Genomic DNA, 57,671 nt, shown 5'->3' on the forward strand with positions numbered 1-57,671 from the left:
GGTCGTTGAGGCAGTGGTCGGCCTTGGAGACCATGATCACCACTTTGGGCCGATAGTTCGGTGCCGTCAGCTCGAAGATCATGCCAAAGGCTTCGCCGCGCGTGGCCAGGCCATCACGGAAGCCTTGTTCGTCAAAACCATCGGGCTGGCGGAATTCCACGCGGATAAAAAAGCGGCCCGAGAGGCGGTCATCGAACGAATGGTGCTCGGTGACGTAGCAGCCTTGCTCGAACAGATAGCGGGTGACCGCGTCCACCGTGCCGAGCACGCTGGGGCAATCGGCGGTCAAAATCCATGTATCAGGTGCGCGGCTCATTACAGTTAACTCCTCATACAGCGATGCGGCTTACTGTAGGAGCGAGCTTGCTCGCGAAAAATCCAAGGGCGCCGCGTTCATTCAGGATGCGTGCGTTATCGTTGACGTTTTTCGCGAGCAAGCTCGCTCCTACAGGGTCATATCAGGCTTGGACGTTCAGGCCATATTCGGCCGCCGCATCCTGCAACCACAACCACCAGTAATCCGAGAAGCTGCGACGGATCAGCAGTTCCCAGGTGTCTTCGCCAGTATGACGAATCACCAGTTGCGACTTGGCGAACACCGTGCCCACGGCCTTGCCCACCGGGAAGCTGTCGGGATGCACGTCGTAGCTGGTGGATTTCATCAGCACATCGCGCACGTTCGGGCCGCTGAGTTCGAGGATCTGCTGGCCGCCACTGACGTTGACGACCTGGATATGCAACTCACCCAGGGCCGTGCGCAGGCTTTGCTCGGCGGTGAATTCTTCGCCGCTTGGCACGATCAACAGCCACTCATCCGGGCCGAGCCATTGCAGGCTGGTTTCACCCTTGACGATCACCGTCAGGGCGCCGGGCAACTCGATGCCCAAGGCCTTGTGTACGCCGGCGGCAAACGCGGCGTCATGGCCATCGCCACGGATGGTCAGGTGGCCGAGCAGTTTCTTTTCACGCACGGTCACGCCGGCGTTCTTGCGACCCTTGCCCACCTGGCTGGCAAGGTCGGCATGGTGCAGCGACGACTCGGCCTTGGCCCTGGTGGTGGGGCGTTGTTGGTAAACATTGGCTGCGGTCATAAAGCACCTTTCTTGAATTCTGTGGTGGATCTACTGGCGCCTTCGCGAGCAAGCCCGCTCCCACATTTGGAATGCATTCCCCTGTGGGAGCGCGTTTGCTCGCGAAGGCCGCGACTCGGTCTGTCAGATGTTCTGCCGCTCGCCTTTAGGGTCGAAAAACACCGAAGACACAATTTCGGCCTCGATCACGCTGCCATCGGCCTGGGGCGAGAACACCCGCTCACCCATACGCTTCAAGCCGCCCTTGACCACCGCCATCGCAAATGAATAGCCGAGGGAGTTGTGGGCATAACTTGAGGTGACGTGACCGACCATCTTCATAGGGATCGTCTGCTTGGGATCGAACACCAACTGCGCGCCTTCCGGCAGCCACACCTTCGGATCAATCGGCTTCAAGCCCACCAGTTGCTTGCGCTCTTCGCGCACGCAGTCTTCACGGTTCATCCCACGCCAGCCGATCCACGAGAACGGTTTGGTACGGCCTACGCACCAGCCCATGTTCAGGTCGTCCGGGGTCATCGAGCCGTCGGTATCTTGCCCTACGATGATGAAGCCCTTCTCGGCCCGCAGCACGTGCATGGTCTCGGTGCCATACGGGGTCAGGTTGTACTGTTTGCCGGCCTCGACGATCTGCTCCAGCACGCCCATGGCGTAGTCGGCCTGCACGTTGACTTCATACGACAGCTCGCCGGTGAACGAGATGCGGAACACCCGCGCCGGCACACCGCCGACCAAGCCTTCTTTCCAGGTCATGAACGGGAAACCGTCCTTGTCCAGGTCGATATCAGTGACTTCGGCCAGCAGCTTGCGGCTGTTGGGACCGGACAGGGTCATGGTCGCCCAGTGGTCGGTGACCGAAGTGAAGTACACCTTGAGGTCCGGCCATTCGGTCTGCTGGTAGATTTCCAGCCACTGCAACACACGCGCCGCGCCGCCAGTGGTGGTGGTCATCAGGAAGTGGTTGTCAGCAAGGCAGGCGGTCACGCCGTCGTCGAAGACCATGCCGTCTTCCTTGCACATCAGGCCGTAGCGCGCCTTGCCCACGTCGAGCTTGGTCCAGGCGTTGCTGTAGATACGGTTGAGAAACTCGCGGGCATCCGGGCCCTGGATGTCGATCTTGCCGAGGGTGGACGCATCCAGCAGGCCCACGCTGTCGCGCACGGCCAGGCATTCGCGTTTGACCGCGGCATGCAGGTCTTCACCGTTGCGCGGGAAATACCAAGGGCGTTTCCACTGGCCGACATCTTCAAACTCGGCGCCGTTCTTCACGTGCCAGGCTTGCAGCGCGGTGTAGCGCACCGGCTCGAAGATATGCCCACAGTGCCGGCCCGCGACCGCGCCGAAGGTGACCGGCGTGTAGTTGGGACGGAACATGGTGGTGCCCATCTGCGGGATGGTCACGTTCAGCGAACGGGCGGCAATCGCCAGGCCGTTGACGTTGCCCAGCTTGCCCTGGTCGGTGCCGAAGCCCAGTGCGGTGTAACGCTTGACGTGTTCCACCGACTCGAAGCCTTCGCGGGTGGCCAGTTCGATGGCGGCGGCGGTGACGTCGTTCTGCAGGTCGACAAATTGCTTCGGCGCCCGTGCAGTGGCTTTCTCGTGGGGCACCTGGAACAGCGCCAGGGTTGGCTCTTCCAGACGCGTCAGGGCTTTTGGCAGGGTGCCTTCCACCGGAGCAAACCCGGCTTCGCTGGCCGCGCGTACGCCGCCTTCAAAACCATCGGCCAGGGAGTCACCCAGGCCGTAGACACCGTTGATGCCCCCCACGCACACACGTTTTTGCGGCGCTTCGCCGGGGACGAAACCGAGGATATCTTCACGCCAGGTCGGCTTGCCGCCCAGGTGCGAAGCCAGGTGCACCACCGGGCTGTAGCCGCCTGAACTGGCCACCAGGTCACAGTCCAGCCACTCGCCGGGGCTGGTGACTTTATGGGCTTTCACATCAATGGCCGCCACGCGGGCAGCGGTCACATGCTTGCTGCCACGGGTCTCGATCACCGCACTGCCGGTGAGGATGCGAATGCCTTTGGCGCGAGCCTCTTCAACCAGCGCGCCGCGTGGGTTGTGACGCGCATCGGCCACGGCGACCACTGAGAGGCCCGCATCGAACCAGTCCAGCGCAACACGGTAAGCGTGGTCGTTGTTGGTCGACAGCAGCAACTTCTTGCCCGGTGCGACGCCATAACGACGCACATAGGTGGAGACCGCGCCAGCCAGCATATTGCCCGGCACATCGTTGTTGCCGTACACCAGCGGCCGCTCGCAAGCACCGGTCGCCAGCACCACGCGCTTGGCGCGAACACGGTGCATGCGCTGGCGCACCTGGCCAATCGGCGCACGATCGCCGAGGTGGTCGGTAAGGCGCTCATGAATGGTCAGGAAATTATGGTCGTGGTAGCCGTTGACGGTGGCGCGCGGCAACAGCAGCACACCCGGCAGCGCTTGCAGCTCGGCGATCACACTGGCGACCCACTCCACCGCTGGCTTGCCGTCCAGGCTTTCACGGGAGTCGAGCAAGGTGCCGCCGAACTCTTCCTGTTCATCGGCGATAATCACCCGTGCGCCGCTGCGCGCAGCGGCCAATGCCGCAGCCAGACCCGCAGGGCCAGCACCGACGATCAGCACATCGCAGTGATGGTTCATGTTGTCGTAGGTGTCCGGATCGTTCTCGGTCGGCGAGCGACCCAGGCCTGCGGCCTTGCGGATGTACTTCTCGTAGGTCATCCAGAACGATTGCGGGTACATAAAGGTTTTGTAGTAGAAGCCCGGCGGCATCAGCTTGCCGCCGACCTTGCCGAGAATGCCCATCATGTCGTTGTTCACGCTCGGCCAGCCGTTGGTGCTGGTAGCGACCAAACCTTGATACAGCGCCTGTTGCGTGGCGCGTACGTTGGGAATCTGCGTGGCTTCGGTGGCACCAATCTGCAGCACCGCGTTCGGCTCTTCGGCGCCAGCGGCAAAGATGCCGCGCGGGCGCGAGTACTTGAAGCTGCGGCCGATGATGTCAACACCGTTGGCCAGCAGGGCGGCGGCCAGGGTGTCGCCTTCAAAGCCCTTGTAGCTCTGGCCGTTGAAGGTGAAGGTCAGGGCTTTATTACGGTCGATCCGGCCACCGTTGGACAGGCGATTGATCTGGCTCATACCTTCTCTCCAGAGGCCTTGGCGGTGAATTGCGGCTTCTCGCCGATCTTGTAGGTTTCAAGAATTTCGTAGGTCAGGGTGTCGCGGGTGGCGTTGAAGTACTGACGGCAACCGGCGGCATGGATCCACAGTTCGTGATGCAGCCCACGGGGGTTATCGCGAAAGAACATGTAGTCGCCCCACTCTTCGTCGGTGCAGGCATTGGGGTCCAGCGGGCGCGGGATATGCGCTTGGCCGGAGGCGTGGAATTCCTCTTCGGAGCGCAGTTCGCCACAGTGAGGACAGAAGATATGCAACATAGGGAATTTCTCCTGTTAGTGGGCGACGGCCGCAGCGCCGTGTTCGTCGATCAGCGCACCGTTGTGGAAACGGTCGATGGAGAAAGGTGCCGCCAACGGGTGCATTTCACCCTTGGCCAGGCTCGCGGCAAATACGTTGCCTGAGCCGGGGGTGGCCTTGAAGCCACCAGTGCCCCAACCGCAGTTGAAAAACATGTTCGGGACCGGGGTCTTGGAGATGATCGGGCACGCGTCCGGCGTGGTGTCGACGATGCCGCCCCACTGGCGGTTCATGCGCACCCGCGACAGCACCGGGAACATCTCGACGATGGCCTGGATGGTGTGTTCGATCACCGGGTACGAACCACGCTGGCCGTAGCCGTTGTACCCGTCGATACCGGCGCCGATCACCAGGTCGCCCTTGTCGGACTGGCTGATGTAACCGTGTACGGCGTTGGACATGATCACGCTGTCGATAATCGGCTTGATCGGCTCCGACACCAACGCTTGCAGCGGGTGGGATTCGATCGGCAGGCGAAAACCGGCGAGCGAAGCCATATGCCCGGAGTTACCGGCCGTGACCACACCGACGCGCTTGGCACCGATAAAGCCTTTGTTGGTTTCCACGCCGATGCACACGCCGTTTTCCTTACGGAAACCGATGACTTCGGTCTGCTGGATCAGGTCTACGCCCAAGGCGTCGGCGGCGCGGGCAAAACCCCAGGCCACGGCATCGTGACGGGCTACGCCGCCGCGCCGTTGCACGGTGGCGCCGAGTACCGGATATCGAGTGTTTTTTGAGCAGTCGAGGTAAGGGATTTCGTCCTCGACCTGCTTGGCGTTGAGCAGCTCACCGTCCACACCGTTGAGGCGGTTGGCGCTGACGCGACGCTCGGAGTCACGGATGTCCTGCAAGGTGTGGCACAGGTTGTAGACGCCGCGCTGGGAGAACATCACGTTGTAGTTCAAGTCCTGGGACAGGCCTTCCCACAACTTCATCGCATGTTCATAAAGGTGGGCCGACTCGTCCCACAGGTAGTTGGACCGTACGATGGTGGTATTGCGCGCGGTGTTACCGCCGCCCAGCCAGCCTTTCTCGACCACGGCCACATTGGTGATGCCGTGTTCCTTGGCCAAGTAGTAGGCCGTCGCCAGACCATGCCCGCCGCCGCCGACGATGACCACGTCGTAGACCTTTTTCGGGGTCGGCGTGCGCCACATCTTCTGCCAGTTTTCGTGATGGCTGAGGGAGTGCTTGAAGAGGCCGAAGCCCGAGTAGCGTTGCATAGTCATTACTCCAAAACCGCGCTCAGCGATAAACCGGGAAATCAGCGCACAGGGCAGACACGTGCTTGGCCACGTTGGCCTCGACATCGGCATCGCCGAGGTTGTCGAGGATGTCGCAGATCCAGCCGGCCAACTCGACGCACTGCGCCACTTTGAAACCGCGCGTGGTCACCGCCGGGGTACCGATACGCAGGCCCGAGGTCACGAACGGCGACTGCGGGTCGTTGGGCACCGCGTTCTTGTTGACGGTGATGTGGGCGCGACCGAGGGCTGCGTCTGCGTCCTTGCCGGTGAGGCCCTGGCGGATCAGGCTGACCAGGAACAGGTGGTTATCGGTGCCGCCGGACACCACATCGTAGCCACGCTTGATAAACACGCTGGCCATGGCCTGGGCGTTGTCGATCACCTGCTGTTGATAAGCCTTGAAGCCTGGCTCCATCGCCTCCTTGAAGCACACAGCCTTGCCCGCGATCACGTGCATCAGCGGGCCGCCCTGTGCGCCCGGGAACACGGCGGAGTTGAGTTTTTTCTCAATCTCTTCGTTGGATTTGGCCAGGATCAAACCGCCACGTGGACCGCGCAAGGTTTTGTGCGTGGTGGTGGTAACCACATCAGCGTAAGGCAGCGGGTTCGGGTACAGGCCGGCGGCAACCAAGCCTGCGACGTGAGCCATGTCGACGAACAGCAGCGCACCCACTTTGTCTGCGATCTGGCGGAAGCGCGGGAAATCCAGGGTCTTGGAGTAGGCAGAAAAACCGGCCACGACCATTTTTGGCTTGTGCTCGACGGCCAGGCGCTCGACTTCGTCGTAGTCGATCAGCCCGGTGTCGGTGTTGATGCCGTACTGCACCGCGTTGTATAGCTTGCCCGAGGACGACACCTTGGCGCCGTGGGTCAGGTGACCGCCGTGGGCCAGGCTCATGCCGAGGATGGTGTCGCCGGCATTGATCAGCGCCAGGTACACCGCGCTGTTGGCGGACGAGCCGGAGTGCGGTTGCACGTTGGCATAATCGGCGCCGAACAGCTGCTTGGCGCGCTCGATGGCCAGGGCCTCGACTTTATCCACATGCTCGCAGCCACCGTAGTAGCGCTTGCCTGGATAGCCTTCGGCGTATTTGTTGGTCAGGCCGCTGCCCTGGGCCTGCATTACGCGCTTGCTGGTGTAGTTCTCCGACGCGATCAGCTCGATATGATCTTCCTGACGCTGCTCCTCGGCATTCATGGCCGCCAGCAGTGCGTCGTCATATCCCTGGATCTGGTCTTGTTTGCTGAACATCGCGTCTCTCCCAGCCTTTCGTATTGTTGAGGCCCGTGCAGGGCCCTTTGATGCGATGGTAGGGCCGGCGCAAACAGACCAAATGCCTGCGCACGCCACGCAAAGGTGCGTTTACGACATGGCCTGGGCAAATGCTAACTGGAGGCCGACAAACTGTAGGAGCGAGCTTGCTCGCGAAAAACCTGAGGGCGCTGCGTTCAATCTGGCCGCCCGCGTTATCGTTGACGTTTTTCGCGAGCAAGCTCGCTCCTACAGGGGGTTAGGCGATGATCTGACGGAGGAGTAATAGCAGGAGAAAATGCAAGGGATAGAGGATGTAGGCCCAGCGGCGCATGGCCGCAGGCGAGGCATTTTTGGCATGTCGCAACAAGACCAATCCGGCCAATGGCGCAATCAGGCACATGGCCAATCCCGACAGCGCCACACCGTTGCCGCTATCCAACAAAACCTGCCACTGATTGGCAGCCACACACACCAACCCCGGCACCACGCTGAAATACCAGGGGCGACTGAACACCAGCAGCATCGCCAACGGCAGCAATACACCAAAAAAACCGAACATCAGGCTCGACGAAAATACCGCCGCCAATAACAAGGCGATCAGCGCCAATCCACGATCAAAAAGCACCTTCTGCAGCCATCCCCGGGCAACCAGCAAACCCAGTGCCAGGGTTGGCAGCACATTCAATGTATCGGCATCCTCGATAAACATCCGATACGGCACCTCGCTGATCGCACTGAACAGCAGCAACCAACCCAGGTAACGCCATTGAAAGGTCGCAGGTCCATCCTTGACCCGGTGCAGGTTCGCCGCAATCGCCAGGCAAAACCACGGGAACGCCAGGCGCCCCGGTACGTAAAGGCCATCGAGGTTCAAGCCGACATAACGCAAGTGATCGAGCACCATGCACAGCAGGGCCAGCCATTTGAGCAGGTCGAGGGCGCCATCGCGCACGCGTCCTACAGGAATCGTTTCAGTACCGTGCATAATTCCCCAGAGACTTTGCATTAACAGTGCGTGCGCCCGCCGGATATTCTTGGTTAAAGTGCGCACCAACATCGACCACAGGAACGGGCCATGACCGACAAGAGCCAACAATTCGCCAGCGACAACTATTCCGGTATCTGCCCGGAAGCCTGGGCCGCCATGGAACTCGCCAACCAGGGCCATCAACGCGCCTATGGCGACGATGAATGGACCCACCGTGCCGCCGACGGTTTCCGCAAACTGTTTGAAACCGACTGCGAAGTGTTCTTCGCCTTCAACGGCACCGCCGCCAACTCACTGGCCCTGTCGTCCTTGTGCCAGAGCTACCATAGCGTGATTTGCTCGGAAACCGCCCACGTCGAGACCGACGAATGTGGCGCACCGGAGTTTTTCTCCAACGGCTCCAAGCTGCTCACCGCCCGTACCGAAAACGGCAAGCTGACCCCGGAATCGATCCGCGAGATCGCGCTCAAGCGCCAGGATATCCACTACCCCAAGCCCCGCGTCGTGACCCTGACCCAGGCCACCGAAGTGGGCAGCGTGTACACCCCGGATGAAATCCGCGCCATCAGCGCCACCTGCAAGGAACTGGGGCTGAACCTGCACATGGACGGCGCACGCTTTTCCAACGCCTGCGCCTTCCTCGGCTGCTCACCCGCGGACCTGACCTGGAAAGCCGGCGTGGACGTGTTGTGCTTTGGCGGCACCAAGAACGGCATGGCGGTGGGCGAAGCCATCCTGTTCTTCAACCATAAGTTGGCCGAAGACTTCGACTACCGCTGCAAACAGGCCGGTCAACTGGCGTCGAAGATGCGATTCCTTTCCGCGCCGTGGGTCGGCCTGCTGGAAAACGATGCCTGGCTCAAGCATGCGCGTCACGCCAACCACTGCGCGCAGTTGCTCAGCAGCCTGGTGGCGGACATTCCCGGTGTGGAGTTGATGTTCCCGGTGCAGGCCAACGGCGTGTTCCTGCAACTGTCAGAGCCGGCCATTGCCGCGCTGACAGCCAAGGGCTGGCGCTTCTACACCTTTATCGGCAAGGGCGGCGCGCGCTTCATGTGTGCGTGGGATACCGAGGAAGAGCGCGTACGTGAACTCGCGGCGGATATTCGCGAAGTGATGGGCGCCTGATCTCAGACTTGTCGGCGATGGCGCCCTCAAGACCGCCACCGCCGGCAAGCCGATTTCTACAACTGGAGGGGTTGCAAGGCATCCCACTGGTCAATAGGCCCGGGATTGTTTTCGAACGCCCCACCGCCAAATGTCACCGCCAGTTTGTTCACCGCATTCAAGGCTGTGGTCACAGCGCCCTCGGCCCAGCCACCGGTCCAGGAGATGTCATCTCCCGACAGAATGAAACCGTCCGGCTCGCCCTCCTTCACACCGCTCATGAACTGGGAAAACAGCAGTCGCTGATACTCATACTGCCCCGGCAGGTTCATCTTGAAGGCACACAGGTAAAACGGCTCGTCTTCCCAGTTGATCTCGACAAAGGGGTCAACCATGCCGAACTCGGCGGCCAGGTTCAGTTGCGTGTTGGCGTACACGGTATCCAGCAAGGTTGTGCACAACTGGACATGGGACGGCAACGGCGCGCTACGGTCTCCCAGAAACTTCAGACTGTCATCGTTCCAGGTATATGAAAGAAACATCCCGCTGCCCTTGTTCACCCCGTTACCTGGGCCGTAGTCCAACAGGTATGTGCCACGGGTCAGGCGATCCGACAAGGTCACGCTCATCTTGTAGCGACCACCCTCGAGATCACTCCAAAACGGCCGGCGGGTGGTGGCGAAGATTTTCGCCGACTGCATGTAGTGGGTATACATGACCGCCTCCCAGGTAGCCTGGGGCAGCAAATTGTTCATTGAGGTAAAACGTTCCTTGCCATCCATATAGCGGAACTTGTCGAGTATCCGCACGTGTGGCGTATAGACCACACTTTTAAAGTTGCGCAGGGTGTCGCTGTCCAACTTGTTGTCATGCAGGTACACATCGAACGTGCCATTTTTCAGGCGAATGATCTGCCGGACCTCCTGGTTGAGAGGATCGGCGATTTCCCGACGCGTCAGACTCTCCACAGTCGTGTCCGCCGGCCAATGGACCAGAGCGTCGCCGAACGAAGCCGGCGTGCCGCTCCATAAGCGCTGGGGCAGTTCGCTGGAGCCGTCGTACATCAAGGTATGGTTGGTATCCAGGCCGGTATAAAGCACCCGCAGCACTTCCAGGAAACAGTTTGGATAGTCCGTGTTCCAGCCGCCAGTGCCGAAGCCGATCTGGCCAAACAGGTCGATGTCTTCACGGCTCCACTTGGCCTGTTCGACCATGGCGGCATAGAAACTGAGGCCATCCCATCCCGCCCTCAGGATCGTGTTCCAGATGGCCTTGATTTCGTCCTGATTCACCTGCCCCTCACTCATCGCAGCTTCCATGTCAGCGAAACGGATCGGGTCCTGCGCCAGAAAATCGTCGAAGAACATGTCCTCGATTCTTCTGTATTTATCCGGGAGATTATCGCGCTCGTAATAAGTCTGCTCATTCTTATAGTCGACAACGGTACTGGGCGCAGCAGGTGAACCAGGGTTGGGAAAGTCCGCCGAATTGGTGCTCATCCCAACCTTATCAAAGTAGTGCATCAACGCCTTGCCGGATTTGGGAAAGCGCATGGCTCCCAACTCACAAATCACCCGGTTCTGGGGGTCGTTGCGATCACCTACCACGTGGGAGTAGAGCCGCCCACCGATACGGCCAGAGGCCTCTACCACAATCGGATGCAGGCCCATGCGCATGGCCTCATAGGCAGCAACCAACCCGGATACGCCGGCACCGACAATCAGCACCTGGGCCCCCAGTTGCTCCTCGGGGACGCGACCCAGAGGCTGCTTAAGCATGGCCGCCCGCAATAAATACCAGGCGTAATGAAAAGGGAAATCAGGAATCAGCGCCGTAACGTTGTTGTTCAGCAGCCGTTGGGCACCTTGGGAACGGGAGGGAATTGCAGACATGATTGCTTCCTTGCAGGTTGGTTGGGTGATTGTCCACCCTCTACTACAAGGCTAAAGGTGACTGCGACGGGACTGAGGATCAGCCTAGAAGATCTTCTAGGCTGCAGTTATATCGCTTTGCAATAAGACTGCGGGGCTCCATCGCCATTAACGAAAACCCATTACTTACGAAAAGTCTGAAGTGATTATTTATAGATCACGATTCAATTGGCTCATCAGTTATCCGATGCTGCGGAACTCACTATAAAAACAAGCCGTGAATCTATGACCACCCTATCTGACAAGACGGCTCCTCCCGTCACACCCGGCCTGAAAATCGAGACCCGTTCCATTGACTATGTGCCGCGCAACGAACGGCACGGCAAAGTCTGGCACCAAGGTCCCTTTTGGTTCACCGGCAATTTCGTCCTCACCACCATGGTTACCGGGTTCACCGGTGCTGCACTGGGCTTGAGCCTGGTCTATGCAATCCTGGCGATTGTCATCGGTGTGGGCCTTGGCACTTTCGCCATGGCCTTCCACGCCAACCAAGGCCCGCGTATGGGCTTGCCGCAGATGATCCAGTCGCGGGCCCAGTTCGGCCTGCGCGGGGCGATCGTGCCGTTCATTGCCGTGATCTTTGTGTACATCGGCTTCAACGTGTTCAACGTGATTCTCGCCACCGATGCCATCAACACGGTCCTGCCGGGGAGCCGGGCGCCGTGGTATGCGCTGATGATCATCCTTGCGGTGGTGATTGCGGTGATCGGCCATGACTTGCTGCACACCGTGCAACGTTGGCTGACCTACGTGATGATCAGCGTGTTCGCGGTGCTGACCGTCGCCGCCTTGATGAGCCTGTCAGCCGATGCGGCGGTGGCCGAGGCGCATTTCTCCTGGTCAGCGTTCCTGATCCAGCTCAGCGCCGCCGCCGGTTATCAGATCAGCTACGCCGTCTATGTCTCGGATTACTCGCGCTATCTGCCTCACCAAACCCCGTCGCGCCGGGTGATTTTCTGGACATACCTGGGCGCTGCCGGCTCGGCCCTGTGGCTGATGTCCCTGGGCGCGTTCCTGGCCTCGGCCCTGCCTTCGCCCGATGCCATCGGCAGCGTGCGCACCGTGGGCAACCAAGTGATTCCCGGCTTCGGCACCTTTACCGTGCTGATCGCGGTGCCAGCGCTGGTTGGCATCATGGCAGTCAACTGCTATGGCGCGATGCTGACCGGTATCAGTGCCATCGACGGCTTCGTGAAGATCCAGCCGCGCCTCAAGAGCCGTGTCATCGGCATCGGCCTGGTAGCGGTGATCATTTTCCTGATTGCCTTGAGCATTCCTGACAGCTACCTGGCCAGTTTCAACACGTTTGTGCTGCTGATGCTGTACTTCCTGGTGCCGTGGACCGCCGTCAACCTCGCGGACTTCTACCTGGTGCGCAAAGGCCAATACGCCATCAGCGACATCTTCAACCCCGCCGGCATCTATGGCCAATGGGGCAAGGCAGGCCTGGTTGCGTACTGCCTGGGCCTGGTGTCGATGATCCCGTTCATGTCGCTGAGTTTCTATGAAGGGCCGGCCGCCGTGGCGCTGGGCGGGGCTGACATCGCGTTCGTGATTGGCCTGGGCGTTTCCACGGCCATCTATTGCATGATGAGCCGCAACCTTGACCGTGATGCCGAACGCCGAGCCATTGTCGCCAGCGAAGCCATGCTGGAAGGTAATAATCCATGAATACCCTACGTGTCGTCTGTCACCAACTCGCACCGCGCATCGCCGATGTGGAACACAACCGCGCACTCAGTGCCGAGGCTATTCGCGGTGCGGCGGCGCTGGGCGCGCAGGTGGTGGTGTTGCCGGAGTTGATGCAAAGCGGCTACGTGTTCAATGACCGTCATGAAGCCCTGGCGGTCTCCGAGGATCTGGATGGCCCGACACTCACCCTGTGGAAAGCCCTCGCGAGCGAGCTGGGCATCATTGTCGTGGCCGGGTTTTGTGAGCGGCTGGATGCTGGCCGCCTAGCCAACAGTGCAGCGCTGATTGAACCCGACGGCAGGCTGACGGTGTACCGCAAGGCGCATTTGTGGGGTCGCGAAAAATTGATCTTCACCCCCGGCAACGAGCCCCCACCGCTGGTCGAAACCGCTGTCGGACGCATCGCCATGATGATCTGCTACGACCTGGAATTGCCCGAGTGGGTACGCCTGGCGGCACTGGCCGGGGCCGACCTGCTCTGCGCTCCCGTGAACTGGCCGGACGGCCCGCGCCCAGCTGACGAGAGGCCGGCAGAAATAGTCCGGGTCCAGGCCAATGCCGCAGTCAACCGCATGTTCATCGCCGCTTGCGACCGTCATGGCGAAGAGCGGGGCGTCAACTGGGTGGGGGGATCCGTGATTGTCGACGCCGATGGCTACCCCTTGGCCGGTGCAGTCTCACATCAGAAAGAACAGCGCCTGGTGGCTGACCTGCCGCTGGCCCAGGCCAGGGACAAATTCATCAGCGAGCACAACCACGTACATCAAGACCGTCGGCCGGTTTTGTACTGAACCCTGCGCTGCATACTGGCGAATTGCCGAGACTGTTTTTTGATATTTCTGACAGCTACCAACCCGTTTTTCATGGACTAGGATCTTGGAACCCGCAAGGAAAAGGCCGCTGCAGAGGCCGCCTTTTGGGCCAGACTGCCTGCCGAACAATCGGCCGGAAACGGAAATCCAGCAGAGGGCTACACCATGGAAAATCAAAACTTCGGCAACATCCTGCAAAATGACACTCAACTATCAACCACCCTTGTCGGCTGGGATGACTTCAGGAAACTGGCGCAAGTCGGTGACATCATCCAGGAACCTGGCAGGACGTTGAGAATCACTGAAAAAGTCTTCGAACCGACAGCTTCTGGCGAGCAATTCACGATCCACATCTACGCACGTTAATCCTACCGCCTGATCGTTCCCACCTTCGCGGGGGAACGATCAGCGGGGGATTAGAACTCGATGCGCACATCCCCCTTGGGCACGCTGCAGCACGACAGGATGTAACCCTCGGCTTCGTCTTCCTCGGTGATGCCGCCGTTGTGCTCCATTTCCACTTCGCCGCCCAGCTTCATGACCTTGCAGGTCCCGCAAATCCCCATACCGCAGGCCTTGGGGATCAGCAGGCCGAGCTTGGCCGCCGCCGCATGGACTGTTTCGCCCGGCGCCACACGGATGCTTTTCCCAGACGCAATGAACTCCACCTGGTGCAGGTCCGCCTGGTCAACTTCCGGCGCGTCCGCTGCTTGTTCGGCTTGCTCCACCGCGTCGGCACGGGCTTCCGGCGGCGTGGCGCCGAAAGACTCCTCGTGATAACGCGCCATGTCGAAACCGGCCACTTCCAGCAAGCGCTTGACCGCATTCATGTAGGGCGTGGGGCCGCAGCAGAACACTTCGCGCTCAAGAAAATCCGGCACCATCAGTTCCAGCATCTTGTGGTTCAGGTACCCGCGATACCCGGCCCAGGGTTCACCCAGACCGTGCTTCTCGCAGATCAGGTGCAGGCTGAAGTTGTCGATCCGCGAGGCCATGTGTTCCAGCTCACGGTGGTAGATGATGTCTTTGGGCGAGCGCGCGCTGTGGATAAACGTCATATCGACATTCGCGTTGGTGTCATAGAACCAACGGGCCATGGACATCACCGGCGTGATCCCCACGCCACCGCTCAGGTACAACACCTTCGGGCTCGGGAAGTCGATGGCATTGAACAACCCCACCGGGCCGTGTACCGCCAGCTCTTGCCCCTCATGCAGGGTGTCGTGCAGCCAGTTGGAAACCCGTCCGCCCGGTACGCGCTTGATCGTCACCGAAAAGCTGTAGGGCACCGACGGCGAACTGGAAATGGTGTAGGAGCGCATGATCGGCTGACCTTCGATTTCCAACTCCAGGGTGACGAACTGCCCCGGCTTGAAAAAGAACAGGATCGGCTGGTCAGCCATAAAGCAGAAGGTGCGCACGTCCCAGGTTTCCTGGATGACTTTGACGCAACGGACAATGTGTCGACCATTGGCCCAGGTCTGGGTGGTGACAGGATTCAGGAAGCTGTTGGACATGCTGTTCTCCACGGCCGTAGTTCGGCTTGATGCTGGCGATTCTGCGTAAGGCCGCTACCTGCCATTTACCTATCTGCGACATTCGCATACTTATCGCGACCAGCCCCCATACCACTGGGGTTGCGCGTCGGGAACAGAGTGGGCCATGTCGTTAATGGATAAGGTTGCGGGCACCGCCGGGCCCACACTCGCAGCCAACAACGACGCTTTCTTTACGCCTTGCTGCAAACCTGATTAGCCACTTATCGCGGCCACACAGAATGGCCTTGAGGACACACACGATGGACGTCACCGCAACCCTGAGCTTGGGCGATCCGCTGGAACCCGCACGCAAGGCCACCGCACAAATGCTGCAAGAACGCGAGCGCACGTTCTCGCTGCCGCAGCCGTTTTACTCTGACCAGCGACTGTTCGATATCGACATGCAGGAGATCTTCCAGAAGGAATGGTTGATCGCCGGCATGACTTGCGAAATCCCCACCAAGGGCAACTACCTGACCCTGCAGATCGGCAAAAACCCGATCATCGTGATTCGTGGTGCCGAAGGCGTGGTGCATGCCTTTCACAACGTCTGCCGCCATCGCGGTTCGCGCTTGTGCACCAGCGACAAGGGCAAGGTCGCCAAGCTGGTTTGCCACTACCACCAGTGGACCTACGAACTCGACGGGCGCCTGCTGTTCGCCGGCACCGAGATGGGCACCGACTTCGACATGAAGCAATACGGCCTCAAGCCAGTGAACGTGAAGACCGCCGGCGGCTACATCTTTATCAGCCTGGCCGAGAACCCGCCGGCCATCGATGACTTTCTGTCGACGCTGAACCACTACATGGAACCCTACGACATGGAAAACACCAAGGTGGCGATCCAGACCACCTTGTTCGAAAAAGCCAACTGGAAACTGGTGCTGGAAAACAACCGCGAGTGCTACCACTGCAACGCCTCGCACCCCGAGTTGCTGAAAACCCTGCTGGAATGGGACGACGTCACCGACCCTCGGGCCGACCAGGCCTTCAAGGACCACGTCGCTGCCTCTGCTGCCGCCTGGGACGCCGAGAAAATCCCTTACGCCCACGCCAGCTTCGGCCTGCGTAACCGCATCGTGCGCATGCCGCTGCTCAAGGGCACCGTCTCCATGACCCTGGATGGCAAACAGGGCTGCAAAAAATTGATGGGCCGGATCCAGAACCCGGACCTGGGTTCGATGCGCATCCTGCACCTGCCCCACTCGTGGAACCACTGCATGGGCGATCACATCATCGTCTTCACGGTGTGGCCGATCAGCGCCCAGGAAACCATGGTCACCACCAAGTGGCTGGTACACAAGGACGCCGTGGAAGGTGTGGACTACGACGTCGAGCGCATGCGCCAGGTGTGGGACGCGACCAATGACCAGGACCGTCGCCTGGCCGAAGAGAACCAGCGTGGGATCAACTCCACCGCTTACCAGCCAGGGCCGTATTCCAAGACCTATGAATTTGGCGTGGTGAACTTTGTGGACTGGTACAGCGAACGCATGCTCAACAACCTGGGAGCGGCACCGGCGCCATACCTCAAGGGCGTTGCCGCACACGAGTAACTGACCCACCGAGCATCAAACTGTGGGAGCGCCAGTCAGTTAAGCCTTTTTGTAGGAGCGAGGGGGACGCCTAGTTCTTGCTCGCGAAGAACTTGAGAGCGCCGCGTTTACCTAGCAAACACGCGTTATCGTTGACGTCCTTCGCGAGCAAGCTCGCTCCTACAGAAAGCAGAATCCGCTTAACTGACTGGCATTAGGGCAAGCCAGCTCCCACAGTTTGGCTCTCCACTTGGTCAGAAATTGATCATCGCGCCGCCAGCCCGCTGTTACCCTGCCCTCCAGCCATCGCCCAACAACTTATCCACAAACCCACCCACAGCAATTGTGGGCAACTGCTCTCTCCCCTCGAAATAAAACCAAGAAAATCCGTGACTTATTCAAATAAGCGGGTTTCACCCTATATTGATCATATTTCAACCATAAGCGTACAGGCCACGTTTTACATGGCCTACAGCAGAACGCAAACACCTTATCCACAGAAGCGCCAACAGACTTTGGGGGCAACTTTGGCCTATCTGTGGAAAACCATCTGAAACCGAGCAAAATCGAGGCTTTGCGCGAAGATTCAAGCTGAAATGGCAATATTGATCATATTTCAACCAGACCACTACAAGCCTTTATCTATAAGGCCTGTAGCGGGTAGCGAACATCTTATCCACAGAAGCACCAACAGACTTTGGGGGCAACTCTGGGTCGGAGTTTTTCCTTATCCACAGAAAAAGCCCAGTAAAAACCGTCGCTTAGGTTGGTTGTTTTTCGTACAGAGGGCTGTAGGGCTTGATTCTATTGGGATGTGGACAGCCGCGAACAGGTTATCCACAGGTGGGTTAACAGGGATTGTGGGTAAGCCGATTCGACTATATGAACCTTCCTCCTTGAGGCGGCCGACACTTTTATAGTTCATAGGCTCCGCCCAACCACGCTATGACCAGAATGGCTAGCGTGAACAGGGTGAATAGTAAAGGGGCGACCATCCAGAGTTTTAGATTCCCAGGTACGCTCTTCACTTCTTCAGGAAGAACAAGTTTTCGCCAATAGAACATCTGAGGCATCAATAACACAGCAGCTATCGCCATTAACCGGACAGGAGCGCCTTTAAAGTGTTGGTTGCGAAGCATGTTCTTGGTGTCATTAATAAAGATGCTTTTTTCAAAATAACTCTCTGCAATTTCAAGCTTTGTATGTGCTAGATACACATCCAAAGGCATTACTAGCAGCATGCAGATGGCTGCGATTATTCCAGTAATTTCTAGGATCATCTGTAGCGGCCCTACTACCCCAACCTTAGTAGTCTGTGATGGTTAACACCTGTAAATCAACAACAGCCCAGAAACAATCATTACAACCAACGAAAACATCGTGAACAAAAATGGAATAACCATCCACAACCTGAGACTTCTAGGAATATTTTCCACATCGTCAACAAGCACCAAACCTCGCCACTGAAAGACCCGTGGCATAAGAATGACGAGCGCAACAGCGAACAATCGCTTTACTTTCCCATCAAAAAAACCACCTTGAAACATGTATTTGAACATCACAACAAATGAACTGTATTTCAAATAACCTTCAACCTCTTCGACTTTTACGCATGCCACAAAAAAATTGATCGGCAAACTTAAAACCACAAAAATTGCCGACCATATACTAACGAACTCCAGATTCATTGGTGGTTCCTTGAAAGTTCATACAGGCGCGAGCCTGCGATCTCACCCGTCTTATTTCCTAACAGGCCAATGGATGCACCTCCGGCGGCGCCACCAACAATGGCGCACCCAAGCGCCCCCGCTCCTCCGGTAGGTATACCAAACACAACAGCGCACACAGCAACTCCAAGAGCCGCTCCCACTTCGCCTCCCAACACTGCGCCCCCCACTCCGAATGCAAGTTTGCCCCCCTCCACATACTTCGCCTGCGTACACTCCTCCTCACGCCCCAACGAACACGCCTCCCTAACGCCCAGCGCACTCACCCCAACATCCAACGCCAAGCCAATATAAGTACCTTTTTTCAACAACTCCGAAGCCCTGGCTACCCGCTTAACGGTTTGCTCATACCCGCGAATTTCTCCCTGATGCAAATAGCTTTTACTGGAGATCCCTAACATCCTTTTGATCGAGCCTGCATTTTTGAGCCCGGAGCCAAAACGGGCCATTCCCCGGAGTTGGTTGTCGAGACGAATGAACAAGGCTCTACGCTTTACCAAGAACTCATCCTTTGCGCCCAAAGTGCCCTTGCTCAAGTACTGCTTATGTAAGCCGTCGATATCCTTCAGGGTATTTTCGATACCCTCCAAATGCTTGCTCCAGGCACTGCTGGCACTGCCGATTCCAATGGAGGCATCGGCCATGATGCTTTTCAATTGATCGTAGTTTTCGATCAAGAATTGATCAGCCGCGGAGTGAGCCAAAAGCGCACGTTTTACATTTTCTGCCGACTGCATCAACTGCGCCTCTTCAGCCGTGCAGGAGGCTGTACGTCTGTCCTCGATAATCACCAGTTGCCCAGGTAATACCACGGTGTTGCGGATATGTGGGTTGAGGGTGTCGAACTTGGTATGGATATGAGGATCAAGCGACAAGCTTAGTTTGAGCAATGAATAGGGTTGTGGTCGTTCGTTGATAAATGCATAAGGTCCCTGCATTGCCTGCACCTCCCCGGACTGTAGCGTCCGACTATAAGTAGGCACCACAGCAGGTGTAAGACGAGGAAGGGGCTGTTATGACGGATTCAGAAGTGGACTACGCAGGTTGGAAATCCGGCTGACAACGCTTGCAGTCTGCGCCCGATCACATCCAATAAATCACAGCCGTCGCGCAAGGGAGTGACGCAAGGCTGGGGGCAACTCTGGATCGGGCGTCTCCCTTATCCACAGATGGGTCAACAAGGATTGTGGGTAACCGCAATCAAAGATTATGGATACTGCATCAAATAGGCTTCACCGGTCACAGCCAGCATCGGGTGTGGGGTTATCTGACAACTGCCGACAATACGAAAACCATGGCGCGTGTAAAACCTCAGGGCCCCCGTATTGGCCGCATAGTCAATCAGACTCAAGCCAATAAGCCCCAGGCGGTCGGCCCGCTCTCGGGCATGGGCAAGAAATTGCACGCCCAGGCCTTGGTTACGCCAACCTTCGTACAGCGCCAGGCTGGAAATATATAAGGTATCGGGGATTTCCAGGTCCGCGTAGGGCGCAAGGACGGGATCGGTAACCGGCTCTGCATCCGGGTCATGGCGCATGACATAGCTGTGCATCATGCCCACCACCGCGCCTTCCGATTCGGCGATCAGGCAATTCTCATAGGAGAAATCCACCCCCGAACGTGCATAACGACGGGTACCAACGTCCACAAGGTCCTGGCCCGGCTCTGCCAGTTGGCTCCAGATGTAAGCGGCAGCGCCCTCCGAAGAAATCAGAAACAGGCGGGCAATATCACGTGCATCGGCAGGTAGTGCCGGACGAAACAGGATGGGCATAGGGCTGATTCCTTTAGTTGAAAGTTCTTTGTTTAGTCGCCCTCCATGGTGCCGGCAAATTCACCGGCAATCGCATGTATGAGTGATTATTTCGGCCCTATCGAACCACGCCTTCCTCAATCAGCAATTTGAGAATCGCGTCCGCACCCGCCTCAGGACCGATGCCCTTGAGCACCTGCCCACCGCCGCCACTGGCCTTGGCCGTCGCAGCCTTCATGCGGTCGGCGCCGCTCTTGGCCTTGATCACCTTGAGACGTTTGGGTCGAGGCTTGGCCGGTTGCAGCACGGCGCCGGTGAATAACTCATCGTCCACCACCTGCACGTCATGCTCCTGTAGGAGGCCGCGCTGGGCCGGGCCATAGGCGCTTTGCCGAGGCTTGGGCCCGGCGTTATCCACCGTGGCCAGGAACGGCAGGCGCACCTTCAGGCGCCGCCGCTGCCCACGCGGCAAGGCTTGCAGCACATGGGCCACACCGCTGTCGATGGACTCTACCTGGGCCAGCCCGACAATCAGTGGCCAGCCCAATTGCTCGGCTAACAGGAAGGGCAACATGCCCGAGCCTTCGCCGGTTTCCGCCTGGCTGCCGGTAAGCACCACCTGGGCGCCAGCGTCCCGTAGATAGTCGCCGAGTACCGGCAAGGCATCCGCGCCGGCCGGTTGCTCCAGCACATGCAACTGCGCAAGCCCCATGCCCAGGTAGGCGCGCAGGGTCGGTTCGGCGATGTCGCCGGCATGCAGCACTTGCAGGTTATCCCCAGCCAGTTGCAGCCCCAGCTCGACGGCACGCGCATCCTGCTCGGCGCGGCGTGGCCGGCCGGAGGTCGGGTGGGCGCCGATGGATACCAGGCTGATTACATGGGTCGTCATGGCCATATCCTTTGCTTATGCCGCATCGCGCTTGGCGCCGTTGCGGTGGGCCTGGACCGCAGCGATCAAGGCCCGGAGAATTTCAGCGCTGTCACCGATCACCGACAAGTCGGCACGCTTGATCATGTCGCAACCCGGGTCCAGGTTGATTGCCACCACCTTGTCGCAGGCCCCGATGCCTTGCAGGTGCTGGATCGCCCCGGAGATCCCCACGGCCACATACACCCGTGCGGTGACCCAAATACCACTGGCGCCGACCTGGCGATCACGGGCCATGAAGCCATCGTCCACGGCCACCCGCGACGCACCTTCGGTAGCCCCCAGGGCGGCAGCGGTCTGGTGGAACAGGTCCCAATCCTTGACCCCGTTGCCGCCGGAGAAAATAAACTCGGCCTCGGCCATGGGAATCGCACCGGGATCCACCGTCACCGCGCCCAAATCCTCGATACGCGGCAAGCTGCGCGCCAGGGTTGTGGATAACTCCACTGGCAATACTTCGTGTCGCGTATCGCTGACCGGATCGGCACACTCCACCGCCGCCAGGATCAGCCTTGGCAGCGCTCGCGCCAGGTCTTCCCGGCCCGCACCGGCACGGCCGATGCACTCGTTGCCCTTGATCTGCCACACCCGGGTTGCCGGGCGTTCCTTGAGGCTCGCCGCAAAACGCCGTCCCAGCTCACCGCCACCGTTGCGGCTGTCGGGCAGCAGCCAATGACGCGGGTTGAACAGGTTATCCACAGCCCGCAGGCCATGGACCCGTTGCTCCGGTGAATAACCGTCAAACTCGTGGCCGTCCAGCACCAACAGGCGGTCCACGCCGGCGGTGTCGAACGCGCTTTCCTTATGCTCGCCAAACACCACCGCCAGCACTGCACCGTCGCTGCCGGCGAGTTGCCGCGCCAGGCCCAGCAAGTCGCGGTCGTGGCTGCTCAGGCGGCCGCCGACCATATCCGGCACCACGTTGATGTAGAACGCCGGGGCTGGCACCTGGTGCAGCGGCAACTGTACTTGCACGGCTGCCGTGCGCTTGGTGGCGCCACCCTGCTGGGCGCCGCTGCGGTCGATACGCTTGATGCCGTTGGGGCCGATAAAACCAATGCCGTGCACATTCTTGCGGAGGATGCCGTTAGGCCCCATCCAACTGTGCTGCTCCGGTTGCATCGCCGCATGCAGCGGGTGCAGGCGGTTGCGGGCGATCCATTCGGCCCGTGGGTCGCGGCGGATAATGTCGCTCATCAGTGCACCTCCGCAGGTTCACGCGAATTCGGGGTCTTGGCCGGTGCAGGCTCTTCGAGCAAGGCATCCGCCACCAACTCGGCAATGTCTTTGATCAGTGGGCGTGGCTCGACCACCCCTTCGAGCATCGCCGTGCACTGTGGACAACCGACGGCCACCAGTTCGGCGCCGGTCTCGCGGATGTCTTCCATGCGCATGTCGGGAATGCGCTGCTTGCCAGGAATATCGGTGATCGGCGCGCCGCCCCCGCCGCCACAGCAACGGGAGCGAAAGCCCGAACGCTGCATCTCCTTGACCTCGATCCCCAACGCCCGCAGCACTTGGCGCGGTGCCTCGTACTCGCCGTTGTAACGGCCCAGGTAGCACGGGTCGTGATAGGTCACGCTGTTGCCTTTGTGCTGACCCAGGTTCAGCGCGCCAGCGTCGATCAGTTCGGCCATGTAGGTGCTGTGGTGCTGCACCCGGTAATTGCCGTCGAAGGCGCCATATTCGTTTTTCAGCACGTGGAAACTGTGAGGGTCACAGGTCACGATGCGCTTGAAACTGTACTTGGCCAGGGTCTGGATATTGCGTGCGGCCAACAGTTGAAAGGTGGCCTCATCGCCCAGGCGCCGGGCCACGTCGCCACTGTCGCGCTCCTCCAGGCCCAGCACAGCGAAGTCGACCTTGGCCGCCTTCAGCACTTTGACGAAGGCGCGCAAGGTCCGCTGGTTACGCATGTCGAAGGCACCGTCACCGACCCAGAACAGTACGTCGGTGGTGTGCTTATCGCCGAGCAACGGCAGGTTCAAATCCGCCGCCCAGTTCATCCGCCCGCCCGGGGCAAATCCACCGGGGTTGTCGGTGGCGATCAAGTTCTCCAGGACTTCGGCACCCTTGTTCGGCGTCGCGCCTTTTTCCAGGGTCAAGTGGCGGCGCATATCGACGATGGCGTCCACGTGCTCGATCATCATCGGGCACTCTTCGACGCAGGCGCGGCAGGTGGTGCAGGACCACAAGGTCTCGGCGTCCACCAGGCCGTTGACGATCGGTTGATGGGGGTTGCCACTGTGCTCGCCAATGGCCTTGCCCGGATACGGGCTGCCAGCGAACTTGGCATCGGTGCCACCGGCCAGGCCGACCACCATGTCCTGGATCAGCTTTTTCGGGTTCAACGGCTGGCCGGCAGCGAAGGCCGGGCACGCGGCTTCGCACTTGCCGCACTGCACGCAAGCGTCGAAACCAAGCAACTGGTTCCAGGTGAAATCCTTGGGTTTTTCCACGCCCAATGGCGCGCTTTTGTCGCTCAGGTCCAGCGGCTTGAGGCCCGTGGAACGGCCACCGCCAAAACGTTCGGCGCGACGGTGCCAGGCCAGGTGCAGGGCACCGGCAAACGCGTGCTTCATCGGCCCGCCCCAGGTCATGCCGAAGAACATCTCCGACACTCCCCACAGCACGCCCACACCGAGCAGCGCAGCCAGCAGCCAGCCCCCGAAGTCGGCGGGCAGGATCCCGGCCACCGGCAAAGTCACCAGGAAGAAACTGACCGAGAACGCCATCAGGCTTTTCGGCAGGCGCATCCACGGGCCTTTCGACAGGCGCGCGGGTGGGTTGCGTCGACGCAGATAGACGAAAGTGGCGCCGACAAACATCAATACCGAGGCCAGCAGCAAGGCGTAGCCGAGGATGCGATTCTGCAGGCCGAAACCGTGCACCAGAATCGCCAGCAACGCCGACAACACAAAGCCCAGCGCGGTAGCAACGTGGGTGTTGGCGATGTATTTGTCACGGGCGACCACGTGGTGCAGATCGACCATGTAGCGTTTGGGCATGGCCAATAGGCCGCCCAGCAGGTCGACCTTGGCGGCACGGCCACGGCGCCACATGTTCACCCGACGCAAAGCGCCGAGGACAGCGAGGCCCAGGGCTGCAAACAGGAGAATCGGAAGAAGGGTGTTCAACATGGTGAAGCTCCCACAGACCACACAGCTCTAATGTGGGAGCGGGCTTGCTCGCGAAGGCGGTGCATCAGCCACCGGATGTATCGACTGACACACCGCTTTCGCGAGCAAGCCCGCTCCCACATTTTTGACCGAGTCCACATTGGTTCGGTGTTGGGTCAGAAATCCTTGCACAAACGCAGGGCGTCATAGATCGCGGCGTGGGTATTGCGCTGCGCCACACAGTCGCCGATGCGGAACAGCAAATACCCCTCCCCCGGTTCGCTCAGGCATGGCTGCGGCTTGATCGCGAACAGCGCCTCGACGTCCATCTGCCCCTTGTTGCGCGCCCCTTGCTTGAGGGCGTAATAGATCTCTTCATCCGGGCGCACGCCGTTTTCCACCACCACCTGGTCCACCACCCGCTCTTCCTTGGCCCCGGTGTATTCGTTCTCCAGCACTGCGATCAGCTTGTCGCCCTCGCGGTAGACCTTCTCCAGCATCATGTCGCCGGTCATGATCACTTCCTTGGGGTACATGCTGCGGTAGTAGGTGGGGAACGACGTACCGCCGATAGCCACGCCAGGCTTGATGTCGTCGGTGACGATCTCGACCTGGCAGCCCTTGTCGGCCAGAAAGTCGGCCACTGACATGCCGGTGAATTCACAGATGGTGTCGTACACCAGCACGTTCTTGCCCGGCGCCACCTTGCCGTCGAGCACATCCCAACTGCTGACCACAAGGCCTTCGGCTGCGCCCCAGTGTTCGTTCTGTTCGAGGAACGGATGCCCGCCCACCGCCAGTACCACCACATCAGGGCGTAGGTCGAGGATGGTCGCGGCATCCGCCGCCACGCCCAGGCGCAGGTCGACGTTGAGCCGTGCCAGTTCCAGCTGGAACCAGCGGGTGATACCGGCGATCTGGTCGCGCTGCGGTGCCTTGGACGCGGTGGTGATCTGCCCACCGATAAAGTCTTTTTTCTCGAACAGGGTCACATCGTGGCCACGTTCTGCAGCGACCCGAGCGGCCTCCATCCCGGCCGGGCCGGCACCGACCACGACCACTTTGCGTTTGGGCCCGATGGATTTCTCGATGATGTGCGGCACACCCATGTATTCCCGGGAGGTTGCAGCGTTCTGGATGCACAGCACGTCCAGGCCCTGGTACTGGCGGTCGATGCAATAGTTGGCGCCGACGCACTGCTTGATTTGGTCGATCTGGCCCATCTTGATCTTGGCGATCAGGTGCGGGTCGGCCATGTGCGCGCGGGTCATGCCGACCATGTCCACGTAGCCGCCTTCAAGGATGCGCGTGGCCTGGTTCGGGTCCTTGATGTTCTGCGCGTGCAGCACCGGGGACTTGACCACTTCCTTGATGCCGGCCGCCAGGTGCAGGAACGGCTCCGGCGGGTAACTCATGTTCGGGATCACGTTGGCCAGGGTGTTGTGGGTGTCACATCCCGAGCCGACCACCCCGATAAAATCGAGCATGCCGGTGTCGTCGTAGTACTTGGCGATCTGTTTCATGTCCTCGTGGGACAAGCCGTCCGGATGGAATTCATCCCCGCACAAACGGATGCCCACGCAAAAATCCGGGCCGACTTCGGCGCGCACAGCCTTGAGCACTTCCAGGCCGAAACGCATGCGGTTTTCGAAACTGCCGCCCCACTCATCAGTACGTTTGTTGACCCGCGGGCTCCAGAACTGGTCGATCATGTGCTGGTGCACCGCCGACAGCTCCACGCCGTCCAGGCCACCGGCCTTGGCCCGGCCTGCGGCGCTGGCGTAGTTGCCGATCACGCGCCAGATTTCTTCCGGCTCGATGGTCTTGCACGTAGCGCGGTGTACCGGCTCACGTACGCCGGAGGGCGACATCAGGGTCGGCCAGTTGAAGCCGTCCCAGCGCGAGCGACGGCCCATGTGGGTAATCTGGATCATGATCTTGGCGCCATGCTTGTGCATCGCGTCAGCCAGGTTCTGGAAGTGCGGGATGATGCGGTCGGTGGACAGGTTCACCGAACTCCACCATTCCTGCGGGCTGTCGATCGCCACCACGGAGGAGCCGCCACAGATTGCCAGGCCAATGCCGCCCTTGGCTTTCTCTTCGTAATACCTGATGTAGCGCTCGGTAGTCATCCCGCCGTCGGTGGCATACACCTCGGCGTGGGCGGTACTGAGCACACGGTTGCGGATGGTCAGTTTGCCGATCTGGATCGGCGCAAACATTGCTTCGAAAGCCATGGCACGGTCCTCGGCTTACAACGGCTTGACGGTGAACAGGCCATCATCGTGGCCCTCTTCGGAGCCTCCGTAGACTTGTTCGGCGACAGTGCGGATGTTGCTGCCGCGCGCTTGCAGAATCTGGTCCATGGCGCCGGCAAACCAGCCGGTGAACATGTAGTCGACCTTGCGCCCGACCTTGCCGTACACGTAGACAAATGCCGAGTGTTCGAGCTTGACGCTGGCGGTGCCTTTATCCAGGTCGATGTCCTGGATCTTGAACAGGCCCCAGCCGCGCTGCGACAGGCGCTTCATGTAGTGTTCGAACACCGCAACGCCTTGCAGGCCGTGGCATTCGGCTTCTTTTTCACACCAGTGCCAGGCGGATTTGTAGCCAGCCTTATAGAGGATCTCGGCGTAGGCATCAGCGCCCAGAACCTCTTCGATGCCCATGTGGTTGTTGACGAAGAAATGGCGCGGCACGTACAGCATTGGCAAGGCGTCGGAAGTCCAGACACCGGTTTCGCTGTCGACTTCAATAGGCAATTGCGGGGCGATCTTGGCCATGGAAACTCAACTCCAGAAAATTCTTGGTAATGCCCCGGCGCGAATGGCCGGGGGAGAAAAAACGGTGGCTTATTCGCCCCAGACGTCTTTCAACACGTTGACCCAGTTCTCGCCCATGATCTTGCGCACCACGCGCTCGCTATGGCCGCGCTTGAGCAGGGTCTCGGTCAGGTTGGGGAACTCGCCCACGGTGCGAATGCCCAGCGGGTTGATGATCTTGCCGAAGCTGGTCAGGCGGCGGGCGTAGCCCTTGTCATGGGTCAGCATTTCGAAGAAATCCTGGCCATGGCCCTGGGTGAAGTCGGTGCCGATGCCGATGGCGTCTTCGCCGACGATGTTCATGGTGTATTCGATGGCTTCGGCGTAGTCGTCGATGGTCGAATCGATACCCTTGGCCAGGAACGGCGCAAACATGGTCACGCCGACAAACCCACCGTGGTCGGCAATGAACTTGAGTTCTGCATCGGACTTGTTGCGCGGGTGTTCTTTCAGGCCGGACGGCAGGCAATGGGAGTAGCACACCGGTTTTTTCGATTCGAGGATGACTTCTTCGCTGGTCTTGGAGCCGACGTGAGACAGGTCGCACATGATGCCGACGCGGTTCATCTCGCCGACGATCTCGCGTCCGAAGCCCGACAGGCCGCCGTCACGCTCATAGCAGCCGGTGCCCACCAGGTTCTGGGTGTTGTAGCACATCTGCACCACGCCGACGCCGAGCTGCTTGAAGATCTCGACGTAGCCGAGCTGGTCTTCAAAGGCATGGGCATTCTGGAAGCCGAAGATGATGCCGGTCTTGCCCTGCTCCTTGGCGCGGCGGATATCGGCAGTGGTTTTCACCGGGATCACTAGGTCGCTGTTCTCGCGGATCAGGGTCTGGCTGGCCACGATGTTATTGATCGTGGCCTGGAAGCCTTCCCACACCGACACTGTGCAGTTGGCGGCAGTCAGGCCACCCTTGCGCATGTCCTCGAACAGGTCGCGGTTCCACTTGGCAATGATCAGCCCATCGATAACGATGCTGTCGGCGTGTAGTTCGGCTGGGCTCATCAGGCGTCCCCTTATTGGCGATACATGCGCCGAATCGTCTGCCGGCGCTTTGGGGCCAGCATATGCCCAGGGGCCGGTGGAGCCGGGTGCAAAAACGACAGGGGAATTGCCGAAAGCGTCAATCCACGACAAAGGGTGCTAAGACGTGTCTGTCCTGCATCTGTTCTTTGGCCTACGCTTGAGCCAGAATTCGACCCATCCACCGATATGAGAAGGCGCAATGAAACCGATTTTCCTGGCTTTGGCACTCCTCGCCACCGGCGTCCACGCAGCCGAAGACACCGACAGCACCCCGTGTGATGGCATCGAAAACGACAAACAGACCCTGGAATGCGCCTCCTACAACAAAACCACTGCCCAAGAGCTGCTCAAGGATAACTACCAGGGCCTGCTGGAACGCATGGGGTCTACCTATGCCAGCGATAAGGCACAGTTGGCGGACATCACCGCTCGTCTGAAGGATGCCCAGCAGAAGTGGGAAAAACTGCGGGATGCCGATTGCGCGGTGGACACCTTCCCGGCCGTGACCGGCACCAAGGCCTACGCCATTGCGCAGAATGACTGCCTGGCACGGATGAGTGATGAGCGGTCGGAGTTTTTGGAGTCGATTGGCCAGGAATAAGCGACAATCGCGCGCATCCTTTCCTCTGAACCAAGGCCACCCATGACTCTCTGCGGCATCGAAATCAAAGGCAGCGAAGCGATCATCGCCGTTGCCGCCCCGGACCTGACCCACGTCACCATGGCCACCAAGAAAATCGCCCTTGAGGACGATGACGAGGCCGCCAACGTCAAAGCCTTCGCCAGCCAAGTGGCCGCGTTTGTGCGCGATAACGGCATCACCCGCATCGCGATCAAGAAGCGCAGCAAGAAAGGCGAATTCGCCGGCGGCCCGACCACCTTCAAGATCGAAGGCGTGTTGCAGTTGCTGGACGGCGTTGAGGTGACGCTGCTATCGCCGCAAACCATCAATGCGCAGCACAAGAAGCACAACTTCGAACTGCCGGCGACGCTGAACAAATACCAGCATGAGGCGTTTAAAACCGCGTGCTCGGCCTTGGTAAAAAAATAAGCCACCCCACACATCCAATGTGGGAGCGGGCTTGCTCGCGAATGCGGTGTATCAGTCAACATCTTAATTGACTGACCCACCGCATTCGCGAGCAAGTCGAACCGTCGCACCGCCGCTCCCACATTTGGTTGGCGTGTGCCCAATAGGCTTACACCACCTCCCGCCGCCGATCCTCCCGCGGGCACTTGGCAAACCGCCCCCGGTAGCTTCGGGTGAAATACGACGGTGACTCAAACCCGCAGGCAATGCTCACCTCCAGCACGCTCATGCCGCTCTGGCGCAGCAGTTGCCGGGCCTTTTCCAGGCGCAAGCCGAGGTAGAAGGTGCTCGGTGTTTCGTTCAGATGCAGGCGGAACAGGCGCTCCAGCTGGCGCCGTGTGACCTTGATCATCTCCGCCAGCGCCAGGGTGCTCAGGGGCGGTTCGGTATGTAGCTCCATCTCGCCAATCACTTGCACCAACTTCTGGTTATTGATGCCGTAGCGCGTGGCAATCTGCATGCGCTGGTGGTCTTTGCGCGGGCGGATACGGCCCAGTACGAACTGCTCCGAAACCTGAATCGCCAGCTCCGGGCCATGGGCCTGGCTGATCAGGTCGAGCATCAGGTCGATGGAGGCGGTGCCGCCGGCGCAGGTGATGCGCCGGCGGTCGATTTCGAACAGCTCCTGGGTCACGGCCAGTGCAGGATAGGACTCCTTGAAGGCATCAATGGCTTCCCAGTGCAGGGTCAGGCGGTAGCCATCGAGCAGACCGGCCTGGGCCAGGACGAAGCTGCCGGTGTCGATGGCGCCGAGGGTCACACCGTCATGATCGAGGCGGCGCAGCCAGTGCTCCAGGGCTGGCGTGACGAACTCCAGCGGCTCGAAGCCGGCCACCACCAGCAACGTCGCGCCTTTTTTCAGTGGTGCAAGCCCCTCGTCAGCGTTCACCGACATGCCATTGCTCGCCAACACCGCGCCGCCATCGGCACTCAATACGTGCCAGCGATACAGCTCGCCGCGAAAACGGTTGGCCACGCGCAGCGGTTCAATCGCCGAGATAAAACCGATGGCGGAAAAGCCGGGCATCAGCAAAAAATAAAAGTCCTGGGACATACAAGCGCTCTCGTCAGGCGGGCAGCGTGTGTTGTGTGATACGCCAGTTCAATCGCCCATTCAAGAGTACGGGTCGCTACAGTGCAAGAGCAGGTCGCCGCCGTGCGTTTTGCCGGGTATCAAGGTGAGTAACTTGGCGACACGGCGCACAAAGACGCCGGAACCCACAATAACGACCTGCCGAGGGATCCATCATGAACCGACTGATCAGCCGCTGTGTGCTCGCACTCAGCGCCGTCTTGAGCACCAGCCTGTGGGCCGCCGAAGCCGCCTCCTGTAAAAACGTGCGCATGGGCGTGGTGAACTGGACCGACGTGATCGCCACCAGCGCCATGACCCAGGTGCTGCTCGACGGCCTCGGCTACACCACCAAACAAACCAGCGCTTCCCAGCAAATCATCTTCGCCGGCATTCGTGACCAGCGCCTGGACCTGTTCCTCGGCTACTGGAACCCGCTGATGACCCAAACCATCACGCCTTTCGTCGACGCAGGGCAAGTGAAAGTCCTCGACGCGCCCAGCCTCAAGGACGCGCGCGCCACCCTCGCCGTGCCGACCTACCTCGCAGACAAGGGCCTGAAAACCTTTGCCGACATTGCCAGGTTCCAGAAAGAGCTGGGCGGCAAGATCTACGGCATAGAACCCGGCTCGGGCGCCAATATCCAGATCAAGGCGATGATCGCCAAGAACCAGTTCGGCCTGGGCAAGTTCCAACTGGTGGAGTCCAGCGAGGCCGGCATGCTCGCCGCCGTAGACCGCGCCGTGCGTCGCAAGGAGGCCGTGGTGTTCTTTGGCTGGGCGCCGCACCCGATGAACGTCAACGTCGCGATGACCTATCTGTCCGGCAGCGAAGGTGCGCTGGGGCCCAATGAAGGCATGGCCACGGTCTGGACCGTCACCGCGCCGACCTACGCCGAGCAATGCCCGAACGTGCACAAGCTGCTGACCAACCTGACCTTCACCGCCGCCGACGAGAGCCGCATGATGCAGCCGCTGCTGGATCACAAGGACGCATTCGAATCGGCCAAACAATGGCTCAAGGATCACCCCCAGGACCAGCAGCGCTGGCTGGAAGGCGTGACCACCTTCGATGGCAAGCCGGCTGCCGCCAATCTGCAATTGACCCGCAAGTAATTTTTCCTGAATTCCGTTTCGCGGCCATCAACGGCCGCGAACGGCACCCTCACGCCTGTAAGGAACCCGCCCCATGAACTACGACGTCATCATCACCTGCGCACTCACCGGTGCTGGCGACACGAGCGCCAGAAGCCCACACGTGCCGGTCACTCCAAAACAGATCGCCGCTGCGGCGGTGGAGGCTGCCAAAGCCGGCGCCACCGTAGTCCACTGCCATGTGCGCGACCCGCACACCGGCAAATTCAGCCGCGACGTAGCGCTGTACCGTGAAGTGATGGAGCGCATCCGCGAGGCGGATATCGACATCATCGTCAACCTCACCGCCGGCATGGGCGGCGACCTGGAAATCGGTGGCGGCGAGCATCCCATGGAGTTCGGCCCCAACACCGACCTGGTCGGCCCGTTGACCCGCCTGGCCCACGTCGAAGAACTGCTGCCGGAAATCTGCACCCTGGACTGCGGCACCCTGAACTTCGGCGATGGCGACACCATTTACGTGTCTACCCCGGCCCAACTGCGTGCGGGCGCCAAGCGTATCCAGGAGCTGGGGGTGAAGGCCGAGTTGGAGATTTTCGACACCGGCCACCTGTGGTTCGCCAAGCAGATGATCAAGGAAGGGCTACTCGACAACCCGTTGTTCCAACTGTGCCTGGGCATCCCCTGGGGCGCACCGGCCGACACCACCACCATGAAAGCCATGGTCGACAACCTGCCTGCTGATGCTGTGTGGGCCGGGTTTGGCATTGGCCGCATGCAAATGCCGATGGCGGCACAAGCGGTGCTGCTGGGCGGCAATGTGCGGGTCGGGCTGGAAGACAATCTGTGGTTGGACAAAGGCGTGCTGGCGACCAATGGGCAACTGGTGGAACGCGCCGGGGAAATCCTCAGCCGCCTGGGGGCGCGGATTCTGACCCCTGCTGAAGGCCGCACAAAAATGGGCCTGACCAAACGCAGCTAATCCCCCTGCCGAAACCGGCTCCCACAATGAGCCTCTTTAGCACTGGAAATTACCGAACTTCTTTAGGACGCCACCATGAGCTTTATCACCGAAATAAAAACCTTCGCCGCCTTGGGCAGTGGTGTCATCGGCAGTGGCTGGGTGTCCCGTGCCCTCGCCCACGGCCTGGATGTGGTGGCCTGGGACCCAGCGCCCGGCGCCGAAGCCGCGTTGCGCAAACGCGTCGCCAACGCCTGGGGCGCCCTGGAGAAACAAGGCCTGGCCCCCGGCGCCTCCCAGGAGCGCCTGCGCTTTGTCGCGACCATCGAAGAATGCGTGAAAGACGCCGACTTCATCCAGGAAAGCGCCCCGGAACGCCTGGAGCTGAAACTTGAACTGCACAGCAAGATCAGCGCGGCCGCCAAGCCCAATGCGCTGATCGGCTCCAGCACCTCGGGCCTGTTGCCCAGCGAGTTCTACGAAAGCGCCACCCACCCGCAACGCTGCGTGGTCGGCCACCCGTTCAACCCGGTGTACTTGCTACCGCTGGTGGAAGTGGTCGGCGGCCGGCATACCGCACCCGAGGCCATCCAGGCGGCGATAAAAGTGTACGAATCCCTCGGCATGCGCCCCTTGCATGTGCGCAAGGAAGTCCCCGGTTTTATCGCCGACCGTTTGCTTGAAGCCCTGTGGCGCGAGGCGCTGCACCTGGTCAACGACGGTGTGGCGACCACCGGCGAGATCGACGATGCGATCCGCTTTGGCGCCGGCTTGCGCTGGTCGTTCATGGGCACGTTCCTGACCTACACCCTGGCCGGCGGCGATGCTGGCATGCGGCACTTCATGGCGCAGTTCGGCCCGGCACTGCAATTGCCGTGGACCTACCTGCCGGCGCCGGAACTGACGGACAAACTGATTGATGACGTGGTCGATGGCACCCGCGAGCAGTTGGGTAGCCATAGCATTTCGGCGCTAGAGCGCTATCGTGATGATTGTTTGCTGGCGGTGCTGGAAGCGGTGAAGACCACCAAGGCCAAACATGGCATGAGCTTCACTGAATAACGGCTGTTGATTTCTGTGGGAGCTGGCTTGCCTGCGATGACGGTGGTGAATCCAAAATCGCCATCGCAGGCAAGCCAGCTCCTACAGTTGACCGAGTACGGATCAGGGATTTATCAAATGCCAACGCTGACCACCTACACCACCAAAATCATCCCCGACTGGGTCGATTACAACGGCCACCTGCGCGATGCGTTCTACCTGCTGATCTTCAGCTACGCCACCGATGCGTTGATGGACACTCTGGGCCTGGACAGCGACAACCGCGAAGCCAGCGGCCATTCGCTGTTCACCCTGGAACTGCACCTGAACTACCTGCACGAAGTGAAACTGGGCGCCGACGTTGAAGTGCATACCCAACTGATCGCCCATGACAGCAAACGCCTGCACCTCTATCACAGCCTGCATCTGGTCGGCGAAGCACGGGAACTGGCGGGCAATGAACAGATGCTGCTGCACGTCGACCTCGCCGGGCCACGGTCAGCACCGTTCAGCGCGGCGGTTGCACAGCGGTTGGCGGTTATCAGTGCTGAACAAGCCGACCTGCCCCGGCCCGCCCTGCTCGGTCGCGTCATCGGCCTGCCCCAACGCTAACCCTGTAGGAGCGAGCTCGCTCGCGAAAATCGTTAACGAAGACGCGGGGCACCAGGAAGAACGCGACGCCCTTGAGTTTTTCGCGAGCAAGCTCGCTCCTACAGAACGGCAAAAACAGCCATAAAAAAGCCCCGATCAAGCCGTGACAAGATCGAGGCAGAGTGCTTTGTGTGAGCGTGCGTCCCGAGGGTGACCAAACCTTCAATCCGCTTGCTTGAAACCAGTGTGCCCGCAACGCTTGCCGGTAACTGGCCCGAAAGCGACATGCTCATAGTCGTTCCTGCCATTGTGGCATTCAGGTCTTGCCGACCCGTTGATGGCCCACCAGAATCGAACCTGATCGAAGTCTCCCCTAACCAGGATGAACATCATGATGCACGCCGATTTGATTGATCAGGATGACCTGCTGAGCCAACTGCGCTCGCTGGGTTTCGAGGTGTCCAGCGGTGCCACCGCCGAGCAGGCCTGTGAGTGCGCGGTACGCGGTTTGAGTGAGGCGCGGGCCAAGGCACTCAAGGGCATGGTCGAGCAGATGTACACCGGCAGCGCGACAATTCTGCCGGCGGTACGCCAGGCGATTGATAAGCAGTTGTTGCCGGCCCTGGTGCAGTTCAAACAGAACTCAGGCGCCTGATACACCGCATTCGCGAGCAAGCCCGCGCCCACATTTTGATGTGTGAATACCTTCAAATGTGGGAGCGGGCTTGCTCGCGAATACAGGCGACTCGATCTACAGCCTTACACTGGCAAACGTCGACTCATTGCGCGCCTGGCTCAACGCCGACATCGGCCCGGCCAACGGTGACAACACCAACGCCTGCGGAATCGGCATCATCGCCACTTGCTGGGTGGTATTGGAGCCTACGCGCTCATCCCGTGGCGGAATGCCGAAGTATTCGCGGTAGCACTTGGAGAAGTGCGGCGTGGACACAAACCCGCACACCGACGCCACTTCGATGATCGACATCGGCGTCTGCTTGAGCAACTGCCGTGCGCGAATCAGGCGCAGCTTGAGGTAGTAGCGCGACGGCGAGCAGTGCAGGTATTTCTGGAACAGCCGCTCCAACTGGCGCCGCGAGACGGCGACGTACACCGCCAGCTCATCGAGGTCGATCGGCTCTTCCAGGTTGGCTTCCATCAGCGCGACGATTTCCTGCAGCTTCGGCTGGTTGGTGCCGAGCATGTGCTTGAGCGGCACGCGCTGGTGATCCTGTTCGTTGCGGATGCGCTCGTACACGAACATCTCGGAGATTGCCGCCGACAGTTCACGACCGTGGTCGCGGCTGATCAGGTGCAGCATCATATCCAGCGGTGCGGTGCCGCCCGAACTGGTGAAGCGGTTGCGGTCGAGGGTGAACAGGCGCGTGCTCATCGACACCCGCGGGAAGGCTTCCTGCATCGATGCCAGGCATTCCCAGTGCACGCTGCAATCAAACCCGTCGAGCAGGCCGGCGCAAGCCAGGGCCCAACTGCCGGTACACACCGCGCCAAGACGGCGGGACTGGCGCGCCTGGCTTTGCAGCCACGACACATGCTCGCGGGTCACAGTGCGCTGGATACCCACGCCACCGCAGACAATCACAACGTCCAGGGCCGGGGCTTTGTGCATGGAGCAATCGGGGGTGATTTGCAGGCCATCGCTGGCCCAAACCTGATTGCCGTCGACGCTCAAGGTGCTCCAGCGATACAGCTCGCGACCGGACAACTGGTTGGCCATGCGCAGCGGTTCGACTGCGGACGCCAGGGAAATCAGCGTGAAATTGTCCAGCAGCAAAAAGCCGATGGATTGAGGCGCACGGTTCTGGGGTTGAGCCCCGGAGTTGAACGACGTCATCGCGGTATCTCCTCACACAAAGCGGGTGATGGCCTCAGGCGAGGCTCTTGTTATTGCACTCTTCGTCCATCAGGAGAGAGGCTTTGAATTGATAGAGCAATTGCCATGCCTAAAGTTGAATAGGCATTCAATAACTCCTGAAAACGACCTATTGAGGTGTCTATACAAGCCCACGCCCGGCGTGAGGATATGACTCGGAAAAATCCTACGCCCATGCTCTGTGAGCAGATCGGTAGCACTTGTGGGAAGGCGCTTTCAGGGCGTAGGAAACGTGTGTCACCGCACGCACGGGTGACGGGTGGCAGGCAGGGATATCGTTTGGCAGCTACTTATCTGTTTGCGACGCGCTAAAAGGTGGCGCTTTTGGTTGGGGTGTTCACTTTATGAGCAGCGGTGACCTGTCTACCGTCATCGCGAGCAGGCTTGCACCCACATTTTGATCTGTGAATACATTCAAATGTGGGAGCGGGCTTGCTCGCGAATACAGGCAACTCGGTATCACTGACTCAACACTCCACAGCACTCACCGCCAACCCACCCCGCGATGTCTCCTTGTACTTGTCATGCATATCCGCCCCGGTATCACGCATGGTGCGGATCACCCGGTCCAGGGAAATAAAGTGCTGGCCATCGCCACGCAAGGCCATCTGCGCCGCATTGATCGCCTTGACCGCCGCTATCGCGTTGCGCTCGATGCAGGGCACTTGCACCAGGCCGCCCACCGGGTCGCAGGTCAGGCCCAGGTTGTGTTCCAGGCCGATTTCTGCGGCGTTGCACACCTGCTCCGGGCTGGCACCCAGAATCTCTGCCAGCCCCGCAGCCGCCATGGCGCAGGCCGAACCAACTTCGCCCTGGCATCCGACTTCGGCGCCGGAGATCGAGGCGTTCTTTTTACACAGGATCCCGATTGCCGCCGCGCCGAGGAAGTAGTCCACCACATTGGCCTCGGTGACGACCTCACTGAACTTCATGAAGTAATGCAGCACCGCCGGGATGATCCCCGCCGCGCCGTTGGTCGGTGCCGTGACCATGCGCCCACCGGCGGCGTTTTCTTCGTTGACGGCCAGGGCGAACAGGTTGACCCATTCCATGGCGCTCAAGGTCGAGCCGATCACATTCGGCTTGCCCAACTCCTGCAGGCTGCGATGCAACTTGGCGGCCCGTCGCCGCACATTCAAGCCGCCGGGCAGGATGCCCTCGTGCTTGAGGCCCTGTTCGACGCAATCCTGCATGGCACGCCAGAGCTTCATCAGGCCACTGCGGATTTCTTCTTCCGGGCGCCAGACCTTTTCGTTGGCCAGCATCAGGTCGGCGACGCGCAGGTTGTGAGTCTTGCATAACTGCAACAACTCCACCGCGCTGGAAAAATCATAAGGCAGCTCGGTGCGATCCATATCCGCAACGCCACTGCGGGCCTGGGCCTCATCCACCACAAAACCGCCACCCACCGAATAGTAGGTATCGCGGTGCAACTCGGTCTGGGCGCCGTACACCACCAGGGTCATGGCATTGGGGTGGAACGGCAGGTTTTCGTCGATCAGGCGCATGTCCCGCGACCACAGAAAGGGAACAGGCAAACGGTTGTCCAGCAACAACGTACTGGTCTCACGCAGGGTCTCGATACGCAGGCCGATCTGCGACGGATCGATTGCATCCGGCCACTCGCCCATCAATCCCATGATGACTGCGTTGTCGCTGCCATGGCCGATGCCGGTGGCGGACAACGAGCCATACAGCTGGACTTCGACCCGTTGCACTTGCTCCAGCAGGCCACGCTCACGCAGGCCTTGAACGAACAGCGCGGCAGCCCGCATGGGGCCCACGGTATGGGAACTGGACGGCCCGATGCCGATTTTGAACAGGTCGAAAACGCTGATAGCCATTGCCGCGAAACTCCTCGATGAGCACAGGCCAGGCGCGATACAGCTGCTACGCTCAAGTCGCCCAGATGGCGGCATCATCAAGCTTTTATAGCGCCGTCCGGCGTCTCACACCGACGCACCCATGCTCAACAGCGTCGTCCTCGTGCAATGGGGCGCAATCGCCGTTTTTTGCGGCGCAGATCGAGAAAAAGTGCAGTTTTGCCCGTGGAAAAACCTGTAAGCGACGTCACCGACACTGGATACGACCATCCCTGTACTGGATACGACCCACCCTGTAGGCGTCAGATTTTCACTGGTACATGATCAGTCTCGACTCGTTTGCAAGGCATCGAGGCTGCGCATCGCTCGCACGCCCCAACTGCAACACTTATAAGCGCGGTCAAGCACCGCCGGAAAAACACCAGGAGTCCAAACCCATGAAAGGTTCCCCCCCGTTGTTGTTGGCCGCCATGCTGAGTCTTCCCCTTGCGGCCCACGCTGCTGACCCTGAGCAGTGCAGTACCGTCAACTTCTCCGATGTCGGCTGGACCGATATCACCGTCACCACCGCCACCACCAGCGAAATCCTCAAGGGCCTGGGCTACAAGCCGCGGACCACGATGATTTCCGTACCCGTGACCTACAAGTCCCTGGCCGACGGCAAGAACATGGACATCTTCCTCGGCAACTGGATGCCGACCATGGAAAACGACATCAAGCAGTACCGTGATGCCGGCACCGTGGAAACCGTGCGCGCCAACCTGGAAAACGCCAAGTACACCCTGGCAGTGCCACAAGCGCTGTACGACAAGGGCCTGAAAGACTTCGCCGATATCGCCAAGTTCAAGGATGAGCTGGGTGGCAAGATCTACGGCATCGAGCCTGGCAACGACGGCAACCGCACCATCCAGAGCGTGATCGACAAGAATCAGTTCGGCTTGAAAGACGCAGGCTTCAAGGTGGTCGAGTCCAGTGAAGCCGGGATGCTCTCGCAAGTGGAACGTGCTACCAAACGTGGGCAGGCCATTGTGTTCCTGGGCTGGGAACCACACCCGATGAACACCCGCTTCAAGATGAAATACCTGACCGGAGGTGACGATTCATTCGGCCCCAACTACGGCCAGGCCACCATCTACACCAACACCCGCAAGGGCTACTCCGAGGAATGCAGCAACGTGGGCCAGTTGCTGAAAAACCTGGTGTTCACCCTGGACATGGAAAGCACCCTGATGGGTAACGTCCTCGACGACAAGATGAAACCCGACGCCGCCGCCAAGGCCTGGCTGAAGAAGAACCCGCAAGTGCTCGACACCTGGCTCGCCGGAGTCACCACCCTTGATGGCAAACCAGGACTTGCCGCCGTAAAAGCCTATCTCGACAAGTAATCGCTGACCCCGGGCCGGCGTGCCGGCCCGGGATGTTTTCCCTTTTCGCATGTGGACATTCACTACCATGCTGACTGAACAGAAAATCCCACTAGGCCAGTACATCGCTGCCTTCGTCGAATGGTTGACGCAGAACGGCGCCGATTACTTCGACGCGATCGCATCGACACTGGAAACGATGATCCACGGCGTGACGTTCGCGCTGACCTGGTTCAATCCGCTGGCATTGATCGGTCTGATTGCGCTGCTTGCTCACTACATTCAACGTAAATGGGGCCTGACGGTGTTTGTCATCGCCTCCTTCCTGCTGATCCTCAACCTGGGGTACTGGCAGGAAACCATGGAGACCCTGGCCCAGGTGCTGTTCGCCACCCTGGTCTGCGTGGTCATCGGCGTGCCGCTGGGCATTGTTGCCGCGCACAAGCCGATGTTCTATACGATGATGCGCCCGGTACTCGATCTGATGCAGACCGTGCCGACCTTCGTCTACCTCATCCCGACCCTGACCCTCTTCGGGCTGGGTGTGGTGCCCGGCCTGATCTCCACGGTGGTGTTCGCGATTGCCGCGCCGATCCGCCTGACCTACCTGGGCATCCGCGATGTACCCCAAGAACTGATGGACGCCGGTAAGGCCTTTGGCTGCTCCCGGCGCCAGTTGCTCTCGCGCATCGAACTGCCCCACGCCATGCCGAGCATCGCTGCCGGCATTACCCAATGCATCATGCTGTCGTTGTCGATGGTGGTGATCGCAGCCCTGGTGGGCGCCGACGGCCTCGGTAAACCTGTGGTCAACGCGCTGAACACCGCCGACATTGCCCTGGGCTTTGAAGCGGGCCTGGCGATTGTGCTGCTGGCCATCATGCTCGACCGTATCTGCAAACAACCCGACGCCAAAGTAGGGGGTGATGCATGAGCATTATCCGATTCGACAATGTCGATGTGATCTTCTCCAAAGACCCACGCGAAGCCCTCAAGCTGCTGGATGAGGGGATGCACCGCAACGAAATCCTGAAAAAGACCGGGCAGATTGTCGGCGTGGAAAAAGCCAGCCTGGATATCGAGAAAGGCGAGATCTGCGTGCTGATGGGTTTGTCGGGCTCCGGCAAGTCGAGCCTGTTGCGCTGTATCAACGGCCTTAACACCGTGAGCCGTGGCCAGTTGTTTGTGGAGCATGAAGGTCGCCAGATCGACATCGCGTCATGCACGCCGGCCGAGCTGAAAATGATGCGCACCAAGCGTATCGCCATGGTGTTCCAGAAGTTCGCCCTGATGCCCTGGCTGACCGTACGTGAAAACATCAGCTTTGGCCTGGAGATGCAGGGTCGCCCCGAGAAGGAGCGGCGCAAACTGGTGGACGAAAAGCTGGAGCTGGTGGGCCTGACCCAATGGCGCAACAAGAAGCCCGACGAGCTGTCTGGCGGCATGCAACAGCGCGTCGGCCTGGCCCGCGCACTGGCGATGGACGCCGACATCCTGCTGATGGACGAACCGTTCTCGGCCCTCGACCCGCTGATCCGCCAAGGCCTGCAGGATGAACTGCTGGAGCTGCAACGCAAGCTGAGCAAGACCATCGTGTTCGTCAGCCACGACCTCGACGAGGCACTCAAGCTGGGCAGCCGGATTGCGATCATGAAAGACGGCAAGATCATCCAGTACAGCGTGCCGGAAGAAATCGTGCTGAACCCGGCGGATGACTATGTGCGCACCTTCGTCGCCCATACCAACCCACTGAACGTGCTTTGCGGCCGCAGCCTGATGCGCACGCTGGACAACTGCAAGCGGGTCAATGGTTCGGTGTGCCTGGACCCGGGCGGCGACTCGTGGCTGGACCTGGCCGAAGGCAACACCATCCAGGGCGCACGGCAAAATGGCGCGGTGATGAACCTGCAGAACTGGGCGCCGGGGCAAGCCGTGGAAGACCTGGGGCGGTTGCCGACCTTGGTGGATTCGAATATCGGCATGCGTGATGCGTTGCAGATTCGCTACCAGACCGGCAACAAGCTGGTGCTGCACGACAACAACAAGGTGGTGGGGATTCTGGGGGATAGCGAGCTGTACCATGCCCTGCTGGGCAAGAACCTGGGCTAATAAGGCTTTTTGTAGGAGCGAGCTTGCTCGCTCCTACATTTGACCGCATTGCCAAGTTTGAACAGGCGGTGTCAGTGACGACACCGCCGGCTTTTATCAGCTATAGACACGGCCAAGGAGCTGCCGATGGCTTTCAAACTGATCGAGCACATCCCGGGTGATCTGTTCCTGGGTGAAGCCCATCAGGTCGTATTCCTGACCGCCGTTGTGCAGGTAAACCTCGGCACGGTAGTAGCGCGCACGCTCCTCCTGCGCCTCGATCGACTCGCTCGGCGCCGCCAGGTAGCCATCCAGGCTCACCTCGTAGACAAACGGGTTACCTTCCATCTCGATCCGCACGCCGATGCAGCGCTTGGATTTACCCAGCAGCGTCTGCACATCCAACCCTTGGGCGCGCAATGCCACGGCCGCTTCTTCCAGCGCCGGGGTGACTTTCTTGTCCATGAAGCGCTGCACCACAGCCTGGCTCGGTTGCAGGTCCTGGGCAGTCAGGCGCTCGCTGAAACCGCGACGGCCACGTTCGGCCAATTGCGCCTGCTCCTGTTCGATGGCCACGTCCTGGCGCATAGCCTTGTGCAAACCGAACATAAAGAAGATCAGCACCACCGAGAACGGCAAGCCCGCCAGCACCACCATGGTTTGCATGGCTTCGAAGTTACCGGCAAACAGCAGGCCGATGGTCACCAGGGTGATCACCGCCGACCAGAAGATCCGCAGCCAGTGCGGCGCATCCTCATCCACATTGCCGCCCTTGCAGGACAGGTTGGCCATCATCACCGCACCAGAATCCGCCGGTGTCAGGAACAGCACAAAGCCGACAAAGATCGACACGCCGATCACCACTTTCGACGCCGGGTAGTATTCGAGCAACTGGTAGATCGCCATGGAGGGTTGCTCCAGCGCGGTCTTGCCCAGCTCCACGGCCCCATGGTTGAGCACCAGGTCCAGGGCCGAGTTGCCGAAGATCGACAGCCACGCCAGGGTAAAGCCCAGCGGGATCAGCAGTACGCCCGCCACCAGCTCACGTACGGTACGGCCACGGGAAATACGCGCGATGAACATGCCCACGAATGGTGCCCAGGAAATCCACCAGGCCCAGTAGAACAGGGTCCACAGGCCCATCCAGCGCTCGGACTTCTCGCCATCGCCTTCGTACACGTACAGGTCGAAGGTCTTGAGCACCAGGCCGTTCATGTAGTCGCCGATGTTCTGCACAAAGCCGTTGAGCAGGTGCAGGGTCGGGCCAAACAGCAGCACGAAAATCAGCAGGCCGCTGAACAACACAATGTTGAGGTTGGACAGGCGGCGAATGCCGTTCTCCACACCCGACACGGCAGCGATGGTCGCCACGGTGCTCATCACGATGATCACGATCAGCAGGTTGGTGTTGCTGTGCTCCATGCCGAACAGGTTTTCCAACCCGGACGACACTTGCATCGAGCCAATCCCCAGGTTCGTCACCAGGCCCAGCAGGGTCACGAACATACCGAAGCCGTCCACCGCGTGACCGGCCGCGCCTTTGACCCAACGCTCGCCCATCAATGGGTACAGCGCCGAACGCAAGGCCAGCGGCTGGTTATGCCGGTAGGCGAAGTACGCCACGGCCAGGCCGACCAGCGCATAGATCGCCCAGCCATGCAGGCCCCAATGCAGGAAGGTCAACTGCAACGCCTGGCGCGCAGCCATCTGGGTGGCGGCAGCACCTTCAGGCGGGTTGAAGTAGTGGTCCAACGGCTCGGACGCGCCGAAGTACAGCAACGAAATGCCGATGCCCGAAGAGAACAACATGCCGGCCCAGGCGCCGTAGCTGAAGTCCGGGGTATCGGCCTTGCTGCCCAGCTTCAATTTGCCGTAGGAGGAAAACGCCAGGCCCACCACGAATACCAGGTAGGCGGCGATGACCACCATGTAGTACCAGCCAAAGCTTTTCGAGAGCCAGGTCTGGGCGATTCCCAGCATTCTGCCGGCCTCTTGCGGGGCGATGATCAGAATGGCAGTCAACAACAGGATCAACGCGGTGGAGGTGTAGAACACCCAACCGTTGACCCGCACCTTTTCCGGCGGGGTCTTTATAAGAGAGGCAGAACTCATGGCACAGAGGCTCCGGGCAGTGCGAGAGAGGACACAAGGCAGCGCTTGACCCGCGCCATCGATTTTTCGGCAGTCGACGGACGGGTGTTATAAAGACATCCCGAAAATCCTCGAACCCCAGCGACGCGCTGTCATGGGCTGTTTCAAGGGTTTTTGTGGATGTCAGATGCGTCTGCCTACACGTAGGAAATACCTGTAGGCAGCGACCATTTGTCGCAGATCTTATTCTTTGTTGATTGAACGTTCAATCAAAACAAAATAGACTGGCCCTCAACCCGACGAACGTTTACGCCCGTCGGCAGGCCTAAGGAGAGGTGCTACATGCCCAAGGTCGGTATGCAACCCATACGCCGCCAGCAGTTGATCGAAGCCACATTGACGGCCATCGATCAGGTAGGGATGGGAGATGCCAGCATTGCGCTGATCGCCCGTCTGGCCGGAGTCTCGAACGGCATCATCAGTCACTATTTTCAGGACAAGAATGGCCTGATCGCCGCAACGATGCGGTACCTGATGAATGTGCTGATCGAGAACGTCCACGAACGCCGGCAGGCATTGAAGGAAGACAGCCCCCGGGCGCACCTTCAAGTGATTATTGGCGGCAACTTCGACGCCAGCCAGGTCAACGGCCCGGCAATGAAAACCTGGCTGGCCTTCTGGGCTACCAGCATGCACCACCCGTCTTTGCACAGGTTGCAGCGGATCAACGATCACCGCCTGTATTCCAACCTGTGCTGCCAGTTCCGCCGTGTGCTGCCGCTGGAAGATGCACGCAGCGCAGCCCGAGGCCTGGCGGCCCTGATCGACGGTTTGTGGTTGCGCGGCGCCCTGTCGGGAGACGCTTTCGACACGGAGCAGGCGCAACGGATCGCTTACGAATACATGGACTTCCAATTGGCCAAGCAGGTGAGTTAGAGCACACATAAACGCTCAACCCCTGAACGGCTACTGAGTGGGCTGCGCCCCTCAGTGGTTAACGCCAACCACTTATGCACTTGCGAGGACTTTATGGCCCGTTTCGAACTGCAAAAACTCTACATTGACGGCGGCTACAGCGACGCTGGCAGCGATGCCACCTTCGAAGCCATCAACCCGGCTAACGGTGAAGTTCTCGCCAACGTGCAACGCGCCACTTTCGAAGACGTCGAACGTGCCGTGGTCAGCGCCGAAAAGGGCCAGAAAATCTGGGCCGCGATGACCGCCATGGAGCGTTCGCGCATCCTGCGTCGCGCCGTGGAAATCCTGCGCGAGCGCAACGACGAACTGGCTGCCCTGGAAACCCTGGACACCGGTAAAGCTTTCTCCGAAACCAAGTACGTCGACATCGTTACCGGCGCCGACGTGCTGGAATACTACGCCGGCCTGGTGCCTGCCATCGAAGGCGAGCAGATCCCGCTGCGCACCACCTCATTCGTCTACACCCGCCGCGAGCCGCTGGGCGTGGTCGCCGGTATCGGTGCGTGGAACTACCCGATCCAGATCGCCTTGTGGAAATCCGCCCCGGCCCTGGCCGCTGGCAACGCGATGATCTTCAAGCCAAGCGAAGTGACGTCGCTGACCACCCTGAAACTGGCCGAGATCTACACCGAAGCCGGTGTTCCGGACGGTGTGTTCAACGTCCTGACCGGTAGCGGCCGTGAAGTCGGCACCTGGCTGACCGAGCACCCGCGCATCGAAAAAATCTCCTTCACCGGCGGCACCGACACCGGCAAGAAGGTCATGGCCAGCGCTTCGAGCTCCTCGCTCAAAGACGTAACCATGGAACTGGGCGGCAAATCCCCACTGATCATTTTCGACGACGCCGACCTCGATCGCGCCGCCGACACCGCGATGATGGCCAACTTCTACAGCTCCGGCCAGGTCTGCACCAACGGCACGCGCGTGTTTATTCCAAAGCACCTGCAAGCCGCCTTTGAAGCCAAGATCGTCGAACGTGTTGCGCGCATCCGCGTCGGCAACCCGGAAGACGAAAACACCAACTTCGGCCCGCTGGTCAGCTTCGCCCACATGGAAAGCGTGCTGGGCTATATCGCCAAAGGTAAAGAAGAAGGCGCACGCCTGCTGTGCGGCGGCGACCGCCTGACCGCTGGCGACTTCGCCAAGGGTGCATTCGTTGCACCGACGGTGTTCACTGACTGCACCGATGAAATGACCATCGTGCGTGAAGAAATCTTCGGCCCAGTGATGAGCATCCTCACCTACGAGACCGAAGAAGAAGTGATCCGTCGCGCCAACGACACCGACTTCGGCCTGGCTGCAGGCTTGGTGACCAAGGACTTGAACCGCGCCCACCGCGTGATTCATCAGCTCGAAGCGGGTATCTGCTGGATCAACGCCTGGGGCGAGTCCGACGCCAAGATGCCGGTTGGCGGCTACAAGCAGTCGGGTGTTGGCCGTGAGAACGGGATCAGCTCGCTGAACAACTTCACCCGCATCAAATCGGTACAGGTTGAGCTGGGCGACTACGCCTCGGTGTTCTAAATCCGAGTGATGTGCTGCTCGCGAGGCCGCCGCCTTCGCGAGCAAGCCCGCTCCCACATTTGATTTGTGTACGCCTTCAAATGTAGGAGGGGGCTTGCTCCCGATGAGTGCGAAGCACTCGCCTCATCTGACCATCTCCAAAGAGGGTGCATTTATGTCCCAAGAATACGACTACATCATTGTGGGTGCCGGCTCCGCCGGTAACACCCTGGCGACCCGTCTGACCGAAGACGAAGGCGTCACCGTCCTGCTGCTGGAAGCCGGCGGCCCGGACTACCGTCTCGATTTCCGTACCCAGATGCCTGCCGCCCTGGCGTTCCCGCTGCAAGGCCGCCGCTACAACTGGGCCTACGAAACCGATCCAGAGCCACACATGGATGGGCGCCGCATGGAATGTGGTCGCGGCAAGGGCCTGGGTGGCTCGTCGCTGATCAACGGCATGTGCTACATCCGTGGCAACGCCATGGACTACGACGGCTGGGCGAAACTGCCAGGCCTGGAAAACTGGAGCTATCTGGACTGCCTGCCGTATTTCCGCAAGGCCGAAACCCGCGACATCGGCCCTAACGATTACCACGGTGGCGAAGGCCCGGTCAGCGTGACCACGCCAAAAGCCGGCAACAACCCGCTGTTCCACGCCATGGTTGAAGCCGGCGTGCAAGCTGGCTACCCGCGTACCGAAGACTTGAACGGCTACCAGCAAGAAGGCTTCGGCCCGATGGACCGTACCGTCACGCCGAACGGCCGGCGCGCCAGTACTGCCCGTGGCTACCTGGACACTGCCAAGAAGCGTTCGACCCTGACCATCGTCACCCATGCCCTGACCGACAAAGTGTTGTTCGAAGGCAAGCGTGCAGTCGGCGTGCGTTACCTGATCGGTGCCGCCGAAGAACGTGTTGAAGCCCGTGCACGCAAGGAAGTGCTGGTGTGCAGCGGCGCCATCGCGTCGCCGCAACTGCTGCAACGCTCCGGTGTAGGCCCGGCCAAACTACTGGAAAGCCTCGACATCCCGGTGGTCCACGACCTGCCAGGCGTCGGCGAAAACCTGCAGGACCACCTGGAACTGTATCTGCAATACGCGTGCACCCAACCGGTCTCGTTGTACCCGTCGCTGCTCTGGTACAACCAGCCGGCGATTGGTGCCGAGTGGCTGTTCAACGGCACCGGCATCGGCGCCAGCAACCAGTTCGAAGCGGGCGGTTTTATCCGTACCCGTGAAGAGTTCGAATGGCCGAACATCCAGTACCACTTCCTGCCGGTAGCGATTAACTACAACGGCAGCAACGGTGTGAAAGAGCACGGCTTCCAGGCGCACATGGGCTCCATGCGTTCGCCGAGCCGTGGTCGCATCCAGCTGAAGTCGAAGAACCCACGGGACTACCCGAGCATCCTCTTCAACTACATGGCCACCGAGCAGGACTGGCAAGAGTTCCGTGATGGCATCCGCCTGACCCGTGAAATCATGCAGCAGCCGGCACTGGACCAGTACCGTGGCCGCGAAATCAGCCCGGGCATCGAGGTGCAAACCGACGAGCAACTGGACACGTTCATCCGCGAGCATGCCGAAACCGCGTTCCACCCGTCCTGCTCGTGCAAGATGGGCACCGACGAGATGGCCGTGGTCGATGGCGAAGGTCGCGTGCATGGCATGCAGGGCCTGCGAGTGGTCGATGCGTCGATCATGCCGATCATCACCACCGGTAACCTCAACGCGCCAACGATCATGATCGCCGAGAAAATCGCCGACAAGATCCGTGGCCGCCAGTTGCCGCGCAGCACTGCGGACTACTACGTGGCCGGCGATGCGCCTGTGCGTGGCAAGCCGTTGCGTGAAGTGGGTCCTACCCTGTAAGAGCGAGCTTGCTCGCGAAAAACCTCAGAACACCGCGGGGCACCCGATGCCCCGCGTTATCGTTAGCGACATTCGCGAGCAAGCTCGCTCCTACAAAACCCTTCCTACACCGCCTCACCCTTGATCCCACCCCCCGCGCCGGCCTAATCTAGTCCCTCGCGCAAACGTTTCACCTCCCTACCGACACGCCGGCTTCTGCCTGGCCACGAGGCTTTCTCATGTTTGATGTCGTTTCTTCGAGCAAATGGCCTACCGGCTTCCTGATCAATCCAAACGTTGAACCGCTGGACCCGAAATGGCTGAAGGAATTCAGCAAGATTCCGGCCGCTGCAGTCAGCGACTGCCTGGGCCGTAACGTCGGCGGCCTGGGTCTCAAGGCGTTCCACGGCAATGCGCCGATGCTCGGCAGCGCGCTGACCGTGCGTGTGCGCCCCGGTGACAACCTGATGATCCTCAAGGCCATGCAAATGGCCCGCCCGGGCGATGTGCTGGTGATCGACGGCAGCGCCGACCTGACCCGCGCCGTGTTCGGCGGCATCATGCGCGCCATGGCCCTCAAGGCCGGCATTGTCGGTGTGGTGATCAACGGCGCCCTGCGCGACCTCGACGAATGGCAGACCGGCGAACTGCCGGCCTACGCCATCGGCGGCGTGCACCGTGGCCCGAGTACGGACGGCGGCGGTGAGATCAACGTGCCGATCTCTTGCGCAGGCATGCTGGTCGCGCCTGGCGACTTGATGATCGGCGATGGCGACGGCGTGGTTGCCGCATCCCGTAGCGAACTGCCGGAACTGCTGGTGCGCTGCCACGACCTGCTGGCGCGCGAGCAGGCTACACTGGCGGCTATCGAAGCCGGCACCCTGGACCCTGATCGTTTTGATGCGATCCTGCGCGCCAAGGGCTGCCCGGTCTAACCCTGTAGGAGCGAGCTTGCTCGCGAAAAACCCAAGAGCGCGGCATTTATCCAGAATGCCCGCGCCATCGTTCGCGACCTTCGCGAGCAAGCTCGCTCCTACAGTGATGAGGGCCTCCGGCCACCGCTGCCCACAAGGAAGGCTCCATGTTCGAAAAACACCCGCAACTCAAAAAACATTTCGCCGCCCTGCGCACCCACGCCGAGTTCTTCTCGCTGCGTTACGTGCGCGAGTCTGGCCAGTACCTGTCGGTGCGCAAGAACGTCGCCGAGCCGCCGCACCTGAGTCGCGACGAAGGTGCCATGCTCACCGTGCGCCTCAACGGTGTCGAGGCCTACGCCGCCACCCACGACATTTCCCTGCCCGGCCTGCAAGCCGCCCTTGAGCGCGCTGAGCAACAAGCCCGGCGGATCAAGCCCCACGCGCTGCTCGACCTGCGCGACCAGCCGGTGTCCAGCGACATCGCCGATTACCTGTCGCCAAACCTCGACCAACCTTTTGCGTCCCTGAGCGACTGCTACCAATTGCTCGGTGCAGAGTCAGCCGCCGTGCCCAAGGACGAGCGCCTGGTGAACTGGGAAGTCAGCCTGGGCACCACCCTGGTCGAGCAGATCTACCTCAACAGTGCCGGCGCCGAGTTGCGCCAGGCCCAGCGTTTTGTGTTCCCCGGCGTCAATGTCACGGCCTACGACGGCAACGACAGCCAGACCCGCACCCTGGGTGGCACCAACTTTGGCCAGCAAGGCGGTGCGGACGTGATCAGCCGTTTCGGCCTGGTCGGCGCCGCGCCACGGATTGCCGATCAGGCGCTGCAACTATTGCTGGCGCCCAATACCCCCACCGGCCCGCGCGACCTGCTGCTGATGCCCGACCAGATGATCCTGCAGATCCACGAGTCCATCGGCCACCCGCTGGAGCTGGACCGGATCCTCGGTGACGAGCGCAATTACGCCGGCACCAGCTTCGTCAAGGCCAGCGACTTCGGCCACCTGCAATACGGCTCAAACCTGCTGAACGTGACCTTCGACCCGGACATTCCCGAGCAACTGGCCAGCTATGGCCATGACGATGACGGCACCGCCGCCAGCAAGCAGTTCCTGATCCGTGAAGGCCTGCTGCTCAAACCATTGGGCGGTGCGTTGTCGCAATACCGTGCGGGCATGGGCGGCGTTGCCAACAGTCGCGCCTGCAGCTGGAACCGCGCGCCGATCGACCGTATGGCCAACCTCAATATCGAGGCTGGCGACCAGAGCCTGGCGCAATTGGTCGGCGGCATCGAGCACGGTATCTTGATGTCGACCAACCGTTCCTGGTCCATCGACGATGCGCGCAACAAATTCCAGTTCGGCTGCGAATGGGGCCAGTTGATCGAAAATGGCGAACTCAAGGGCGTGGTGAAAAACCCCAACTACCGGGCGATTTCCGCGCAGTTCTGGCGCAAGCTCAGTGCCGTGGGCGATGCCAGTACTTTCCAGGTGCTGGGTACGCCGAACTGCGGCAAGGGCGAGCCCAACCAGGTGATCCGCGTTGGCCATGCGTCGCCGGCGTGTGTGTTCAGTGATGTGGATGTGTTTGGGGGAGATGCCTGATGCAGGCTTTCAAGGATCTGGTGGAGTGGCTCAAGCAGGCCATCACCGACGGGGAACAGTTTCATCTGGGCTATGCGGCGGAGTCTTCCGAGTTCGTGCGCTTGAACCATGCCCGGGTGCGTCAGGCCGGGCAGGTGCAACAAGCCAGCGTGAACCTCAAGCTGATTCATGACGGTCGCCACGCCGACCTCGGTATCACCCTGGCCGGGGCGCCGGAGCTGGATCGCCAGCGCCTGGCCGAGGGCCTGCAACAACTGCGTGAAACCTTGCCATTGCTGCCGCAGGATCCTTATCTGCTGCTCAACCACAACGCCTGGAAAAGCCAGAATGAACAGGCCCGGCCACTGCCGGACCTGGATCAGGTCCTGGCCGAAATCAGCCAGGCCGCCCAAGGTGTGGACCTGGTGGGTTTCTATGCCGCCGGGCCGATCAGCCGTGGATTCGCCAGTTCGTCCGGGGCTTTTGGCTGGCATCAGGCAAATAGTTTCAACTTCGATTTCAGCCTGTTCCATGCCAATGGTGAAGCGGTAAAAGCCAGCTACGCCGGGGATGCCTGGGACAGCGCGGCGTTTGCCCAGCGCTTCCAGCAAGCCCGCGAGCAGCTTGAGTATCTGGGCCGGCCATTGCACACCTTGGCGCCCGGCCAGTACCGCGCCTACCTGGCACCAGCAGCCCTGGAAGAAATTGTCAGCATGCTCGCCTGGGGTGGTTTCTCCGCCCAGGCCATCGCCAGCAAAGGCAGCCCGTTGCAGCGTTTGTATGCCGGTGATCAGGCCCTGAACCCACTGGTGAGCATGGCGGAACAGGTCAGCGCATCGTTGAGCCCGGCATTCTCGCGCGACGGCTACCCGTGCAGCGATGTGACCCTGATCAGCGCCGGCCACGCCGAAGGGCGCCTGGTCAACTCGCGCAGCGCTGCCGAATATGGCTTGAGCACCAACGGTGCCGATGGCGACGAGTCCCCCAGTGCCTTTGAAATGGCTGCAGGCGACCTGGCCCAGGCCGATATCCTCAAGCAATTGGGCACCGGCCTGTATATCAGCAACCTGTGGTACCTGAACTACTCCGACCAGCCGGCGGCGCGCCTGACCGGCATGACCCGCTTCGCCACGTTCTGGGTAGAGGACGGTGAGATCAAGGCGCCGGTCAGCACCATGCGCTTTGATGACAGCGTGTACCACCTGCTGGGTTCGCAGTTGGAAGCGCTGACCGCCGAGCGCGAGTTGCTGCTGTCGGCCAGTACCTATAGCGAGCGCAGTACCTCGTCCAACTTGTTGCCGGGCGCGCTGGTAAAACGGTTGACCCTGACGTTGTAGGTGCGGGGCGTTCTCCGGGCAGCGCTGCGACGTGCCGCGCTCGATCAGAATGCCCGCGTTATCGTTCGCGATTTTCGCGAGCAAGCTCGCTCCTACAGGGGAACGCCCTGTGTGTTGATGAACCTTCCTTTACAACAGCCCGCTGGTTGCGGGGCTGTTGTCGCCTGCCGAAAACCTCGATATAAACGTTAGTGGCATCCCGCCACTCTTAACCCATTTGTTCGCAAATGATGCATGACCTCGCCCGGGATAGGGCGAGCCGGAGCGTTGACATGTACCAAGGAAGTTTTGTCATTGATAAGTTGTTCAAGCACTACAACGTTCACGTAGAGCAACTGGGCAACGACCCACAACGCAAGACCGTGCTGCTGGTCAACGGCGCGCTGTCCACCACCCGCTCATTCGCTCGCACCAGCAAATGCCTGGCCGAGCATTTCAATGTGTTGATGTTCGATCTGCCGTTCTCTGGCTATTCACGCCCCCACAACACCGACCTGGACCTGGTGACCAAGGACGACGAAGTCGAAATCCTGCGGGCGCTGGTGGAGCGCTTTGAGGTCAACCATCTGGTGTCGGCCTCCTGGGGCGGCATCTCGACCCTGCTGACCCTGGCACGCAACCCGCCCTCCATCGAAAGCTCGGTAGTGATGGCCCTGGCGCCCAATCTCAACCAGGCGATGCTCGAATACGTGGAGCGCGTGCGGGTGCTGATCGAGGCCGATGACAAGTCCGCCGTCGGCCACCTGCTTAACGAAACCGTCGGCAAGTTCCTCTCCAGCCGGCTCAAGCGCAATAACCATCGGCACCTGTCGACCATGGCCACCACCGAGTACCGCCAGGCGCGCTTTCATATTCATCAGGTGCTGGCGCTGGGCGATGGCAACTACCTGCCGCAATTGCGCCAGATCGAAAGCCCGGTGCACTTTCTCAACGGCACGCTGGACGAATATACGCCGGCCGATGAAGCCCAACTGTTCAAGCAATATGTGGGGCGCAGCAGCTTTGCCACAGCCGAGCACACCGGCCATCTGCTCGACCTGGAGTCCCGCGAGGCGGCGTTTGCAGTGCATCGGGCGCTGATTGATTTCCTGGTGGGCAAAGATGTAGCAGTGTCAGATATAGACGAACCGCCAGTGGGAAAACCGCTTATTGATGGCGCATAATCGGCAACACATAGCCTGCTAATAAAAGGGTTCTCATGCCGAATCGTGTCGTGCTCGATGCCAAGACCGCCCGCTGGTTGCCCTGGGTGGTAGCGATTGCCTTCTTCATGCAGTCACTCGATGGGACGATTCTCAACACGGCATTGCCCGCCATGGCCGAGGACCTGGCGGAGAACCCTTTGCGCATGCAAGGCGTGATCATCGCCTACATGCTTACCGTGGCCTTGCTGATCCCGGCCTCGGGCTGGATCGCCGACCGTTTCGGCACCAAGAAAATTTTCTTCGGCGCGATCATGCTGTTCAGCATCGGTTCGCTGCTGTGCGCCCTGTCCAGCAGCCTGAGCATGCTGATCGGCGCGCGGGTGATCCAGGGCCTGGGCGGCGCGCTAATGCTACCGGTGGGAAGGCTGGTGGTGCTGCGCGCCTACCCGCGTTCGGAGCTGGTGCGGATCATGGGCTTCATCACCATTCCCGGCCTGCTCGGCCCTTTGCTCGGCCCGACCATGGGCGGCTGGATGGTGCAGTACCTGACCTGGCACTGGATCTTTTTGATCAACCTGCCGGTGGGCATGATCGGCTGCTACGCCGTGTGGAAATTCATCCCCGACCTGCGTGGCAGTGAGCGCACACGCTTCGACAGCCTGGGCTTTTTGCTGTTTGGCGCGGCGATGGTGCTGATCACTATCGCCATGGAAGGCTTGGGCGAGTTGCACCTGCCACACTTGCGCGTGATGTTGCTGCTGTTCGGCGGCATGGCGTGCCTGGCGGCCTACTGGCTGCGCGCCGGGCATATCGAAAATCCGCTGTTCTCGCCGGTGCTGTTCAAGACCCGGACCTTTGCCGTGGGCATTCTCGGCAACCTGTTCGCGCGCCTGGGCAGCGGTGCCTTGCCGTTCCTCGTGCCGTTGTTGCTGCAAGTCGCCTTGGGGTACTCGCCATCCCAGGCCGGCATGAGCATGCTGCCCCTGGCGGCGGCAGCCATGGTCGCCAAGTCGGTTGCCCGGCCGCTGATCGAACGCCTGGGTTATCGCATCGTGCTGACCGGTAACACGTTGGCGCTGGGCCTGATGCTGGCGAGCATGGGCCTGGTCAGCGAACAGACGCCCTACCCGCTGCTACTGGCGATGCTCGCAGTGCTGGGGGCGATCAACTCCCTGCAATTTACCGCGATGAACACCGTGACCCTGATCGACCTCGACGACGCCCAGGCCAGCAGCGGCAACAGCTTACTGTCGGTGGTGGCGCAACTGGCCCTGAGCCTGGGGGTGGCCTGCGCCGGTGCCCTGCTGGGCGGGTTCACCGCCGAAGCCGGCAACGATGGGGTCAGTACCGTGCTCGGGGCGTTTCAGTTGACCTTCCTCACCGTGGGTATCATGGCGATGCTGGCGGCGGCGATCTTCCTGCAATTGTCGCCAAAAGACGGCAAACGGGTGGTCAGCCGCGAGCACGACATCGAGCATTAAGCGGCGTCTCGTCTAGAACTTGCAGGGAAATTCCCACGAGGCTGGTACACTGCGCGACATTTTGTTTTTGCAGAGCCAGTCCCGTGACCACCATCGCCACCGCTTTTAATACTTTGCCGCTCTCCGCCGCCATGCTGGCTAACCTCGACTCGCTGGGTTATGTCGAGATGACGCAGATCCAGGCGCAAAGCTTGCCGGTGATCCTCAAGGGGCTGGACCTGATCGCCCAGGCCAAGACCGGCAGCGGCAAGACCGCGGCCTTCGGCATCGGCCTGTTGAACCCCATCAACCCGCGCTACTTCGGTTGCCAGGCCCTGGTGATGTGCCCGACCCGCGAGCTGGCGGACCAGGTGGCCAAGGAAATCCGCCGCCTGGCCCGTGCCGAAGACAATATCAAGGTGCTGACCCTGTGCGGTGGCGTGTCCCTCGGCCCGCAGATCGCCTCCCTGGAACACGGCGCGCACATCATCGTCGGCACCCCGGGCCGCATCCAGCAACACCTGCGCAAGGGTTCGCTGGTGCTGGACGGCCTGAACACGCTGATCCTCGACGAAGCCGACCGCATGCTCGACATGGGCTTCTACGACGCCATCGAAGACATCATCAGCAAGACCCCGGCCCGTCGCCAGACCCTGCTGTTCTCGGCCACCTACCCGGTGAGCATCAAGCAACTGGCCTCCAAATTCATGCGCGCGCCGCAGCAGGTCAAGGCCGAAGCGTTCCACTCCGACGAGCAGATCGAGCAGCGGTTCTACGAAATCTCCCCGGACGAGCGCATGGACGCGGTGACCAAAGTGCTGTCGCACTTCCGTCCGGCCTCCTGCGTAGCCTTCTGCTTTACCAAGCAGCAAGTACAGGAAACCGTGGATCACCTGACCTCCAAGGGCATTTCTGCGGTCGGCCTGCATGGCGACCTGGAGCAGCGTGACCGTGACCAGGTACTGGCGATGTTCGCCAACCGCAGCACATCGGTGCTGGTTGCCACCGACGTCGCCGCCCGCGGCCTGGACATTGATGCACTGGACATGGTGATCAACGTCGAACTGGCCCGCGACTCGGAAATCCACATTCACCGCGTCGGCCGTACAGGGCGTGCCGGTGAGACCGGGATCGCCGTCAGCCTGGTAGCACCGTCCGAAGCGCACCGCGCCCAGGCCATCGAGCTGCTGCAAAAGGCCCCGCTGAACTGGGACCAACTGAGCAACCTCAAATCCCAGGGCGGCGCGCCGTTGCTGCCGGTGATGAGCACGCTGTGCATTGCCGCCGGCCGTAAAGACAAGGTTCGCCCCGGCGATATCCTGGGTGCACTGACCGGCGAAGCCGGGATCCCGGGCGCCCAGGTGGGCAAGATCGCGATCTTTGACTTCCAGGCCTATGTGGCCGTGGAGCGTGGCGTCGCCAAGCAGGCGCTGCAGCGTTTGAACGATGGCAAGATCAAGGGCCGTTCGTTGCGTGTGCGCATCCTGTAAAGCTCTTCGATTCAATGGAGATCCAATGTGGGAGCGGGCTTGCTCGCGAATGCGGTGTACCAGTCGCCAGATGGGTTGGCTGACAGTGCGCATTCGCGAGCAAGCCCGCTCCCACATTTTTGACTGTATTCCAAAATAGATTTTGTGTGAGGACACCGTTTTGCGCTCGACCGAAGTTGTGATCATTGGCGCTGGCGCCGCAGGCTTGATGTGTGCGCTGACTGCCGCCGGGCGTGGGCGCAAGGTGATGCTGATCGACCATGCGAACAAGGCCGGCAAGAAGATCCTGATGTCGGGCGGTGGCCGCTGCAATTTCACCAACATGTACACCGAGCCTGCCAACTTCCTGTCGCACAACGCGCACTTCTGCAAATCCGCCCTGGCCCGCTACACCCAATGGGATTTCATCGGGCTGGTGGCCAAGCACGGCGTGCCGTACCACGAGAAAAAACTCGGCCAGTTGTTCTGCGATAACAAATCCAGCGACATCCTCGGCATGCTGCTCGACGAGTGCATCCAGACCGGCGTGAGCCTGCACCTGGACACCTCGATCCAGGAGATCGCCAGGCTCGACAGCGGCTACCAGTTGCAGACCACGCTGGGCGAGTTGCGCTGTGAATCCCTGGTGATCGCCACCGGCGGGCTGTCGATTCCGACACTGGGCGCCACCGGCTTTGGTTACCAGGTGGCCAAGCAGTTCGGCCATGAACTGCTGCCGACTCGCGCGGGCCTGGTGCCGTTTACCATCACCGATCAGCTCAAGGACTTGTGCGGCGAGTTGTCCGGCACCTCGGTCGATTGCCTGGTGAGCTGCAACGACCAGAGCTTTCGCGAGAACATTCTGTTTACCCATCGCGGCCTGAGCGGGCCGGCGATTTTGCAGATTTCTTCTTACTGGGAACCCGGCGACACCGTTGAGATCAACCTGTTGCCCGACCACGATGCCCACGCCTGGCTGCAACAGCAGCAGGCCGAACGCCCCAACAGCGAGCTCAAGACCCTACTCGGCGAGATCTTCACCAAGAAGATGGCCAACCTGTTGGCCGAGACGTGGTTTGTGTCCAAGCCGATGAAGCAGTACACCCACGCCGAGCTGGCAGATATTGCCAGCAAGCTGGGCAGTTGGCAGTTGGTCCCGGCCGGTACCGAAGGCTACCGCACCGCCGAAGTCACCCTGGGCGGGGTGGACACGCGAGAAGTGTCGTCCAAGACCATGGAATCACTGAAAAGCCCTGGCCTGTACTTTATCGGCGAAGTGCTGGACGTGACCGGGCACCTGGGCGGGTTCAACTTCCAATGGGCCTGGGCGTCGGGCTATGCGGCAGCGCAATACGCCTGAACTGCAATGCGATCACCTGTGGGAGCGGGCTTGCTCGCGAATGCGGTGTACCAGTCGCCAGATGGGTTGGCTGACAGTCCGCATTCGCGAGCAAGCCCGCTCCCACATTTTGATTGGGGTGTGCCAAAACATTTTTTGCTTATGAATGTGATCGCCACGCTTGCCCTGACGTCATTACTGGCTCAATTTAGCGGCATCGTCCCGGAAGACCCCAGACTTCATGTCCTCGACCTCGTTCAAGCAGTCAATGCGGCGCCTTTGGGCACTGGATAAGTTCAGTTACAGCGTACGGGTGTTTATCGCCCTCACCGGCAGCATGGCGTTGTGCTGGTATCAGGATGAGATGTCGCTGCTGATCCCGCTGTTCCTGGGGATTATCGCCAGCGCCCTGGCCGAGACCGATGACAGCTGGCAAGGCCGCCTCAACGCCCTGGCGGTGACGCTGGTATGTTTCAGCGTGGCAGCACTCTCAGTGGAGTTGCTGTTTCCCTACCCGTGGATCTTTGCCATCGCCATCGCCCTGGCGAGTTTCTGCCTGACCATGCTCGGCGCCCTGGGCGAGCGCTATGGGGCGATCGCCTCGGCCACCTTGATTCTGTCGGTCTACACCATGATCGGTGTGGACCAGCGCGGCGGCGCCGTCACCGATTTCTGGCATGAACCCTTGCTGCTGGTGGCCGGTGCCGCCTGGTATGGCGTGCTGTCGGTGCTGTGGCAGGCGCTGTTTTCCAACCAGCCGGTGCAGCAGAGCCTGGCCCGGCTGTTTCGCGAGCTGGGGCGTTACCTCAAGCTCAAGTCTTCGCTGTTCGAACCTATTCGCCAGTTGGACGTGGAAGCACGGCGCCTGGAACTGGCCCAGCAAAATGGCCGGGTGGTGGCGGCGCTCAATGCGGCCAAG

At 60.5% G+C, this 57,671-nt stretch carries 49 protein-coding genes (2 of these 49 cut by a window edge); 26 read left to right on the forward strand and 23 right to left on the reverse strand.

The annotated features are described in order from the left end of the window. From purU to FJD34_RS22645, 7 genes are all read right to left on the reverse strand, one after another. On the reverse strand, positions 1 to 316 hold the beginning of the coding sequence (gene purU, locus FJD34_RS22605) for a formyltetrahydrofolate deformylase (RefSeq protein WP_029296961.1). The gene continues 542 nt to the left of window position 1, outside the view; 316 of the gene's 858 nt are visible here — the first part of the coding sequence; it begins with the start codon at positions 314 to 316; the stop codon falls past the left edge of the window. A gap of 142 nt (positions 317 to 458) precedes the next feature. Further along, entirely contained in the window at positions 459 to 1,091 is a 633-nt protein-coding gene (locus FJD34_RS22615) for a sarcosine oxidase subunit gamma (protein WP_090292249.1), read from the reverse strand. 123 nt (positions 1,092 to 1,214) lie between these two features. Continuing rightward, positions 1,215 to 4,232 carry a sarcosine oxidase subunit alpha gene (locus FJD34_RS22620; RefSeq protein WP_065942701.1) on the reverse strand — a complete coding sequence of 1,006 codons (3,018 nt, stop codon included), beginning with the start codon at positions 4,230 to 4,232 and terminating at the stop codon, positions 1,215 to 1,217. Then, complete coding sequence (locus FJD34_RS22625) at positions 4,229 to 4,531, reverse strand: sarcosine oxidase subunit delta (protein ID WP_010207083.1); 303 nt, start codon at positions 4,529 to 4,531, stop codon at positions 4,229 to 4,231. Before FJD34_RS22625 ends, FJD34_RS22620 begins: the two co-directional genes overlap by 4 nt. A gap of 15 nt (positions 4,532 to 4,546) precedes the next feature. Continuing rightward, the gene (locus tag FJD34_RS22630; RefSeq protein WP_032858636.1) at positions 4,547 to 5,797 is read right to left on the reverse strand and encodes a sarcosine oxidase subunit beta; all 1,251 of its coding nucleotides are present in this window, start codon (positions 5,795 to 5,797) and stop codon (positions 4,547 to 4,549) included. Positions 5,798 to 5,819: 22 nt separating this feature from the next. After that, positions 5,820 to 7,073 (reverse strand): serine hydroxymethyltransferase, encoded by a 1,254-nt coding sequence (locus FJD34_RS22635; RefSeq protein WP_029296971.1) that lies wholly within the window; start codon positions 7,071 to 7,073, stop codon positions 5,820 to 5,822. A 259-nt stretch (positions 7,074 to 7,332) separates the two neighbouring features. Beyond that, a complete protein-coding gene (locus FJD34_RS22645; RefSeq protein WP_090292251.1) occupies positions 7,333 to 8,061 on the reverse strand; it encodes a TraX family protein in 729 nt (242 codons plus the stop codon). Between the two features lie 90 nt (positions 8,062 to 8,151). Here FJD34_RS22645 and FJD34_RS22650 point away from each other — a divergent pair, with 90 nt between their 5' ends. Next, complete coding sequence (locus tag FJD34_RS22650; protein WP_032858640.1) at positions 8,152 to 9,192, forward strand: threonine aldolase family protein; 1,041 nt, start codon at positions 8,152 to 8,154, stop codon at positions 9,190 to 9,192. A gap of 56 nt (positions 9,193 to 9,248) precedes the next feature. Here FJD34_RS22650 and FJD34_RS22655 read toward each other — a convergent pair whose 3' ends face one another. Then, positions 9,249 to 11,063 (reverse strand): flavin monoamine oxidase family protein, encoded by a 1,815-nt coding sequence (locus tag FJD34_RS22655; protein WP_065942702.1) that lies wholly within the window; start codon positions 11,061 to 11,063, stop codon positions 9,249 to 9,251. 264 nt (positions 11,064 to 11,327) lie between these two features. On the opposite strand from FJD34_RS22655, the gene FJD34_RS22660 reads away from it, so the two are divergent. The 3 genes from FJD34_RS22660 to FJD34_RS22670 all read left to right on the forward strand — a co-directional run bounded on the left by FJD34_RS22660 (position 11,328) and on the right by FJD34_RS22670 (position 13,972). Further along, positions 11,328 to 12,773: a purine-cytosine permease family protein gene (locus FJD34_RS22660; RefSeq protein ID WP_090292253.1), complete on the forward strand. Its 1,446-nt coding sequence runs from the start codon at positions 11,328 to 11,330 to the stop codon at positions 12,771 to 12,773. Next, complete coding sequence (locus FJD34_RS22665) at positions 12,770 to 13,585, forward strand: nitrilase-related carbon-nitrogen hydrolase (RefSeq protein ID WP_090292254.1); 816 nt, start codon at positions 12,770 to 12,772, stop codon at positions 13,583 to 13,585. Before FJD34_RS22660 ends, FJD34_RS22665 begins: the two co-directional genes overlap by 4 nt. 186 nt (positions 13,586 to 13,771) lie before the next feature. Then, positions 13,772 to 13,972, forward strand: coding sequence for a hypothetical protein (locus FJD34_RS22670; RefSeq protein WP_032858644.1), 201 nt, complete (start codon positions 13,772 to 13,774; stop codon positions 13,970 to 13,972). A gap of 50 nt (positions 13,973 to 14,022) precedes the next feature. Here FJD34_RS22670 and gbcB read toward each other — a convergent pair whose 3' ends face one another. After that, complete coding sequence (gene gbcB, locus FJD34_RS22675) at positions 14,023 to 15,123, reverse strand: glycine-betaine demethylase subunit GbcB (protein WP_032858646.1); 1,101 nt, start codon at positions 15,121 to 15,123, stop codon at positions 14,023 to 14,025. A gap of 281 nt (positions 15,124 to 15,404) precedes the next feature. Between gbcB and gbcA the strand changes: the two genes are divergently transcribed. Continuing rightward, on the forward strand, positions 15,405 to 16,700 hold the full coding sequence (gene gbcA / locus FJD34_RS22685) for a glycine-betaine demethylase subunit GbcA (RefSeq protein WP_032858648.1): 1,296 nt from the start codon (positions 15,405 to 15,407) through the stop codon (positions 16,698 to 16,700). An 893-nt stretch (positions 16,701 to 17,593) separates the two neighbouring features. On the opposite strand, the gene FJD34_RS22690 is transcribed toward gbcA, so the two are convergent. From FJD34_RS22690 to FJD34_RS22735, 10 genes are all read right to left on the reverse strand, one after another. Further along, positions 17,594 to 17,959: a hypothetical protein gene (locus FJD34_RS22690; protein ID WP_090292256.1), complete on the reverse strand. Its 366-nt coding sequence runs from the start codon at positions 17,957 to 17,959 to the stop codon at positions 17,594 to 17,596. 42 nt (positions 17,960 to 18,001) lie between these two features. Next, the gene (locus FJD34_RS22695) at positions 18,002 to 18,367 is read right to left on the reverse strand and encodes a hypothetical protein (protein WP_090292259.1); all 366 of its coding nucleotides are present in this window, start codon (positions 18,365 to 18,367) and stop codon (positions 18,002 to 18,004) included. Beyond that, on the reverse strand, positions 18,364 to 19,344 hold the full coding sequence (locus FJD34_RS22700; RefSeq protein ID WP_090292262.1) for a hypothetical protein: 981 nt from the start codon (positions 19,342 to 19,344) through the stop codon (positions 18,364 to 18,366). Before FJD34_RS22700 ends, FJD34_RS22695 begins: the two co-directional genes overlap by 4 nt. 269 nt (positions 19,345 to 19,613) lie before the next feature. After that, the gene (locus tag FJD34_RS22705; RefSeq protein ID WP_065942708.1) at positions 19,614 to 20,180 is read right to left on the reverse strand and encodes a GNAT family N-acetyltransferase; all 567 of its coding nucleotides are present in this window, start codon (positions 20,178 to 20,180) and stop codon (positions 19,614 to 19,616) included. 97 nt (positions 20,181 to 20,277) lie between these two features. Beyond that, the gene (etfB, locus tag FJD34_RS22710; protein ID WP_032858654.1) at positions 20,278 to 21,048 is read right to left on the reverse strand and encodes an electron transfer flavoprotein subunit beta; all 771 of its coding nucleotides are present in this window, start codon (positions 21,046 to 21,048) and stop codon (positions 20,278 to 20,280) included. 15 nt (positions 21,049 to 21,063) lie between these two features. Next, the gene (gene etfA, locus FJD34_RS22715; RefSeq protein ID WP_090292263.1) at positions 21,064 to 22,284 is read right to left on the reverse strand and encodes an electron transfer flavoprotein subunit alpha; all 1,221 of its coding nucleotides are present in this window, start codon (positions 22,282 to 22,284) and stop codon (positions 21,064 to 21,066) included. Beyond that, positions 22,284 to 24,227 carry a dimethylglycine demethylation protein DgcB gene (gene dgcB, locus FJD34_RS22720; protein WP_065942710.1) on the reverse strand — a complete coding sequence of 648 codons (1,944 nt, stop codon included), beginning with the start codon at positions 24,225 to 24,227 and terminating at the stop codon, positions 22,284 to 22,286. Before dgcB ends, etfA begins: the two co-directional genes overlap by 1 nt. Before the next feature lie 155 nt (positions 24,228 to 24,382). Continuing rightward, on the reverse strand, positions 24,383 to 26,443 hold the full coding sequence (dgcA, locus tag FJD34_RS22725; RefSeq protein WP_090292265.1) for a dimethylglycine demethylation protein DgcA: 2,061 nt from the start codon (positions 26,441 to 26,443) through the stop codon (positions 24,383 to 24,385). Between the two features lie 15 nt (positions 26,444 to 26,458). Next, positions 26,459 to 26,989 (reverse strand): DUF5943 domain-containing protein, encoded by a 531-nt coding sequence (locus tag FJD34_RS22730; protein ID WP_065942711.1) that lies wholly within the window; start codon positions 26,987 to 26,989, stop codon positions 26,459 to 26,461. A 69-nt stretch (positions 26,990 to 27,058) separates the two neighbouring features. Further along, positions 27,059 to 28,036 (reverse strand): dipeptidase, encoded by a 978-nt coding sequence (locus tag FJD34_RS22735; RefSeq protein WP_032858660.1) that lies wholly within the window; start codon positions 28,034 to 28,036, stop codon positions 27,059 to 27,061. 220 nt (positions 28,037 to 28,256) lie between these two features. Here FJD34_RS22735 and FJD34_RS22745 point away from each other — a divergent pair, with 220 nt between their 5' ends. Further along, positions 28,257 to 28,658, forward strand: coding sequence for a lysozyme inhibitor LprI family protein (locus FJD34_RS22745; RefSeq protein ID WP_032858661.1), 402 nt, complete (start codon positions 28,257 to 28,259; stop codon positions 28,656 to 28,658). A gap of 42 nt (positions 28,659 to 28,700) precedes the next feature. Next, complete coding sequence (locus FJD34_RS22750) at positions 28,701 to 29,108, forward strand: DUF3010 family protein (RefSeq protein ID WP_032858663.1); 408 nt, start codon at positions 28,701 to 28,703, stop codon at positions 29,106 to 29,108. Positions 29,109 to 29,256: 148 nt separating this feature from the next. Here the strand turns inward: FJD34_RS22750 and FJD34_RS22755 are convergent, their stop codons facing one another. Beyond that, the gene (locus FJD34_RS22755; protein WP_032858664.1) at positions 29,257 to 30,201 is read right to left on the reverse strand and encodes a GlxA family transcriptional regulator; all 945 of its coding nucleotides are present in this window, start codon (positions 30,199 to 30,201) and stop codon (positions 29,257 to 29,259) included. 194 nt (positions 30,202 to 30,395) lie between these two features. On the opposite strand from FJD34_RS22755, the gene FJD34_RS22760 reads away from it, so the two are divergent. The 5 genes from FJD34_RS22760 (at position 30,396) to FJD34_RS22780 (ending at position 34,561) form a co-directional block, all read left to right on the forward strand. Then, a complete protein-coding gene (locus FJD34_RS22760) occupies positions 30,396 to 31,334 on the forward strand; it encodes a choline ABC transporter substrate-binding protein (RefSeq protein ID WP_032858667.1) in 939 nt (312 codons plus the stop codon). Between the two features lie 73 nt (positions 31,335 to 31,407). Further along, positions 31,408 to 32,295 (forward strand): beta-keto acid cleavage family enzyme, encoded by an 888-nt coding sequence (locus FJD34_RS22765; RefSeq protein ID WP_032858669.1) that lies wholly within the window; start codon positions 31,408 to 31,410, stop codon positions 32,293 to 32,295. 75 nt (positions 32,296 to 32,370) lie between these two features. After that, positions 32,371 to 33,336, forward strand: a complete 966-nt coding sequence (locus FJD34_RS22770; RefSeq protein WP_032858670.1) for an L-carnitine dehydrogenase — start codon at positions 32,371 to 32,373, stop codon at positions 33,334 to 33,336. 117 nt (positions 33,337 to 33,453) lie between these two features. Continuing rightward, the gene (locus tag FJD34_RS22775) at positions 33,454 to 33,927 is read left to right on the forward strand and encodes a thioesterase family protein (protein WP_032858672.1); all 474 of its coding nucleotides are present in this window, start codon (positions 33,454 to 33,456) and stop codon (positions 33,925 to 33,927) included. Between the two features lie 370 nt (positions 33,928 to 34,297). Beyond that, positions 34,298 to 34,561, forward strand: coding sequence for a hypothetical protein (locus tag FJD34_RS22780; RefSeq protein WP_029300669.1), 264 nt, complete (start codon positions 34,298 to 34,300; stop codon positions 34,559 to 34,561). A gap of 96 nt (positions 34,562 to 34,657) precedes the next feature. Here FJD34_RS22780 and gbdR read toward each other — a convergent pair whose 3' ends face one another. Next, on the reverse strand, positions 34,658 to 35,761 hold the full coding sequence (gbdR, locus tag FJD34_RS22785; protein WP_032858674.1) for a choline metabolism transcriptional regulator GbdR: 1,104 nt from the start codon (positions 35,759 to 35,761) through the stop codon (positions 34,658 to 34,660). A gap of 506 nt (positions 35,762 to 36,267) precedes the next feature. Then, positions 36,268 to 37,644: an L-serine ammonia-lyase gene (locus FJD34_RS22790; RefSeq protein ID WP_032858676.1), complete on the reverse strand. Its 1,377-nt coding sequence runs from the start codon at positions 37,642 to 37,644 to the stop codon at positions 36,268 to 36,270. A 416-nt stretch (positions 37,645 to 38,060) separates the two neighbouring features. Here FJD34_RS22790 and FJD34_RS22795 point away from each other — a divergent pair, with 416 nt between their 5' ends. The 3 genes from FJD34_RS22795 (at position 38,061) to choV (ending at position 41,096) form a co-directional block, all read left to right on the forward strand. Beyond that, positions 38,061 to 39,008, forward strand: a complete 948-nt coding sequence (locus tag FJD34_RS22795) for a choline ABC transporter substrate-binding protein (RefSeq protein ID WP_032858678.1) — start codon at positions 38,061 to 38,063, stop codon at positions 39,006 to 39,008. A gap of 67 nt (positions 39,009 to 39,075) precedes the next feature. Next, complete coding sequence (choW, locus tag FJD34_RS22800; protein ID WP_032858679.1) at positions 39,076 to 39,921, forward strand: choline ABC transporter permease subunit; 846 nt, start codon at positions 39,076 to 39,078, stop codon at positions 39,919 to 39,921. Continuing rightward, a complete protein-coding gene (gene choV / locus FJD34_RS22805) occupies positions 39,918 to 41,096 on the forward strand; it encodes a choline ABC transporter ATP-binding protein (RefSeq protein ID WP_032858680.1) in 1,179 nt (392 codons plus the stop codon). The genes choW and choV overlap by 4 nt, the downstream gene beginning before the upstream one ends. Before the next feature lie 96 nt (positions 41,097 to 41,192). Here the strand turns inward: choV and FJD34_RS22810 are convergent, their stop codons facing one another. Then, positions 41,193 to 43,130 (reverse strand): BCCT family transporter, encoded by a 1,938-nt coding sequence (locus FJD34_RS22810; RefSeq protein WP_223232692.1) that lies wholly within the window; start codon positions 43,128 to 43,130, stop codon positions 41,193 to 41,195. Between the two features lie 378 nt (positions 43,131 to 43,508). Between FJD34_RS22810 and betI the strand changes: the two genes are divergently transcribed. The 11 genes from betI to yccS all read left to right on the forward strand — a co-directional run. Further along, positions 43,509 to 44,102 (forward strand): transcriptional regulator BetI, encoded by a 594-nt coding sequence (betI, locus tag FJD34_RS22815; RefSeq protein WP_032858683.1) that lies wholly within the window; start codon positions 43,509 to 43,511, stop codon positions 44,100 to 44,102. 93 nt (positions 44,103 to 44,195) lie between these two features. Continuing rightward, positions 44,196 to 45,668, forward strand: coding sequence for a betaine-aldehyde dehydrogenase (betB, locus tag FJD34_RS22820; protein WP_090292270.1), 1,473 nt, complete (start codon positions 44,196 to 44,198; stop codon positions 45,666 to 45,668). Between the two features lie 154 nt (positions 45,669 to 45,822). Further along, positions 45,823 to 47,520, forward strand: a complete 1,698-nt coding sequence (betA, locus tag FJD34_RS22825; protein WP_032858687.1) for a choline dehydrogenase — start codon at positions 45,823 to 45,825, stop codon at positions 47,518 to 47,520. A 218-nt stretch (positions 47,521 to 47,738) separates the two neighbouring features. After that, on the forward strand, positions 47,739 to 48,434 hold the full coding sequence (locus tag FJD34_RS22830) for an RraA family protein (protein WP_032858688.1): 696 nt from the start codon (positions 47,739 to 47,741) through the stop codon (positions 48,432 to 48,434). 146 nt (positions 48,435 to 48,580) lie between these two features. Next, complete coding sequence (locus FJD34_RS22835; protein ID WP_090292272.1) at positions 48,581 to 50,023, forward strand: TldD/PmbA family protein; 1,443 nt, start codon at positions 48,581 to 48,583, stop codon at positions 50,021 to 50,023. After that, positions 50,023 to 51,339, forward strand: coding sequence for a TldD/PmbA family protein (locus FJD34_RS22840; RefSeq protein ID WP_090292274.1), 1,317 nt, complete (start codon positions 50,023 to 50,025; stop codon positions 51,337 to 51,339). Before FJD34_RS22835 ends, FJD34_RS22840 begins: the two co-directional genes overlap by 1 nt. Positions 51,340 to 51,611: 272 nt before the next feature. Next, positions 51,612 to 52,502: an alpha/beta fold hydrolase gene (locus FJD34_RS22845; protein ID WP_065942718.1), complete on the forward strand. Its 891-nt coding sequence runs from the start codon at positions 51,612 to 51,614 to the stop codon at positions 52,500 to 52,502. Positions 52,503 to 52,537: 35 nt separating this feature from the next. Continuing rightward, positions 52,538 to 53,965, forward strand: coding sequence for a multidrug transporter subunit MdtD (gene mdtD, locus FJD34_RS22850; protein ID WP_090292276.1), 1,428 nt, complete (start codon positions 52,538 to 52,540; stop codon positions 53,963 to 53,965). Positions 53,966 to 54,096: 131 nt separating this feature from the next. Next, positions 54,097 to 55,434, forward strand: a complete 1,338-nt coding sequence (gene dbpA / locus FJD34_RS22855) for an ATP-dependent RNA helicase DbpA (RefSeq protein WP_229689197.1) — start codon at positions 54,097 to 54,099, stop codon at positions 55,432 to 55,434. Positions 55,435 to 55,594: 160 nt separating this feature from the next. Then, on the forward strand, positions 55,595 to 56,773 hold the full coding sequence (locus FJD34_RS22860) for a BaiN/RdsA family NAD(P)/FAD-dependent oxidoreductase (protein WP_065942720.1): 1,179 nt from the start codon (positions 55,595 to 55,597) through the stop codon (positions 56,771 to 56,773). Between the two features lie 220 nt (positions 56,774 to 56,993). Continuing rightward, a protein-coding gene (yccS, locus tag FJD34_RS22865) for a YccS family putative transporter (RefSeq protein ID WP_065942721.1) crosses the window boundary here: on the forward strand, positions 56,994 to 57,671 show its 5' end (the start). Its footprint extends 1,506 nt past the window's final position; only the first 678 of its 2,184 coding nucleotides appear in the window; the start codon lies at positions 56,994 to 56,996; its stop codon lies beyond the right edge, outside the window.

This window comes from Pseudomonas brenneri, assembly GCF_007858285.1.
GTDB lineage: Bacteria > Pseudomonadota > Gammaproteobacteria > Pseudomonadales > Pseudomonadaceae > Aquipseudomonas > Aquipseudomonas brenneri.

Coding starts and splice junctions, on each gene's coding strand:
- dgcA (WP_090292265.1), bottom strand. CDS start 26,443: ATGGCTTTCGAAGCAATGTTTGCGCCGATCCAGATCGGCAAACTGACC.
- choV (WP_032858680.1), top strand. CDS start 39,918: ATGAGCATTATCCGATTCGACAATGTCGATGTGATCTTCTCCAAAGAC.
- FJD34_RS22665 (WP_090292254.1), top strand. CDS start 12,770: ATGAATACCCTACGTGTCGTCTGTCACCAACTCGCACCGCGCATCGCC.
- FJD34_RS22830 (WP_032858688.1), top strand. CDS start 47,739: ATGTTTGATGTCGTTTCTTCGAGCAAATGGCCTACCGGCTTCCTGATC.
- FJD34_RS22630 (WP_032858636.1), bottom strand. CDS start 5,797: ATGCAACGCTACTCGGGCTTCGGCCTCTTCAAGCACTCCCTCAGCCAT.
- FJD34_RS22700 (WP_090292262.1), bottom strand. CDS start 19,344: ATGCAGGGACCTTATGCATTTATCAACGAACGACCACAACCCTATTCA.
- FJD34_RS22650 (WP_032858640.1), top strand. CDS start 8,152: ATGACCGACAAGAGCCAACAATTCGCCAGCGACAACTATTCCGGTATC.
- FJD34_RS22755 (WP_032858664.1), bottom strand. CDS start 30,201: ATGTCCCAGGACTTTTATTTTTTGCTGATGCCCGGCTTTTCCGCCATC.
- FJD34_RS22745 (WP_032858661.1), top strand. CDS start 28,257: ATGAAACCGATTTTCCTGGCTTTGGCACTCCTCGCCACCGGCGTCCAC.
- gbcB (WP_032858646.1), bottom strand. CDS start 15,123: ATGTCCAACAGCTTCCTGAATCCTGTCACCACCCAGACCTGGGCCAAT.
- FJD34_RS22645 (WP_090292251.1), bottom strand. CDS start 8,061: ATGCACGGTACTGAAACGATTCCTGTAGGACGCGTGCGCGATGGCGCC.
- betA (WP_032858687.1), top strand. CDS start 45,823: ATGTCCCAAGAATACGACTACATCATTGTGGGTGCCGGCTCCGCCGGT.
- FJD34_RS22735 (WP_032858660.1), bottom strand. CDS start 28,036: ATGAGCCCAGCCGAACTACACGCCGACAGCATCGTTATCGATGGGCTG.
- FJD34_RS22730 (WP_065942711.1), bottom strand. CDS start 26,989: ATGGCCAAGATCGCCCCGCAATTGCCTATTGAAGTCGACAGCGAAACC.
- gbdR (WP_032858674.1), bottom strand. CDS start 35,761: ATGACGTCGTTCAACTCCGGGGCTCAACCCCAGAACCGTGCGCCTCAA.
- FJD34_RS22845 (WP_065942718.1), top strand. CDS start 51,612: ATGTACCAAGGAAGTTTTGTCATTGATAAGTTGTTCAAGCACTACAAC.
- FJD34_RS22615 (WP_090292249.1), bottom strand. CDS start 1,091: ATGACCGCAGCCAATGTTTACCAACAACGCCCCACCACCAGGGCCAAG.
- FJD34_RS22670 (WP_032858644.1), top strand. CDS start 13,772: ATGGAAAATCAAAACTTCGGCAACATCCTGCAAAATGACACTCAACTA.
- FJD34_RS22775 (WP_032858672.1), top strand. CDS start 33,454: ATGCCAACGCTGACCACCTACACCACCAAAATCATCCCCGACTGGGTC.
- FJD34_RS22760 (WP_032858667.1), top strand. CDS start 30,396: ATGAACCGACTGATCAGCCGCTGTGTGCTCGCACTCAGCGCCGTCTTG.
- etfA (WP_090292263.1), bottom strand. CDS start 22,284: ATGAGCGACATTATCCGCCGCGACCCACGGGCCGAATGGATCGCCCGC.
- dbpA (WP_229689197.1), top strand. CDS start 54,097: ATGCTGGCTAACCTCGACTCGCTGGGTTATGTCGAGATGACGCAGATC.
- FJD34_RS22705 (WP_065942708.1), bottom strand. CDS start 20,180: ATGCCCATCCTGTTTCGTCCGGCACTACCTGCCGATGCACGTGATATT.
- FJD34_RS22655 (WP_065942702.1), bottom strand. CDS start 11,063: ATGTCTGCAATTCCCTCCCGTTCCCAAGGTGCCCAACGGCTGCTGAAC.
- betI (WP_032858683.1), top strand. CDS start 43,509: ATGCCCAAGGTCGGTATGCAACCCATACGCCGCCAGCAGTTGATCGAA.
- mdtD (WP_090292276.1), top strand. CDS start 52,538: ATGCCGAATCGTGTCGTGCTCGATGCCAAGACCGCCCGCTGGTTGCCC.
- dgcB (WP_065942710.1), bottom strand. CDS start 24,227: ATGTTGAACACCCTTCTTCCGATTCTCCTGTTTGCAGCCCTGGGCCTC.
- FJD34_RS22690 (WP_090292256.1), bottom strand. CDS start 17,959: ATGATCCTAGAAATTACTGGAATAATCGCAGCCATCTGCATGCTGCTA.
- FJD34_RS22795 (WP_032858678.1), top strand. CDS start 38,061: ATGAAAGGTTCCCCCCCGTTGTTGTTGGCCGCCATGCTGAGTCTTCCC.
- FJD34_RS22620 (WP_065942701.1), bottom strand. CDS start 4,232: ATGAGCCAGATCAATCGCCTGTCCAACGGTGGCCGGATCGACCGTAAT.
- FJD34_RS22780 (WP_029300669.1), top strand. CDS start 34,298: ATGATGCACGCCGATTTGATTGATCAGGATGACCTGCTGAGCCAACTG.
- FJD34_RS22660 (WP_090292253.1), top strand. CDS start 11,328: ATGACCACCCTATCTGACAAGACGGCTCCTCCCGTCACACCCGGCCTG.
- FJD34_RS22635 (WP_029296971.1), bottom strand. CDS start 7,073: ATGTTCAGCAAACAAGACCAGATCCAGGGATATGACGACGCACTGCTG.
- betB (WP_090292270.1), top strand. CDS start 44,196: ATGGCCCGTTTCGAACTGCAAAAACTCTACATTGACGGCGGCTACAGC.
- FJD34_RS22765 (WP_032858669.1), top strand. CDS start 31,408: ATGAACTACGACGTCATCATCACCTGCGCACTCACCGGTGCTGGCGAC.
- FJD34_RS22695 (WP_090292259.1), bottom strand. CDS start 18,367: ATGAATCTGGAGTTCGTTAGTATATGGTCGGCAATTTTTGTGGTTTTA.
- gbcA (WP_032858648.1), top strand. CDS start 15,405: ATGGACGTCACCGCAACCCTGAGCTTGGGCGATCCGCTGGAACCCGCA.
- FJD34_RS22840 (WP_090292274.1), top strand. CDS start 50,023: ATGCAGGCTTTCAAGGATCTGGTGGAGTGGCTCAAGCAGGCCATCACC.
- choW (WP_032858679.1), top strand. CDS start 39,076: ATGCTGACTGAACAGAAAATCCCACTAGGCCAGTACATCGCTGCCTTC.
- FJD34_RS22770 (WP_032858670.1), top strand. CDS start 32,371: ATGAGCTTTATCACCGAAATAAAAACCTTCGCCGCCTTGGGCAGTGGT.
- FJD34_RS22835 (WP_090292272.1), top strand. CDS start 48,581: ATGTTCGAAAAACACCCGCAACTCAAAAAACATTTCGCCGCCCTGCGC.
- FJD34_RS22625 (WP_010207083.1), bottom strand. CDS start 4,531: ATGTTGCATATCTTCTGTCCTCACTGTGGCGAACTGCGCTCCGAAGAG.
- FJD34_RS22750 (WP_032858663.1), top strand. CDS start 28,701: ATGACTCTCTGCGGCATCGAAATCAAAGGCAGCGAAGCGATCATCGCC.
- FJD34_RS22790 (WP_032858676.1), bottom strand. CDS start 37,644: ATGGCTATCAGCGTTTTCGACCTGTTCAAAATCGGCATCGGGCCGTCC.
- etfB (WP_032858654.1), bottom strand. CDS start 21,048: ATGACGACCCATGTAATCAGCCTGGTATCCATCGGCGCCCACCCGACC.